The 54,468-nt window shown below is 68.8% G+C and carries 59 protein-coding genes and 2 pseudogenes (1 of these 61 only partly in view); 42 read left to right on the top strand and 19 right to left on the bottom strand.

What is annotated here, in order from left to right:
• On the top strand, positions 1-313 hold the end of the coding sequence (locus Q0M60_RS13065) for an OmpA family protein (RefSeq protein ID WP_296820256.1). 755 nt of this gene lie to the left of the window's left edge; 313 of the gene's 1,068 nt are visible here — the last part of the coding sequence; the start codon falls outside the window, past its left edge; the stop codon is at positions 311-313.
• Between the two features lie 78 nt (positions 314-391).
• On the opposite strand, the gene Q0M60_RS13060 is transcribed toward Q0M60_RS13065, so the two are convergent.
• Complete coding sequence (locus tag Q0M60_RS13060; RefSeq protein ID WP_296820254.1) at positions 392-1,348, bottom strand: NAD regulator; 957 nt, start codon at positions 1,346-1,348, stop codon at positions 392-394.
• A 3-nt stretch (positions 1,349-1,351) separates the two neighbouring features.
• Complete coding sequence (locus Q0M60_RS13055) at positions 1,352-1,909, bottom strand: HD family hydrolase (RefSeq protein ID WP_296820277.1); 558 nt, start codon at positions 1,907-1,909, stop codon at positions 1,352-1,354.
• Between the two features lie 161 nt (positions 1,910-2,070).
• Here Q0M60_RS13055 and Q0M60_RS13050 point away from each other — a divergent pair, with 161 nt between their 5' ends.
• Positions 2,071-2,439, top strand: coding sequence for a hypothetical protein (locus tag Q0M60_RS13050; protein ID WP_296820251.1), 369 nt, complete (start codon positions 2,071-2,073; stop codon positions 2,437-2,439).
• A 3-nt stretch (positions 2,440-2,442) separates the two neighbouring features.
• Here Q0M60_RS13050 and Q0M60_RS13045 read toward each other — a convergent pair whose 3' ends face one another.
• Both Q0M60_RS13045 and Q0M60_RS13040 read right to left on the bottom strand, forming a co-directional pair.
• On the bottom strand, positions 2,443-3,225 hold the full coding sequence (locus tag Q0M60_RS13045) for a methyltransferase type 11 (RefSeq protein WP_296820249.1): 783 nt from the start codon (positions 3,223-3,225) through the stop codon (positions 2,443-2,445).
• A gap of 84 nt (positions 3,226-3,309) precedes the next feature.
• Entirely contained in the window at positions 3,310-4,173 is an 864-nt protein-coding gene (locus Q0M60_RS13040) for a MoxR family ATPase (protein ID WP_296820246.1), read from the bottom strand.
• A 149-nt stretch (positions 4,174-4,322) separates the two neighbouring features.
• Between Q0M60_RS13040 and Q0M60_RS13035 the strand changes: the two genes are divergently transcribed.
• From Q0M60_RS13035 to Q0M60_RS13020, 4 genes are all read left to right on the top strand, one after another.
• Positions 4,323-5,390, top strand: a complete 1,068-nt coding sequence (locus Q0M60_RS13035) for a M23 family metallopeptidase (RefSeq protein ID WP_296820244.1) — start codon at positions 4,323-4,325, stop codon at positions 5,388-5,390.
• A gap of 85 nt (positions 5,391-5,475) precedes the next feature.
• The gene (locus Q0M60_RS13030; RefSeq protein ID WP_296820242.1) at positions 5,476-5,769 is read left to right on the top strand and encodes an SCP2 sterol-binding domain-containing protein; all 294 of its coding nucleotides are present in this window, start codon (positions 5,476-5,478) and stop codon (positions 5,767-5,769) included.
• Positions 5,770-5,776: 7 nt separating this feature from the next.
• Entirely contained in the window at positions 5,777-6,982 is a 1,206-nt protein-coding gene (locus tag Q0M60_RS13025; protein ID WP_296820240.1) for an acyl-CoA dehydrogenase family protein, read from the top strand.
• 100 nt (positions 6,983-7,082) lie between these two features.
• On the top strand, positions 7,083-7,253 hold the full coding sequence (locus Q0M60_RS13020; RefSeq protein ID WP_296820237.1) for a hypothetical protein: 171 nt from the start codon (positions 7,083-7,085) through the stop codon (positions 7,251-7,253).
• Here Q0M60_RS13020 and Q0M60_RS13015 read toward each other — a convergent pair.
• From Q0M60_RS13015 to Q0M60_RS12990, 6 genes are all read right to left on the bottom strand, one after another.
• Entirely contained in the window at positions 7,250-7,825 is a 576-nt protein-coding gene (locus Q0M60_RS13015; protein ID WP_296820235.1) for a sigma-70 family RNA polymerase sigma factor, read from the bottom strand. The genes Q0M60_RS13020 and Q0M60_RS13015 overlap by 4 nt on opposite strands.
• 185 nt (positions 7,826-8,010) lie before the next feature.
• Positions 8,011-8,235, bottom strand: a complete 225-nt coding sequence (locus Q0M60_RS13010; RefSeq protein WP_296820232.1) for a general stress protein — start codon at positions 8,233-8,235, stop codon at positions 8,011-8,013.
• Between the two features lie 67 nt (positions 8,236-8,302).
• A complete protein-coding gene (locus Q0M60_RS13005) occupies positions 8,303-8,461 on the bottom strand; it encodes a hypothetical protein (protein WP_296820229.1) in 159 nt (52 codons plus the stop codon).
• Between the two features lie 53 nt (positions 8,462-8,514).
• Positions 8,515-8,880, bottom strand: a complete 366-nt coding sequence (locus tag Q0M60_RS13000) for a response regulator (RefSeq protein WP_296820226.1) — start codon at positions 8,878-8,880, stop codon at positions 8,515-8,517.
• Between the two features lie 73 nt (positions 8,881-8,953).
• Entirely contained in the window at positions 8,954-9,619 is a 666-nt protein-coding gene (locus Q0M60_RS12995) for an MBL fold metallo-hydrolase (protein WP_296820223.1), read from the bottom strand.
• Positions 9,620-9,701: 82 nt separating this feature from the next.
• Positions 9,702-11,351, bottom strand: a complete 1,650-nt coding sequence (locus Q0M60_RS12990) for an amino acid permease (protein WP_296820274.1) — start codon at positions 11,349-11,351, stop codon at positions 9,702-9,704.
• 167 nt (positions 11,352-11,518) lie between these two features.
• Between Q0M60_RS12990 and hrpB the strand changes: the two genes are divergently transcribed.
• Positions 11,519-14,038 carry an ATP-dependent helicase HrpB gene (gene hrpB, locus Q0M60_RS12985; protein ID WP_296820220.1) on the top strand — a complete coding sequence of 840 codons (2,520 nt, stop codon included), beginning with the start codon at positions 11,519-11,521 and terminating at the stop codon, positions 14,036-14,038.
• A gap of 725 nt (positions 14,039-14,763) precedes the next feature.
• Here the strand turns inward: hrpB and Q0M60_RS12980 are convergent.
• From Q0M60_RS12980 to Q0M60_RS12970, 3 genes are read right to left on the bottom strand one after another with little or no spacing between them, the layout of a single operon-like run.
• Positions 14,764-15,573, bottom strand: coding sequence for an RNA methyltransferase (locus Q0M60_RS12980; RefSeq protein WP_296820217.1), 810 nt, complete (start codon positions 15,571-15,573; stop codon positions 14,764-14,766).
• Positions 15,570-16,457 (bottom strand): RsmD family RNA methyltransferase, encoded by an 888-nt coding sequence (locus tag Q0M60_RS12975; protein WP_296820215.1) that lies wholly within the window; start codon positions 16,455-16,457, stop codon positions 15,570-15,572. The genes Q0M60_RS12980 and Q0M60_RS12975 overlap by 4 nt, the downstream gene beginning before the upstream one ends.
• Positions 16,340-17,848, bottom strand: a complete 1,509-nt coding sequence (locus Q0M60_RS12970; protein WP_296820213.1) for a glycosyltransferase family 2 protein — start codon at positions 17,846-17,848, stop codon at positions 16,340-16,342. The genes Q0M60_RS12975 and Q0M60_RS12970 overlap by 118 nt, the downstream gene beginning before the upstream one ends.
• 191 nt (positions 17,849-18,039) lie before the next feature.
• Here Q0M60_RS12970 and Q0M60_RS12965 point away from each other — a divergent pair, with 191 nt between their 5' ends.
• From Q0M60_RS12965 to Q0M60_RS12950, 4 genes are read left to right on the top strand one after another with little or no spacing between them, the layout of a single operon-like run.
• Entirely contained in the window at positions 18,040-18,678 is a 639-nt protein-coding gene (locus Q0M60_RS12965; protein WP_296820211.1) for a TetR/AcrR family transcriptional regulator, read from the top strand.
• Complete coding sequence (locus Q0M60_RS12960; protein ID WP_296820209.1) at positions 18,675-19,469, top strand: ABC transporter substrate-binding protein; 795 nt, start codon at positions 18,675-18,677, stop codon at positions 19,467-19,469. Before Q0M60_RS12965 ends, Q0M60_RS12960 begins: the two co-directional genes overlap by 4 nt.
• Entirely contained in the window at positions 19,466-20,452 is a 987-nt protein-coding gene (locus Q0M60_RS12955) for an iron ABC transporter permease (protein WP_296820271.1), read from the top strand. The genes Q0M60_RS12960 and Q0M60_RS12955 overlap by 4 nt, the downstream gene beginning before the upstream one ends.
• A complete protein-coding gene (locus tag Q0M60_RS12950; protein ID WP_296820208.1) occupies positions 20,449-21,204 on the top strand; it encodes an ABC transporter ATP-binding protein in 756 nt (251 codons plus the stop codon). Before Q0M60_RS12955 ends, Q0M60_RS12950 begins: the two co-directional genes overlap by 4 nt.
• Here the strand turns inward: Q0M60_RS12950 and Q0M60_RS12945 are convergent.
• Complete coding sequence (locus tag Q0M60_RS12945) at positions 21,201-23,183, bottom strand: transglycosylase SLT domain-containing protein (RefSeq protein ID WP_296820207.1); 1,983 nt, start codon at positions 23,181-23,183, stop codon at positions 21,201-21,203. The genes Q0M60_RS12950 and Q0M60_RS12945 overlap by 4 nt on opposite strands.
• 92 nt (positions 23,184-23,275) lie before the next feature.
• Here Q0M60_RS12945 and dapA point away from each other — a divergent pair, with 92 nt between their 5' ends.
• A complete protein-coding gene (gene dapA / locus Q0M60_RS12940; RefSeq protein WP_296820205.1) occupies positions 23,276-24,163 on the top strand; it encodes a 4-hydroxy-tetrahydrodipicolinate synthase in 888 nt (295 codons plus the stop codon).
• Positions 24,160-24,627, top strand: a complete 468-nt coding sequence (gene smpB / locus Q0M60_RS12935) for an SsrA-binding protein SmpB (protein WP_296820202.1) — start codon at positions 24,160-24,162, stop codon at positions 24,625-24,627. The genes dapA and smpB overlap by 4 nt, the downstream gene beginning before the upstream one ends.
• Here smpB and hemF read toward each other — a convergent pair.
• Complete coding sequence (gene hemF, locus Q0M60_RS12930) at positions 24,624-25,514, bottom strand: oxygen-dependent coproporphyrinogen oxidase (RefSeq protein ID WP_296820199.1); 891 nt, start codon at positions 25,512-25,514, stop codon at positions 24,624-24,626. The genes smpB and hemF overlap by 4 nt on opposite strands.
• Before the next feature lie 248 nt (positions 25,515-25,762).
• Here hemF and Q0M60_RS12925 point away from each other — a divergent pair, with 248 nt between their 5' ends.
• The 6 genes from Q0M60_RS12925 (at position 25,763) to Q0M60_RS12900 (ending at position 31,298) form a co-directional block, all read left to right on the top strand.
• Positions 25,763-27,067, top strand: a complete 1,305-nt coding sequence (locus tag Q0M60_RS12925; protein WP_296820197.1) for a dipeptidase — start codon at positions 25,763-25,765, stop codon at positions 27,065-27,067.
• A gap of 139 nt (positions 27,068-27,206) precedes the next feature.
• Positions 27,207-27,767, top strand: a complete 561-nt coding sequence (gene petA, locus Q0M60_RS12920; RefSeq protein ID WP_296820269.1) for a ubiquinol-cytochrome c reductase iron-sulfur subunit — start codon at positions 27,207-27,209, stop codon at positions 27,765-27,767.
• A gap of 7 nt (positions 27,768-27,774) precedes the next feature.
• Complete coding sequence (locus Q0M60_RS12915) at positions 27,775-29,079, top strand: cytochrome b/b6 (protein ID WP_296820195.1); 1,305 nt, start codon at positions 27,775-27,777, stop codon at positions 29,077-29,079.
• 63 nt (positions 29,080-29,142) lie between these two features.
• Complete coding sequence (locus Q0M60_RS12910) at positions 29,143-29,946, top strand: cytochrome c1 (protein WP_296820268.1); 804 nt, start codon at positions 29,143-29,145, stop codon at positions 29,944-29,946.
• Positions 29,947-29,983: 37 nt separating this feature from the next.
• On the top strand, positions 29,984-30,631 hold the full coding sequence (locus tag Q0M60_RS12905; protein ID WP_296820192.1) for an FkbM family methyltransferase: 648 nt from the start codon (positions 29,984-29,986) through the stop codon (positions 30,629-30,631).
• Between the two features lie 91 nt (positions 30,632-30,722).
• The gene (locus Q0M60_RS12900; RefSeq protein WP_296820190.1) at positions 30,723-31,298 is read left to right on the top strand and encodes a DUF1579 domain-containing protein; all 576 of its coding nucleotides are present in this window, start codon (positions 30,723-30,725) and stop codon (positions 31,296-31,298) included.
• On the opposite strand, the gene Q0M60_RS12895 is transcribed toward Q0M60_RS12900, so the two are convergent.
• Positions 31,299-32,588, bottom strand: a complete 1,290-nt coding sequence (locus tag Q0M60_RS12895; protein ID WP_296820188.1) for an NAD(P)/FAD-dependent oxidoreductase — start codon at positions 32,586-32,588, stop codon at positions 31,299-31,301. It lies immediately after the preceding gene.
• 147 nt (positions 32,589-32,735) lie between these two features.
• Here Q0M60_RS12895 and Q0M60_RS12890 point away from each other — a divergent pair, with 147 nt between their 5' ends.
• Positions 32,736-34,055 (top strand): hemolysin family protein, encoded by a 1,320-nt coding sequence (locus tag Q0M60_RS12890; protein ID WP_296820186.1) that lies wholly within the window; start codon positions 32,736-32,738, stop codon positions 34,053-34,055.
• Here the strand turns inward: Q0M60_RS12890 and Q0M60_RS12885 are convergent.
• Entirely contained in the window at positions 34,052-34,930 is an 879-nt protein-coding gene (locus Q0M60_RS12885; RefSeq protein WP_296820184.1) for a TSUP family transporter, read from the bottom strand. The genes Q0M60_RS12890 and Q0M60_RS12885 overlap by 4 nt on opposite strands.
• Positions 34,931-34,998: 68 nt before the next feature.
• On the opposite strand from Q0M60_RS12885, the gene tpiA reads away from it, so the two are divergent.
• From tpiA to Q0M60_RS12845, 8 genes and pseudogenes are all read left to right on the top strand, one after another.
• Positions 34,999-35,745: a triose-phosphate isomerase gene (gene tpiA / locus Q0M60_RS12880; protein ID WP_296820182.1), complete on the top strand. Its 747-nt coding sequence runs from the start codon at positions 34,999-35,001 to the stop codon at positions 35,743-35,745.
• Between the two features lie 14 nt (positions 35,746-35,759).
• A pseudogene (locus Q0M60_RS12875) lies at positions 35,760-35,990 on the top strand (YkvA family protein); the annotation flags it as partial.
• Between the two features lie 194 nt (positions 35,991-36,184).
• A complete protein-coding gene (gene secG, locus Q0M60_RS12870; protein ID WP_296820181.1) occupies positions 36,185-36,595 on the top strand; it encodes a preprotein translocase subunit SecG in 411 nt (136 codons plus the stop codon).
• A gap of 128 nt (positions 36,596-36,723) precedes the next feature.
• Positions 36,724-38,388, top strand: a complete 1,665-nt coding sequence (locus Q0M60_RS12865) for a CTP synthase (protein ID WP_296820179.1) — start codon at positions 36,724-36,726, stop codon at positions 38,386-38,388.
• A complete protein-coding gene (locus Q0M60_RS12860; RefSeq protein ID WP_296820177.1) occupies positions 38,385-38,927 on the top strand; it encodes a GNAT family N-acetyltransferase in 543 nt (180 codons plus the stop codon). The genes Q0M60_RS12865 and Q0M60_RS12860 overlap by 4 nt, the downstream gene beginning before the upstream one ends.
• Positions 38,928-39,035: 108 nt before the next feature.
• Positions 39,036-39,218, top strand: a complete 183-nt coding sequence (rpmF, locus tag Q0M60_RS12855; RefSeq protein ID WP_296820175.1) for a 50S ribosomal protein L32 — start codon at positions 39,036-39,038, stop codon at positions 39,216-39,218.
• 78 nt (positions 39,219-39,296) lie between these two features.
• The gene (locus tag Q0M60_RS12850) at positions 39,297-39,587 is read left to right on the top strand and encodes a hypothetical protein (protein WP_296820173.1); all 291 of its coding nucleotides are present in this window, start codon (positions 39,297-39,299) and stop codon (positions 39,585-39,587) included.
• Entirely contained in the window at positions 39,584-39,901 is a 318-nt protein-coding gene (locus Q0M60_RS12845; RefSeq protein ID WP_296820171.1) for a hypothetical protein, read from the top strand. The genes Q0M60_RS12850 and Q0M60_RS12845 overlap by 4 nt, the downstream gene beginning before the upstream one ends.
• A gap of 1 nt (position 39,902) precedes the next feature.
• Here the strand turns inward: Q0M60_RS12845 and Q0M60_RS12840 are convergent, their stop codons facing one another.
• The gene (locus Q0M60_RS12840; RefSeq protein ID WP_296820169.1) at positions 39,903-40,199 is read right to left on the bottom strand and encodes a hypothetical protein; all 297 of its coding nucleotides are present in this window, start codon (positions 40,197-40,199) and stop codon (positions 39,903-39,905) included.
• Positions 40,200-40,310: 111 nt separating this feature from the next.
• On the opposite strand from Q0M60_RS12840, the gene eno reads away from it, so the two are divergent.
• The 11 genes from eno (at position 40,311) to Q0M60_RS12785 (ending at position 50,705) form a co-directional block, all read left to right on the top strand.
• The gene (gene eno, locus Q0M60_RS12835) at positions 40,311-41,588 is read left to right on the top strand and encodes a phosphopyruvate hydratase (protein ID WP_296820167.1); all 1,278 of its coding nucleotides are present in this window, start codon (positions 40,311-40,313) and stop codon (positions 41,586-41,588) included.
• Between the two features lie 86 nt (positions 41,589-41,674).
• Positions 41,675-41,977, top strand: a complete 303-nt coding sequence (locus Q0M60_RS12830) for a septum formation initiator family protein (protein ID WP_296820164.1) — start codon at positions 41,675-41,677, stop codon at positions 41,975-41,977.
• Positions 41,978-42,121: 144 nt separating this feature from the next.
• Positions 42,122-43,141: a pyruvate dehydrogenase (acetyl-transferring) E1 component subunit alpha gene (gene pdhA / locus Q0M60_RS12825; RefSeq protein ID WP_296820162.1), complete on the top strand. Its 1,020-nt coding sequence runs from the start codon at positions 42,122-42,124 to the stop codon at positions 43,139-43,141.
• Entirely contained in the window at positions 43,138-44,526 is a 1,389-nt protein-coding gene (locus Q0M60_RS12820; RefSeq protein WP_296820158.1) for a pyruvate dehydrogenase complex E1 component subunit beta, read from the top strand. The genes pdhA and Q0M60_RS12820 overlap by 4 nt, the downstream gene beginning before the upstream one ends.
• A complete protein-coding gene (locus Q0M60_RS12815) occupies positions 44,513-44,824 on the top strand; it encodes a DUF5076 domain-containing protein (RefSeq protein WP_296820156.1) in 312 nt (103 codons plus the stop codon). The genes Q0M60_RS12820 and Q0M60_RS12815 overlap by 14 nt, the downstream gene beginning before the upstream one ends.
• 2 nt (positions 44,825-44,826) lie before the next feature.
• The gene (locus tag Q0M60_RS12810; RefSeq protein ID WP_296820153.1) at positions 44,827-46,122 is read left to right on the top strand and encodes a pyruvate dehydrogenase complex dihydrolipoamide acetyltransferase; all 1,296 of its coding nucleotides are present in this window, start codon (positions 44,827-44,829) and stop codon (positions 46,120-46,122) included.
• Between the two features lie 10 nt (positions 46,123-46,132).
• Positions 46,133-47,536, top strand: a complete 1,404-nt coding sequence (lpdA, locus tag Q0M60_RS12805; protein WP_296820151.1) for a dihydrolipoyl dehydrogenase — start codon at positions 46,133-46,135, stop codon at positions 47,534-47,536.
• A gap of 128 nt (positions 47,537-47,664) precedes the next feature.
• On the top strand, positions 47,665-48,267 hold the full coding sequence (gene wrbA / locus Q0M60_RS12800) for an NAD(P)H:quinone oxidoreductase (RefSeq protein ID WP_296820149.1): 603 nt from the start codon (positions 47,665-47,667) through the stop codon (positions 48,265-48,267).
• A complete protein-coding gene (gene ygiD, locus Q0M60_RS12795; RefSeq protein WP_296820147.1) occupies positions 48,267-49,025 on the top strand; it encodes a 4,5-DOPA dioxygenase extradiol in 759 nt (252 codons plus the stop codon). The genes wrbA and ygiD overlap by 1 nt, the downstream gene beginning before the upstream one ends.
• Before the next feature lie 73 nt (positions 49,026-49,098).
• Positions 49,099-49,671 carry a LemA family protein gene (locus Q0M60_RS12790; protein WP_296820144.1) on the top strand — a complete coding sequence of 191 codons (573 nt, stop codon included), beginning with the start codon at positions 49,099-49,101 and terminating at the stop codon, positions 49,669-49,671.
• An 11-nt stretch (positions 49,672-49,682) separates the two neighbouring features.
• Entirely contained in the window at positions 49,683-50,705 is a 1,023-nt protein-coding gene (locus Q0M60_RS12785) for a M48 family metallopeptidase (protein WP_296820141.1), read from the top strand.
• Here Q0M60_RS12785 and Q0M60_RS12780 read toward each other — a convergent pair.
• Positions 50,680-51,837, bottom strand: a complete 1,158-nt coding sequence (locus Q0M60_RS12780; RefSeq protein WP_296820139.1) for a bifunctional 2-C-methyl-D-erythritol 4-phosphate cytidylyltransferase/2-C-methyl-D-erythritol 2,4-cyclodiphosphate synthase — start codon at positions 51,835-51,837, stop codon at positions 50,680-50,682. The genes Q0M60_RS12785 and Q0M60_RS12780 overlap by 26 nt on opposite strands.
• Positions 51,838-51,926: 89 nt before the next feature.
• Here Q0M60_RS12780 and Q0M60_RS12775 point away from each other — a divergent pair, with 89 nt between their 5' ends.
• The 3 genes and pseudogenes from Q0M60_RS12775 to Q0M60_RS12765 all read left to right on the top strand — a co-directional run.
• Entirely contained in the window at positions 51,927-52,346 is a 420-nt protein-coding gene (locus Q0M60_RS12775; RefSeq protein WP_296820136.1) for an MAPEG family protein, read from the top strand.
• 42 nt (positions 52,347-52,388) lie between these two features.
• Entirely contained in the window at positions 52,389-53,396 is a 1,008-nt protein-coding gene (dusB, locus tag Q0M60_RS12770; RefSeq protein ID WP_296820132.1) for a tRNA dihydrouridine synthase DusB, read from the top strand.
• 56 nt (positions 53,397-53,452) lie between these two features.
• A pseudogene (locus Q0M60_RS12765) lies at positions 53,453-54,468 on the top strand (PAS domain-containing sensor histidine kinase); the annotation flags it as partial.

Here is a 54,468-nt window from a genome sequence, read left to right as displayed (position 1 = left end):
GTTCGACTGGGATCGCTACGACCTGACGCCTCAGGCCCAGGAAGTGGTTCGCCAGGCCGCGGCCCACGCCCGCGCCGGCGGCGCGACCCGCGTCCACATCGTGGGCCACGCCGATACTTCGGGCTCGGCCGCCTACAATGTGCGCCTGTCGCAGCGTCGCGCGGCCACCGTCCGTGACGCCCTGGTCGCCCAGGGTGTGACCGGCGGCGCCATCACCACCGAGGGCCGCGGCGAGACCGATCTCGCCCGTCCGACCCCGGATGGCGTGCGCGAGCCGCTGAACCGTCGCGCCACGATCAACATCAACCGCTAAAGGAGCGGTCGATCGAGATCAGGCCTGACGGTCTGAACCAAGGCGAGGCCCCGCCGGAGCGATCCGGCGGGGCCTTTGCTATCTGAGGACCGGAAGCGGCAGGCCCAGAGCCTGGGCGTCACCGGCCGCGACGGGTCGGCGACGGAACAGTTCCGCGGGTCGTCCACCGGTGACCGGTTCGATCTGGCAGGTCGCCTCGACGAGGCCGGTACGTTCCACACCGCGGCGGAAATTCTGCTTGTGCATCAACAGGCCCGTCACCGCCTCGACAGCGCGCTGGAGCCGCGACAGGGTGAAGGTCTCGGGCACCAGATCCAGGGCCACGGGCCGATAGCGGAGCTTGCCGCGCAGCCGCCCCAGGCCGGTCGCCAGGATCCGCCGGTGATCCGACAGCATCGGCTGGCCGAGATTGGCGCCCGCGTCAGGGCCATGCGCCTGGTGATCGCGGCCCGCTTCCGGCGCCAGTTCCATCTCGTAGAGCAGCTCATAGCGCTCGAGCACCCGATCCTCGCGCCAGCGGAAGTCGGGCGTGAGGGCGAACAGCGCCTCGGCCCGTGCCCGGCGTGGAGCGCTCCTGCCGGCCCAGTCCGACACGGCTGGCGCGATGACGGAATCTATCACCTCGGGTCTGCCGAGGCGCCAGTCCTCGTAAGGGAAGAAGTCCGTCCAGGGCCGCCACTCGACGCCGGCCCGGGTCACGTCGCCCGCCAGCGGGGACAGGGCGAGATAGCCCACCGAGACGACCCTGTCGGCCTCGCCGTGCGTCGTATCGCCGATCGTGGCCTGCGGCGCGTCACGGCCGGCGTCGCCAAAGGTGTAGAGCTGTTCGACGTAGCCGAGATCCAGGCCTGTCTGGGCCGCCACGAAGGCCCGCAGGGCGAGCTCGAAGGTCCGATGTCCCGCGGGATCGAAGGGACCCGAAGGCAGGGCGGGCAACTGGGCCTGACTGGGCTGGACCGTCAGGACCGCGAGCTCGCCATCGACCAGGGCCATGACGACGGCGGAGAGACCGATCGTGACCGAGGCCTGCGCCATGCCTCAGGCCCCGCGCGCCAACTGGTGAAAACGCTCCAGATAGAGGGCTTGGGCGGCGGAGTGCGACAGGGGCTCGAGTTTCAGCTCCAGCCCCGCGGGCGGCCGACCGAAGAACTTCAGCGACTCCGTCCTGCCGAATCCGGCCAGCTGGGTCGCCTCGAAGTAGGCGCAGGCCCGATCCGCCTTCTTGATCAATGTCTTGATCTCCGCGGGCGTCCTGGCCGGCAGGCCGAACCGGAGGTGGATGGCGCCTTCAAGCCGCGCTTCGAAATCCTTGTAGTTGACGCCGAGCGCGCTCTTGAAGGGCGAGATCATGTCGCCGATCACATACTCGGACGCGTCATGGAGCAAGGCGGCCAGCCGCCACTTCCGCTCGATGTTCGGCTTGATGAAGCCCACGATCCGCTCGACCACCACGCTGTGTTCGGCCACCGAGAACGGATGCTCGCCAACGGTCTGGCCGTTCCAGCGGGCCACGCGCGCCAGGCCATGGGCGATGTCCTCGATCTCGATGTCCAGGGGGGACGGGTCGAGCAGGTCCAGGCGTCGTCCCGACAGCATGCGCTGCCACGCGCGCGGCGGCGGTCCGGATTTGGTGGCGGCGGCCCTGGCCAATCGTTCGACTTTCAACTTACGGTGACGCCCGGCCCGGGAGCCGATGCGGGGGTTGGGAGTTGGCTCATTATGGCCTTAAGTCAATGGCCGGATGAGAAGGAGACGCCATGTCCTTGAGCCGAATCGTCATGCGCCTGGCCCGCAATCCCGGGACGGAGTTTGCGGACGGGGACGATCATCGCGGCTACGCCGTCGTGGCGCCGCTCACCCAGGACGGCCAGCTCGACGAGTCGGCATTCAGGCAGAATCAGAAGGCCTGCACCGTCCGGCGCTTCGCGCCCGACGAGGACGCCCAGGAAGGGCGTCTCGCGCGCAAGGGCTCCAACTGGTTCTTCGACTACGCCGAGGGGGAGGCCGACGACGAAGCTGTCTATCGGCTGGGCGAGCACAGGTTCGCGGTCGGCGAGTACGTCTCGGTGGCCGACGATGACGGCCGTCCGCTGGCCTACAAGGTGACGGACATCCAGCCGGTCTGAGGATCAGCCGCCGACGTTCAGCTGAACCAGCTCCTCGGCGGCGTCGAAGGCCTCGTCCTCGCTGTGGCTCTTGGAATGGATGATCGCAACGACCAGGGGGCCGTCGATCGGCCCACGGGCCTCATAGCCGACGCGGCGCCAGCCGGCCTCGGACGCCTGTTCGTCCACCAGCACATAGGTGGCGCGCAGGGCCTCGCGAGTTGAGCGCGCCCGGATTTCGGCCGCCTCGTTGTTGGCGGTGACCGAAACGACCTCGTCACCCGTGCTGATCTCCGCCGAGCCATCGCTGTCGTCGGCGTTGATGTGGATCGGCCCGATCCGGACCGAAGAGGTGTCGCCGTCCGCATCCACCGACAGGCCGGGCAGCCGCACGCTGGTTGAATCGCCTTCCGAACGGACGTTCACGAGCCCGCCTTCCGCAGGCGCGCCGGGTTCCCGGCCTGCGCCGGCCCGTTCGATGGTGTGGGGCATGAGGTCGCGCAAGCCCGCCTCGAAAGGCAGGAGCGCGGCCTCGGCGTCCTGGCCGTCGGCGAGGGCGACCAGCCGCAGAGTCACCTCGGAGCCGCGCGGACCCGCGTAGCGGCACGACAGGCCGTCAGACGCGGTCGAAACCCGGGTCAGCGCGCCTTGGTGTTCGGGGCAGGACAGGGTCTCGACGGCGCGCACAGGGCCGCCGCGGTCAGACGTCTCATGGCGCTTGGTGATGCGCAGCGACGGGTTCGGGTCGCAGGCGGCGGCCAAAAGGCCGGCGACGAGGCAGGTGGTGAGGACCAGGGGGGAGCGCATGGTCAATCTCCTTCTTGGCCTGAAACTTGGCCGCAATCCTTCTCGCGACCTAGTGAAATCGCAGTAAGCCGCACGGCGGCCACATCACTGCCCCGGACGTGTCGTCTCGCGCCGGGTCAGAAACGCCAGCCGCTCGAACAGGTGCACGTCCTGCTCGGTCTTGAGCAGAGCTCCGTGCAGCGGCGGTATCAGCTTGGACGGATTGCGCTCGCGCAGGGTCTCCGGATCGATCTCCTCGACCAGCAGCAGCTTGAGCCAGTCGAGCAGTTCGGACGTCGATGGCTTCTTCTTGAGACCCGGTGTCTCGCGCATCTCGTAGAAGACCTTGAGCGCCTCGGACACCAGCCGGGTCTGGATGCTCGGATAATGCGCGTCGACGATGGCCTTCATCGTCTCGGGATCCGGGAACCGGATGTAGTGGAAGAAGCAGCGGCGCAGGAAGGCGTCCGGCAGCTCCTTTTCATTGTTCGAGGTGATGACCACGATGGGCCGGACCTCGGCGCGGATCGTCTCGTCCGTCTCGTGGACGTAGAACTCCATCCGGTCGAGCTCCTGCAGCAGGTCGTTGGGAAACTCGATGTCGGCTTTGTCGATCTCGTCGATCAGCAGGACGGGGCGGACGGGCGCGGCGAACGCCTCCCACAGCTTGCCGCGCTTGATGTAGTTCGAGATGTCCGCCACGCGCGGGTCGCCCAGCTGGCTGTCGCGCAGGCGGGTGACGGCGTCGTATTCGTACAGGCCCTGGTGCGCCTTGGTGGTCGACTTGATGTGCCAGGTGATCAGGGGCGCGGCGAAGGCGCGAGCGATCTCATAGGCCAGGACGGTCTTGCCGGTGCCGGGCTCGCCCTTGATCAGCAGCGGCCGCTCAAGCGCCACGGCGGCGTCCACGGCGATCCGCAGGTCGTCGGTGGCGATGTAGTCGCGGGTGCCCTGGAATCGGACGGTCATTCAACCTCTCTCTGACGTGCTCAGGTTAACGCCGTAAACCAGGCCGGCCACAGGCGGAAGCGACAATCGGGCGCGGGTTTCGTTAACCTTGAGGCCATATTTCCGCGCGCCATGTGGTCCCATATGCGACGAGATCGAGGGAGGCGGGCATGAAGCCGGCGATCAGGTTGGCGGTCTTGGCCCTGGCGGGCGCGATGCTGTCCGCGTGCGGGGGCGGATACGCCCTGCCGAGCCAGCCGCGCTACCCGACAAGGATGGAGGATGTGCCGCCGCCGGCCGCACCGCCGGTGGCGCCCCTGACCACCGCCGAGGATCCCGATCCCTATTCCGAGAGCGTCCTGCCGCCAGCGCCTACTGACGCGGTCGAGGCGGAGGCCCTGCCGCCGCTCGCCGGGCGGGAGACGCCGCCACCACCGCCGCCGCCTCCGCCACCTCCGCCTCCGGTGAACGTCGTCCCGGGTGAGGTCTATGTCGTCCAGCCTGGGGACACCCTTTCGGGGATCGGGCGGCGTTTCGGCACGCCGGTACGCACGCTGATGAGCCTCAATGGCCTTCCGGAAAACGGCCAGATCGCTGCGGGCGCCCGCATCATCCTGCCCGCGGGCGCGCGGGACGCCGGGTCGGACCCCTATGCCACAGGTCCGTCGCCGGTCGGCCTGGCGGCCCCAACAGAGCCCGTTGTCGAGACCCGGTCGCCGCCGTCTCAGCCGCGCCCGGAAACGCCGCCTCCGCCGCCTCCGCCGCCGCCCGTGCAGCGTCAGGGCGAGCCTCAGATTCAGACCACCGACTTCCCCGATGCGGCTGAGCTTCAGCGGCGAGCGGGCGGACGGTTCGCCTGGCCGGTACGCGGTGAGATCCTGACCCGCTTCGGCGTCATGGGCTCAGGCCTGCGCAGTGATGGCGTGAACATCGGCGCGCCGGCGGGAACGGAAGTCGTCGCCTCGGCGGCCGGCCGCGTGGCCTATGCCGGCGACTCCCTGCCGGGCCTCGGAACCACTGTGGTGATCGTGCACGGCGAAGGGTGGGTCACGGCCTATTCGCACCTGGGGGCGGCGCGAGTCCGCATGGAGCAGACGGTCACCCAGGGTCAGGTCATCGGAACCACTGGCACTTCGGGCGGCGTCACCCAGCCTCAGGTCCACTTCGAGATTCGCTACACGCCGTCGCCGGCGGACCGTCCTCGTCCGGTCGACCCGCTGCCTCTGCTGGGGCGCTAGCAGCCGCCCTTGACGCTGGGTCACGCTTGGCGCCGTTCGGCTTGGGGTCTATCGGTTTCGGCCACGCTTTCCGATGGAGACCCCCATGGCCGACCTGGCTGAAGTGACCTCGCAGATTCAGCAGCGCGTCAGCGCCGCCGCGCCGCTCGCCAAGAGCTACAAACTCGACTTCGGCGGGGACGGAAAGATCCTCATCAACGGCCAGACCGTGTCGAACGACGACGGCCCGGCCGACTGCACCATCCACATGAGTTGGGACGACTTCCAGAGCCTGGCGGCCGGCCGCCTGGATCCGATGGGCGCCTACATGTCGGGCAAGATGAAGATCGACGGCAATCCGATGGACGCGCTTGCGCTCCAACCGGTTCTGAAGGGCTGATCCCAAGATGAACTTCGCGCCCAGTGACCGGGCGAAAGCCTGGGCAGACCGGCTGACCGCCTTCATGGAGCGGCGGGTCTTTCCTTCGGCGGCCGAGTACTGGGCGCAGGTTCATGAAAATCCCGGCCGGCAGCCGCCGGTCATGGAGCAGCTGAAGTCGGAGGCCCGGCAGGAGGGTCTGTGGAACATGTTCCTGCCCGGTGAGGACGGGGCGGGCCTGTCCAACCTCGAATACGCGCCGCTGGCCGAGATCATGGGCCGAGCCCTGTGGTCGGCCGAGGTGTTCAACTGCAACGCGCCCGACACCGGCAATATGGAAGTCCTCCATATGTACGGGAATGCGGAGCAGCAGGCACGTTGGCTCAAGCCGCTGATGGCCGGCGAGATCCGCTCGGCCTTCCTGATGACCGAGCCGGCGGTGGCGTCCTCGGATGCCACCAACATCGAGACCCGGATCGAGCGCGACGGCGATCACTATGTGATCAACGGCCGCAAGTGGTGGTCCACCAACATGGCTCACCCGAACGTCGCGGTGACCATCGTCATGGGCAAGACCGACCCCGACGGCCCGACCCACGCCCAGCAGTCGATGATCATCGTGCCCGTCGATACGCCTGGCTTTCGCGTCGAGCGGATGCTGACGGTGTTCGGCTATGACGAGCGGCCGATCGGCCACGCCGAGGTGGTTCTGGAGAATGTCCGCGTCCCGGCCGAGAACCTGATCGCCGGCGAGGGTCGGGGCTTCGAGATCGCGCAGGGACGCCTGGGACCGGGCCGTATCCACCACTGCATGCGGACCATAGGCGCGGCCGAGCGCGCGCTCGAGCTGATGTGCAAGCGACTGATGTCGCGTCGCGCCTTCGGCAAGCTGGTCGGTGAGCATTCGGTCTGGGAACAGCGCGTCGCCGAGGCTCGCACCGAGATCGAGATGTGCCGCCTCCTGGTGCTCAAGGCCGCCTGGATGATGGACCATGTGGGGGCCAAGAACGCCCGGTCCGAAATCGCCCAGATCAAGGTTGCGGCCCCGCGCATGGCGCTCAAGGTGATCGACGACGCCATCCAGGCGCACGGCGGGGCTGGCGTGTCGGGCGACACCGATCTGGCGGCCATGTACGCCATGATCCGTACGCTCCGGATCGCTGACGGTCCCGACGAGGTGCATAACCGCACGATCGCCAAGCTGGAGTTTGGGCGTCACGCGGCTCGCGCCTGAGCGTCGCCTTGCAGACACACCCGGGCGGTCTCGCTCCGGGGCCCACTTGAGGACGCACGACGGTCCGTGAATAGTCGGCGCGCGCAACGTCGGAGGGGGCATGCCGCGCAAGTCGCCGGGCGAGGAGCCAGCGAGTCCGGACGCCTCGCTCGAGGCCAGGCTGGATGATCGCCTCAAGGCCATGTTCGAGGCCATCAAGAAGGAGAGGGCGCCGACGGCGCTCCCCGATCTCAAGACCCTGCCGCGTCCACGTCGGACCGAGACCCCTTAGGCGAACCTCGGATCCGGCATGGCGGCGGCGGCGTCTTCCGCCTCGAGCAGGGCCAGCAGCTTGGTCCTCGCGCGGTTCACGCGGCTCTTGATGGTGCCGAGCGCGCAGCCGCAGATGTCGGCGGCCTCCTCGTAGGACAGGCCCGCTGCGCCCACCAGGATCAGGGCCTCGCGATGCTCGTCCGGCAGCTTGGCCAGGGCCTCGCGCAGATCGGTGAAGGCGACGCGCCAATCCTGCGACGCCTCGGTCGTCAGGCGGCCTGCCATCACGCCGTCAGTGTCCTGGACCTCGCGGCGCTTGCGGATGGCGGCGCTGTAATAGGTGTTCCTGAGAATGGTGAAGAGCCAAGCGCGAAGATTTGTGCCGGCCTGGAATTTCTCACGGTTCGTCCAGGCCTTGATCAGGGTGTCCTGCACCAGATCGTCGGCCTGGGATCCATCCCGGCTGAGCGACCAGGCGAAGGCCCGTAAAGACGGGATCATTTCGACGAGCGACTCGCGCCACTCCTCGATGTCTGTGGTTCCGCGGGCCTCCTCTGTCGGGAGCGACAGGCCCTGGCCGGGATCCATCATGTCGGTACTTTCGCTACTCCGGCGCGGATCGAGCTCTCCGTCGCCTTCAGTTAGCTAACGCATCGACTCCGGGGCCGTTCCGGGACAAACCGACGCATCAACTCCTTGAATCCTCTTCGCTCGCGGCCACGAAAAAGGCGCGCGGGCTTGACCCGCGCGCCCGTTCAGAGCTCGCTTTTGGCGCTTCAGGCTTCGCCCGAAGATCCCGTGCGCCGGCGCGAACCGTGGGAGGATTCTCCGCCCTTTCGCCCCGCCTTGGCCGCCAGCTGGCGGTCCTGGGAGAAGCTGCGCTTCTCGCTCGGCACGCTCGCGCCGCCCTTGCGGGCGATTTCGCGCTGGCGCTGCGGGTCCATGGACGCGAACCCGCGCTTCGACGTGCCTTTCATGGGAGTGGTCTGTCCGTCAGCCATCAGGGGCGTCCTCGCGTTGGTCTGTGGCATTTCAAACCCCGGATCGGGCGGGAGGTTCCGTCCCTGTTCACCCTGCGTCATGCGGACGCGAGTCGCCCGGCCCGCCTCCGCCGGGATCGATCGGCGGGGTCTCGTCAGGAATGGCGGAGGGGTCGTGTTCCGGTCCCGGCTGGGGCGGCTGGTCGATCTCGGGCGCGCCCGGAGGCGTGGGCTCCACATAGGTCATGGCGGGTCTCCTGCTGATCAGGAAACAACGCCCCGCGCCCGGGAAGGGTGCGCTCAGCCCTGGATTTGCAGCCCGAGCGAGCGGATGGCCTCGGCCAGGTCGCCTTCCGTGTACGGCTTGCCGAGCGCCCGCACGCGGGTGTCATCGGGGAAGCGGGCGGCCACATCGCCGGCGTCGTAGCCGCTGGCCATCAGGATTGGCAGGTCGGGGGCCTGGCTGCGCAGCTCCCCGGCGAGGTCATATCCCTTGATGTCGGGGAGGCCGACGTCGATGACGGCCAGGTCGAGGCCGCCTTCGGCGAAGGCCCGGCGCGCCTCGGCGCCCGAGCCGGCCACAGTGACCCGGAAGCCAAAGCCGCTTAGCGCCTCCTCGGCGATGAGCGCGACAAGCGCCTCGTCCTCGACCAGTAATGCGCGCAAGCGTACACCCCGACAATCAGGCGCGGCGCGCCTCTGTTCGCCGCATACTGAACAGCTGACGCTCAGGTCAAGTTTATCGGCCGATAACCCTGTCCGCGACGAACGGATTGCTGTGTCGCTCCTCGCCGAAGGTCGACATGGGTCCGTGACCGGGCACGAACCGCACGTCGTCGCCCAGCGGCCACAGCTTCTTCGTGATGGCGTCCAGCAGATCCTGGTGATTGCCGCGCGGGAAGTCGGTGCGCCCGATCGAACCCTTGAACAGCACGTCGCCCACCTGGGCGAACCGCGCCTCGCGATTGAAGAAAATCACGTGGCCCGGCGTGTGGCCGGGGCAATGGATCACCTCCCAGGTCGTCTCGCCAAGTTCGACCGTGTCGCCGTCGTGCAGCCAGCGGTCAGTCACGAAGCCCTTCGCCTCGGGCATGCCGTACATCATTCCCTGGGCTTCGATGCCGTCGATCCAGAACTGGTCGTCGGGATGAGGGCCCTCGATCGGGCAGCCCGTGCGCCGCTTGAGCTCGGCCGTGGCGCCGGCGTGGTCGAGGTGGCCGTGGGTGACCCAGATCTTCTCGAGCGTCAGACCCCGACGCGCGATCTCCGCCAGGATCTGGTCCAGCCCACCCCCCGGATCGATCACCGCCGCCTTATTGGTCTTCGTGCACCAGACGGTCGTGCAGTTCTGCTGGAGGGGCGTGACGGGCGCGATGAAGACGCCGATGGGGGAGGGCGATGTCATGCGCCTCAGATAGCTGCGGGCTTCAAAAGAAAGAAGCCCGGGGCGAACCCCGGGCTTCCCGACCTATCCGCATTGGGATGGATCAGTCTTCCTTGACGTTGTCGACGTGGCCGCCGAGCGCCTCCTCCGGCGTGGCCAGCGCGTGATCTTCCACCACGTCGATGCCCTTGGCGAGCTTCGAGTTCCAGAAGCCGTAGATCAGGTAGATCACGGCCCCGACAGCGGCGTAGCCGCCCAGCAGCATCAGAGGCAGCGGATTGTCGTCCGCGGCGTGCTGGAACATCGGGATCAGGTTCTGGCTGGCCAGGAACAGACAGGCCGCGATGCCGGCTCCCGCCGTCCACACCCCACCCGGCACGCGGAACGGCCGGGGCAGTTCCGGGTGCTTGATGCGCAGGTAGATGACGCTGAGGCAGACGATGGCGAAGGCCGTCGCGGTTCCCAGTGACACGAGGTCACCGAGGATCGAGATCGGCAGGAAGGCCGCCGCGATGGCGATGACCACGCCCAGCAGGATGGTGCCGATCCAGGGGGTGCGGAACTTCGGGTGCACCCGGGCGAAGGCCTTCGGCAGCAGGCCGTCGCGGGCCATGGTGTAGAAGATCCGGGTCTGGCCGTAGCACAGCACCAGCATGACCGAGGACAGGCCGGTGATCGCGCCGATCTTGATCAGGAAGCTGATCGCGTTCATCGGCGAGCCGTCGGCCAGGGTGACCGGCAGGTCGGCCCATTCGAGACCCATCCGGTCAATCGCCACCGCGATCGGGGCCGGCGAGGCCAGCTCCAGATACGGCACCACGCCCGTCATCACGGCGGCGACCGCCATGTAGATCAGGGTGCAGACGAACAGGGCACCCAGGATGCCGACCGGCACGTCCTTGGACGGGTTCTTGGCCTCGGCTGCGGCAGTCGAGACCGCCTCGAAGCCGACGTAGGCGAAGAAGATGATCGCCGCTCCGCGGAAGATGCCGCCGACGCCAAACTGTCCAGGCTGACCGGTCGCCTCGGGGATGAACGGCACCCAGTTGTCCGGATTGATGTAGCTGAAGCCCACCGCGATGAAGGTCAGCAGGACGATGACCTTGATGACCACGATGGCGTTGTTGATGTTGGCGCTCTCCGACACGCCGAGCACCAGCAGGCCGCAGACGGCCGCGATGCCGATGGCGCCGACGAGGTTGAAGGTCCCCGTCATCGGGAAGGAGGCCGCGGCGCCTTCAGGCTGCACCAGCTGCACGAGCGGCGTGGCCCACTGGGGTCCCTCGCCGCCAGCGTACTGGATCATCGGGAATATCTGCTGACTTATCCCGAAATCGCTGAGGATCGAGACCACATAGCCCGACCAGCCGACCGCCACGGTCGAGGCCGCCACGCCGTATTCCAGCACCAGTAGCCAGCCCATGATCCAGGCGAAAATCTCGCCGAGGGTTCCGTAGGCGTAGGTGTAGGCCGAGCCCGACACCGGCATGGTCGAAGCAAGCTCGGCGTAGCAGAGCCCCGCCAGCGCGCAGGCAATGCCGGCGACAACGAACGAGAGCATGATGGCCGGGCCCGCGTTGGCCGAGGCCACCTGACCGGTGAGGACGAAGATGCCGGCCCCGATAATGGCGCCGATACCCAGGCTCATCAGGTTGATCGGGCCAAGCGAACGCTTCAGTTCGCTCCGGGCCGCTTCACGCTGGATCTGGGCGATGGACTTCTTGATGAACAGCCGCGGTCCCGGCGGCCTCATGGTCTCGGACATGCGCCCTACCCCTCCCTTGGACCCAACTCCCCCGAGCGGGTCTTGCACAGTGGCGCGGACGCTAACGGGGTCAGCGTTCGCGCGCAACGCGGTTTCTGTCCGGTGAACGTCGGACGACGCTTTTGTTGCGGGGCAGCGCCGCGCTAGGAGCGGCCATGCTTCCCATCCACGAGGCCCTGCCCGCGCTGAAGGCCGCTCTCGCCGAGCGGACGTCGGCCGTGCTGATCGCTCCGCCGGGGGCGGGCAAGACCACGGTCACGCCCCTGGCCCTGCTGGACGAGGCCTGGCTCGAAGGCCACAGGATCATCGTGCTCGAGCCTCGCCGGCTCGCCGCCCGCGCCGCCGCGCGCCGCATGGCCGAGACGCTGGGGGAGAAGCCCGGCGAGACGGTCGGCTATCGCGTCCGCATGGAAAGCCGGGTCGGGCCCAAGACGCGAATCGAGGTCGTCACCGAGGGCGTCTTCACCCGAATGATCCTGGACGATCCGGGGCTGGAAGGCGTCGCCGCGGTCCTGTTCGACGAGTTCCACGAGCGCAGCCTGGACGCCGACCTCGGCCTGGCGCTGGCGCGCGACTCCCAGGCCGTGCTGCGGCCCGGCCTGCGCCTGCTGGTCATGTCGGCCACCCTCGACGGCGCCGCCATCGCCGGCCGCCTGGAGGCCCCGGTGATCGAAAGCCACGGCCGCGCCTTCCCGGTCGAAACCCGCTACCTGGGCCGCGAGGCACGGGTGGAGGACGGCGTCGCGCGCGCCGTGCTCAAGGCCTTGGCGGAGGAGACGGGCTCCATCCTTGCCTTCCTGCCGGGCCAGGCCGAGATACGCCGCACGCACGAGCGGCTCGCCGAGCGCATCCGCGATCCGAACGTGATCCTCGCGCCCCTCTACGGCGCCCTGACCTTCGCCGAGCAGGACCTGGCCGTCAGCCCCGCGCCGGCGGGCAAGCGCAAGGTCGTGCTGGCCACTTCCATCGCCCAGACCAGCCTGACCATCGAGGGCGTGCGTGTGGTGGTCGACTCCGGCCTGGCGCGCGTGCCCCGCTTCGACCCGGGCTCGGGCCTGACCCGGTTGCAGACAGTCCGCGTCTCGCGCGCCTCGGCCGATCAGCGGCGCGGCCGCGCGGGCCGGACCGAACCCGGCGTCTGCTACCGCCTGTGGGAAGAGGAGGAGACGCGCGGCCCGGTCCCCTTCGACCGGCCGGAAATCCTCGAGGCCGACCTGACCGGCCTGGCGCTTTCCCTGGCCCGCTGGGGCGCCCGGGACCCCGCCGAGCTGACCTTCCTCGACCTGCCGCCTTCAGGAGCCTGGACTCAGGCGCGGGTCCAACTGGCCCACATGGGCGCGCTGGATGACGCGGGCGCCCTGACGCCGCATGGCCGGGCCCTGTCGGAGCTGCCCTTGCCCGCGCCGCTGGGGCAGATGCTGCTCAAGGCTGCCGGATGCGGCCAGGCGGACATCGCTGCGCGCATCGCCGTCCTGCTGACCGAGCGCGGGCTCGGCGGAAACGACGCCGACCTCGTCCACCGCCTGGAACGCCTCGACCGCGACGGCTCGCCCCGCGCCCGCGATGCCCGGGCCCTGGCCGGCCGGTGGGCGAAGCAGGCGCAGGCCGTCACCCTCGGGCTTGTCCCGAGGGCCCACCGCGCCGAAGCTCGGGAGGCCGAGATGACCAAGGGCGGTGCCGCTGAACCGTGGACCCTCGGGACAAGCCCGAGGATGACGGCTGGAGGGCTCCTCGCCGAGGCCTTCCCGGACCGCATCGCCAGGGCGCGCGGCAAGCCCGGCGAGTTCCTCCTCGCCTCCGGCCGCGGCGTCTGGATCGAACCCACCGACGCCCTGGCGCGCCAGCCCTGGCTGGCGGTGGCCGAACTGGGAAGCGGCGACGCCCGTGACCGCATCCTGCTGGCCGCGCCGCTCGATGAAGAGGAGCTTCGGACCGCCTTCGCCGACCGCCTGACCATCGAGGACCGTCTCGACCTGGACGCCCCAGGCGGCGCCACCGCGCGCCGGCTCACCCGCCTGGGTCAGATCGTGGTCGAGGAGCGCCGCATCGACCAGCCCGACCCCGCGCTCGTCGCCCGCGCCCTGCAGTCGGAAGTGAAGGCCAGGGGCCTGGCCGCCTTGCCGTGGGGCGACCGGTCCCGAGGTCTCCGCGCGCGCCTGGCCTTCCTGCGACGGGGCGACGACGCATGGCCGGATGTCTCGGACACGGCCCTCATGGCCGATCTCGACCATTGGCTCCTGCCCCTTCTCGAAGGCCGTCGACGCCTGTCGGACCTTTCCGACTCGGCGCTGGAGGCCGCTCTGCGGGCGCGCATTCCCTGGGACATGGTCCGCCGCTTCGACGCCGAGGCGCCAGAACGCTTCGAGGCCCCGACCGGCTCGCGCCTGCTCATCGACTACGAGGCGCCCCAGGGGCCCACCGTCGCGGTCCGGGTCCAGGAACTCTACGGCGTCTCGGCCCATCCGACCGTCGGCCGCCCGCCTGTGCCGATCACCTTCGCACTGCTCAGCCCCGCCCACCGGGCCATCCAGGTCACCCGCGATCTGCCCGGCTTCTGGAAGGGCTCCTGGTCCGCCGTCCGCAGCGACATGCGCGGCCGCTATCCGAAGCACCTCTGGCCCGAGGATCCGGCCAACGCGCTCCCCACTACGCGGGCAAAGCCGCGAGGCGGGTGATGTTGGATGTTTGCCAAGTTGTGAGCATGGTAAGTACGGACAGCACTAGGCTGAAGTGCTGAGCGGGGCAGGCAAGAGATGCTATGGTTCACAAAGCCTCAGACCATCTTCGTAGGAAATGGGGTAGCCGTCCTGAGGCGTGGAAAGCAGCATTTCATCGAGGCTGATGTCGGCCATTTGACGTCGCGATACGTGATCAAGAAGGTGTCGGCTGATCAAGCTCATCGCGCACAAACCAGTGAGGCAGAGGCCTATGCGGTGCTGATGGAGGTGACTGCCCGGTAAACGGCGAGTGGGATTCGAGGGGGTGTCGGGACGCACTCGGGTGCTGAGTTCTTGTCAGAGACCGGGCGTCGGCATCACAGGGGTGCGGGTCAGAGCGGCTCGCAGCCATAGAAGGCCAATCCCCCATTTCTATCCAACAACCCGCACGGGATCCGCCGCTTGCGGAAAATCCACCGTCGTTTCTCCCCGTCGTCCGGGACTGGGCTAGACTGGCTTCCGGTCTTTCACATACCGACTCCCAGCGTTCCGCGCCTCAGCGGTTCGTCCTCCGTTGCGCGCCCCCGCAGGCTCCGCCGCCGTCGGAAGCGGGATGAAATTTCCGATAATCTGGCGCTCCCGCTGGTCCCTATTCCGCTAAGGAAATGATTTCTAATGTAAACCTACTGTCGCTCTGTCGCTCTGTCGCTCTGTCGCTCTGTTTGTGAGCGACACCGCAAGGCCTAACCCGCCAGCGCGTCCGTCACTGCGTAGACCATCACGCCGGTCGCCACCGCCAGGTTCAGGCTGTCGGCCCGGCCGCGCATCGGAATCTTGACGTTGACGTCACAGGCCGCCGCCAGGCGATCGGTAAGTCCGGCCTGTTCGTTGCCCATCAGGATCAGGGCGGGGCTCCGGTAGGGCGCCGCGCGATAGCCGGCGGTCGCGTCCAGCCGCGTCCCCACGACCGAGCCCGGCCACCGCTGGCGCCAGGCCAGGAACTCTTCGCTGGAGGCCTTGCTGATCGTGACGGCGAAGATGGAGCCCATGGTGGCCCGCACGGCCTCCACCGAAAACGGATCGACGCACTCGCCGATCAGGATCACCCCGCCGCAGCCGGCCGAGTCCGCCGTGCGGATGATGGTGCCCAGGTTCCCGGGATCCCGCACCTGCTCCAGCGCGACCCAGCAGGGCGCCTGGCCCGGGTCCATCTGGTCCAGCGGCGTAAACCGCTGTTCGAACACGGCCAGCACCGTCTGCGGGTTGTCCTTGCGCGAGACCTTCTCGAGGATCTCGCGGGTGACCTCGATGACCTCGCCGCCCGCCTTCAGCGTCTCGGCGCGGGCGCGGTCCAGCAGCGGATGCGGCCGGGCGTCCTTGCCGACCATCAGCAGCCGCGGCGTCTGCCCGAGATCGAGCGCCTCGCCGACGAACTTGAGTCCCTCGGCCAGGAAGCGGCCGGTCTCCTGCCGGTCCTTCTTGGAGTTCAGCGCCCGCACGGCCTTGACCGTCTCGTTGGTCAGGGAGGTGATCTCGCGAACTCGCCCGCTCATGCCGCGCACCAGCGGGCGAAGAAGGAAAGGCCGATCTCGGCGCCGCGCGCGCCTTCCTCGACCAGGCCAAGCTCGCCCCAGTCGATCACGCCCTCGCGCTCCTTGAGCCGGTCGGCCAGCAGGTGCGCCAGGGCCATCCCCGAAATCCTCGCCGCATACGCGTTGACCAGCAGGAAGGCCGCGTCGTCCGCCAGCAGTTCGGCGCACAGCTCGACCAGCGCAGGCGTGTCCTCAAACAGCCGCCAGACCTGGCCGTCCGGCCCACGCCCATACTTCGGCGGATCGAGGATGATCCCGTGATAGCGGCTGCCGCGCCGGGCCTCGCGCTGGACGTACTTGCGCGCGTCCTCGACGATCCAGCGGACGTTCTCGATCCCCGACAGGGCGGCGTTCTCCCGCGCCCAGCCGACGGCCTTCTTCGAGGCGTCGACGTGGGTCACCTCGGCGCCGGCCGCCGCGCAGACCAGGCTGGCCACGCCGGTGTAGCCGAACAGGTTCAGCACCCGCGGCCGCTCCCGCGCGCTGACCGCCTGTTCCAGCCATTCCCAGTTGGCGGCCTGCTCCGGAAAGAAGGCCAGGTGCCGAAAGGCCGTGAACCGCGCATTGAACCGGGCCCGGCCCCAGCCGAGTTCCCAGGTCTCGGGCGGCTTGCTGGTGAAGCGCCAGTTCCCCGCCTCGTCCTCGTCCGATGGATCGAAGGTGGCTGTGGCCTGATGCCAGAGCTCCGGCTGTGCGGGGCGCCACAGGCACTGGGGCTCGGGCCGGATCACCTTCTGCGCGCCGTACCTCTCGAGCTTCCTGCCGTCGCCGCTGTCGACGAGGCCGTAGTCGGCCCAGCCGCGGGTGCGGAGGATTTGCGGAGTGTCGGCGAGCCTTGGAGCCATGGGCCCGGGATTACGGCGGCCATGGGCCCCCGTCCAGCCGTCGGCTCCTCGTCAGGCAGGTGAGGGGTCTTGTCCCAATGGAATGGCTGCGTCGCCAGTCGCCAAACAGCGTGGGCCTGGGCCACTGACATCAGACCCCAGTAGAGCGGGCTCGTCAGCGCGTCCCACAGCCCGTACCGCACGCCCGCGCGCCGCGAGCCGGCGTGGCAACAGACCGCCGCCGTCGTCCAGCCCAGCACCAGCAGCGCTGCGTCCGCGACGGGCAGGACGGGCGTCACGCCCTGGATCGCGCAGGCCAGCAGAACGGCCGCCAGCCAGGCGATCACCAGCGCCTGCAGACAGGCCGCGGCGATGGTCGACCCGATCGTCAGGAGAAGCGCGGCCAGCCCCCTCGAACCAAGGCCGAGCGGATCGCGCAGATGCACGCCGCAGGTCTGCATGTAACCCTTCAGCCATCGGGTCCGCTGCGGCAGCCAGGCCTTGAGCCCGGCCGGAGGCGATTCCCAGGTCGGACGGCTCAGCACGCCCGTCCGGTAACCTGCGCGCCAAAGACGGAAGCCCAGGTCCGCGTCCTCGGTGACGTTGAAAGGGTCCCAGCCCCCGACCTTGCGCAGGGCGTCGACGCGGAAGTGATTGCTGGTGCCTCCCAACGGCATCGGCATGCCCAGGCGCGCCATCGCGGGCAGGACCACTTCGAACAAGGCGCCGTATTCGCCAGCGAACTGGCGCTCGAGCCAGGTCGAGGCCTCGGACGTCCTCACCCGCAGAGGCGCCTGGAGGCAGGCAAGACTGATGGGCGCGGCCGCGAACCGCGCCGCCGCCTCGCGAAGCTGCTCGGGATCCGGCGCGTCCTCGGCGTCATAGACGGTGACCAGACCCCGCTCGATGCGGGAGAGAGCGACATTCAGAGCGCGGGGCTTGGTGGTCGGGCGGCCGGGCGGCGCGACCAGCAGTTCCAGCCAATCCGGCGGCGCTGCATTGTGGAAGGCCGACGCCGTTGCGTCATCGTCCGCCTCGACCACGATGTATCCGTGCAGGCGGCCCTGCGGATAATCTAGCTGCGACAGTCGGTGGATCAGCTGGGGCACGATCGCGGCCTCGTCCCTAAGGGCGACGATCACCGAGTAAGGCTCGGTCGGCTCTGGCCCGGGCTCGCGATCGGCGATCGTGAGCGCCTGTTGCCGGAGCGCCCACCAACGCCACAGGATGCCGAGCAGGAAAAAACTCCAGAGCAGATGATGCCCCAGCGTTGCCGACAGACCCGGCTTCCAGGCGTGGAGCGCGGCCGCGGCCAGGACGAGGGCGCCGAGGCCGAGCGCCTGGCGCGCGGACAGGCCGGCGAAAGCGGCGCTCTCGGCGCGCGGGGGCCCTGTCACCTCCGATGGTGGCATTGGTCTCCCCAGCCGCTCCCGAACGCCAGAGGCCCGTCGACCGCCGTTCGGGCAAGCAACGCGCGGTTGCGCGAAGTTTCAGAAAACACTCGACTTCCGCGCGCGCTGAAGGTGATGCGGCGTCGGGGCAGGTTGCGGGAGATGCGCGAAAGCCGGTAAGGGTCGGCGTCGCTGCGGAGCTTGAGAGTCCCTTGACCGCCCTACCTATGACTGCCGAGAAGGCGTCTCGCTCAGCCCGCAAGGCGAAGGGTGAGGGGCATGTCCGGCGGGCGGAAATCCTTCAGGCGGCGGAACGCCTCTTCGTTGAGTGCGGCTACGAGGGCGCGACGATCCGGCGGATCGCGGACGAGGTCGGCGTCTCGTCGACCGCGCTCTACATGCACTTCCGGGACAAGAGCGAAATCCTGCTGGAAATCTGCGAAGCGGGCTTCGCCAAGCTCCTGGCCCTGACTGAGGCCATCGATGCGGAGGCCTATTCGCCGCGAGAGGCCGTGAAACGGCGCCTGCAGGCCTACGTCGCCTTCGGTTTCGAAAACCCGAACGCCTATCGCCTCATCTACATGACGCGACCCGGCGAGGCGGGCGGGGCCCAGGTGGTGGCCCAGCGCGTCGGACGCAGCCTGTTCGAGCGTTTTCGGGAGCCTCTCGAAACCCTGCAGGTTCAGGGCCGGCTGCGGACCGATGCCGACGCCGCCGCCCAGATGCTTTGGGCCGGGGCGCACGGCGTGGTCTCCCTGATGATCACCAAGCCCTACTTCGACTGGGCGGCGCGCGAGACCTTGGTTTGCGGCGTGCTCGAAGCAATTCTCAGCGACCTGATTTCGGAATGAGGCTGACGCTCGCGGCCCTCGCCGCAGCCCTCGCTGCAGGGTCGGCAAGCGCATCGCCGCGCGTGGTCTCCCTGGATCAATGCGCCGATCAGTATGTGCTCGCCCTCGCCGATCCGGCGTCCGTGGCGGCCGTCTCTCCGCGCGCCGACGATCGGGATTCCTGGCTCCGTTCGCGCGGAGCCGCCGCCCATCGTGCCCGGCCTACGCTCGAGGCGATCTTGGCGGCTCGTCCCGAGATCGTCGTCCGCTACTGGGGCGGTGACGAGCGGCTGCTACAGGCCTTGCAGCACCGCGGCGTGCGTGTGGTCCGCGTCGAGGACGCTGTCGACTTCGAGGGCGTCCGCGCCAACATCGATCGCGTGTCCGCCGCCCTGAACCGCCGGGGCCGCGGGCGTGACCTCGTTGCCGACATGGATCGCCGCCTGGATCGCAGCCGCGAGGCCTGGGCCGGCGAGAGCGCGCTCTATCTGACGCCCAGCGGCTGGACCGCCGGGGGCGGTACCCTGATCGACGCCATGCTCGCCGCCGCGGGAATGTCCAACGCCTGGGCCGGCCCGGCTTTCGCGCCGGTGTCGGTCGAGCGGCTGATCCTTCAGCCGCCCCGGCGCTTTGTGCTCGGCTTCTTCGACAGCCTCAGAACGGATCGGCGCGGTGCGGGCCGGCACCCCAGCGTGGCGCGCCGAACGATGCGAGGCGCGGTGGTGTCCCTGCCAGGAGCCATGCTCGGCTGTCCTGCATGGTTCGCGGCCGACGGCGCGTGGCGCATCGCGCGAGCCTCTCCGGCCAGATGACGGGCTGGCGTCTGAATGGCGGGCTGGCGGCGGCGCTCCTGCTCGCCACGGTCGCCGCTGTGGTGTGGGGCGAAACGGCGCTCACCGCCGATCAATATCTGGCGGCCTTCACGACACCGTCCTCGCCGGCCGCCGAGGTGCTCTGGGCGGTGCGGGCTCCCCGCGCCGTGGTCGCCGGTTTGGTCGGCGCAGCGCTCGGGCTGTCAGGGGCTCTGCTGCAGGGGCTCTTGCGCAATCCGTTGGCAGATCCAGGCGTGCTTGGCGTTTCCGCGACGGCCGCATTCGGCGCGGCGTTGGCCATCGTGCTCGGCCTGGCCTTGACCCCCGGACTGGTCGAGTTCGCCGCATGGCTGGGTGCTGGCGCGGCCGGCCTGGCGCTGGCCGCCTTCGCCGCCCGCTTCCGTGAGCCGGAGGCCCTGATCCTGTTCGGCGTCGCGCTCTCCAGCTTCTTCGGCGCGGCCACCGCCCTGATCTTCAACCTGTCGCCGTCCCCGGTCGCGACCGCCGAAGTCCTTTCTTGGCTCATGGGTTCGGTCGAGGCGCGCAGTTGGGGCGACGTCCTCTGGGCCGCCCCGGCTCTGGCGGTCGCCCTGTTTATGGCCCTGAAGGCCGCGCCGGCCCTTCGCATGCTCACGCTTGGAGAGGACGCCGCAGCTGCTTCGGGACTCGAGATGGAGCGGCTCAAGCTCACGGCGGTCCTGGCTGCGTCGCTGGCGACGGGCGCCGCGGTCGCCATGGCCGGCGTCATCGGCTTCGTCGGACTGGCCGCGCCGCACCTCGTACGCGCGGCCGTGAAGGAGGACGCGGGCCGGTTGCTCGCTCCCGCTGCGATCGCCGGGGCCCTGATCCTGGTCCTCGCGGACCTGCTGGCTCGCATCACTCCGACGGACCAGGAGCTGAAGCTCGGGGTCTTCACGGCTCTCATCGGGGCGCCGCTGTTCGCCCTGATCGCGCTCCGCGCGGCGCGGAGCTGGCGAACATGAGCGCGCTCTCGGTCAGCGGCTTGTCGGTTGTCCAGGCCGGGCGCGAGGTGCTCCACGAGGTGGGCTTTTCGGTCGAACCCGGCGAAATGGTGGCGCTGCTTGGGCCGAACGGCGCGGGCAAGACAACTGCGCTCAGAGCCGCGCTCGGGCTCGTTAAGGCGCGCTCTGGCGAGGCGACTCTCGGTGACGTCGATGTGTTCAGGCTCGATCCGCGAGGCCGGGCCGAGCGGGTCGGTTATCTGCCTCAGGAGCGCCGCCTGGCTTGGGGCCTGCCGGCCATTGAGGTGGCGGCGCTCGGCGCGCCGCTCGCCCCTCCCCAGGCGGCACGGGAGCGGGCCATGGCCGCGCTCGAGCTGTTCCATGTCGGGGAACTGGCTGACCGGTCAGTCTTCGAGTTGTCCGGCGGAGAGCGGGCGCGAGTATTGCTGGCCCGACTGTTCGCCACAGAGGCGCCGCTCCTGGTCGCCGACGAGCCGGTCGCGGGTCTGGATCCCGACGCTCAGCTGCTCTGCCTGGAGCGACTTCGGGACCATACGCGGGCGGGCGGGGCCGTTCTCCTGACCCTGCACGACCTGGGCCTGGCCGCGCGCTACGCGGATCGTGTGGTGGTGTTTGATGGCGGCCGCGTGATGGCCGACGGCCCGCCGGGGCGAGCGCTCACGCAAAGGCTGCTGCGCGAGGTGTTCGGCATTCGGGCGAAATGGGTCGTGGCCGCGGACGGCGAGCGAATACCCCACCTCACGCGGGCCTAGTAGGCGGAGCCCCGCGCCAGTTCCTGGCTCAGGTTGATCTGGGCCTCTCCGCCGTTCAGTCGTGCTCGATAAACCTGCATGTTTTCCATGACTCGCATCATGTAGTTGCGGGTCTCTGTGAAGGGCGCGCACTCGATGAAGTCGATGGGATCGACGCCTGCGCCGCGAGGATCGCCGCAATAGGGGATCCACTGCGGCGGGCGGGCCGGGCCGGCGTTGTAGCCGATGGTCGTCAGCAGATAGGAGCCGCCGAAATCGCTCAGCAGTTCGCCGAGGTGATAGGTGCCGAGCTGTACGTTGTAATCCGGATCGTACAGCGACTCCGCGCCACGCCAGGTCACGCCGAGCCGCCGGGCCGCGCCGCTCGCGGTCGAAGGAAGCATCTGCATCATGCCCCGCGCATCGGCGCTGGAGCGGACGCGAGGGTCGAACGCGCTCTCCTGGCGGATGATCGCGTGCACGAAGGCCGGGTCGGGCCGGCCAGGGACGTCCGGGACCGAGATGACCGGATAGCCCCGCTCGGCGAGAGGGAAGCCGCGCTGCGCGGCCGTGCGCGCGACGTGCATGGACAGGTCCTGCATGTCGTAGCCGCGGGTCAGATCGACCAGGAGCGCATAGTCCACCGCGCTCGTCAGGCTGTCGTCGATGTGCATGACGAAGACGCGCACCAGGCTTGTCTCGCCGGCGGCCGCCAGGCGGCGCACGGCCTGGATCAGCGGATAGGCCTCGAATCGCGCTCGGTCCGCCGCGGTCGGCTGCGGCTCGGGCGGCAGACGCAGCGTCCGGTCGCCGGAGCGTTCGGCCGCAAGCAGACCATAGAAGGCCCAGGTGTACTGCCCGCCCTCGCGATAGTAGGCGTTCGCCGCAGCCGTATCGCCCCGGGCTTCAGCCGCGCGGCCCAGCCAGTACAGCGCCCGGCTCTGCGTGATCGGCGTCGTGCTCATGGTCCGTAGCGCCTCGAAGTGGCGAGCGGCCTGGGCCGGATTGTTCAGCTTGGTCAGCGCGATCCAGCCGGCGAAGAACTCGGCGTCGACCCGGCGGTCGCCGCCAGGGAAGCCGTGGCCGGCCATGGCGTGATAGGCGCTGGTGTAGTCACGCGCCTGCAGCGCATCGATGAAATAGTTGCGCCGCTCGGTCCACAGCAGGTCCTGCCCCTCGGTGTGCGTCGGGGCGGCCGGGAAGCGAGACAGGTGCTGGAAGCCCATGCTCTCGGCGCCGTTGAGGCGGTAGCGGCGGGCGCGCTCGACCGCGAGGCCGGCGTCATTTTCGAATTGCGCCGGCACGTAGGGCGCCGAGCCGCCGTTGCGCAGCGCGATCCGGGCCTCGGCGACCTGACGGTATTCGTTGGACACCAGCGCCATCATGGCGCGCGTGGCGGGTCCTTGCGGGCCGTAGAGAAGCGTATCCAGCCGCTTTTCATGGTCCGCGACCGTGAACCAGGAGCCATAGGCCGCCAGCATCCGCTCCTGGAGACCCAGGTCGAAGGACCGGTTTCTCCACCAGTCGAGCACAAGCGTCTGGGCTTCCGCGGTGCGGCCGGTCGCGCTCAGGGCCTGGGCGAGCGCAAAGGCGCCCACGGCGGTCTGCGGCGGGGTGGTGGCGAAGAAGTCAATCACCTGCTGGGGCGAGGCGTAGGACGTCGACAGCGCCTGTTCCGCGGCCGCCTGACGGCTCTCGGCCCGGGGCCAGGCCCCGAGTTCGCGGGAGGCCGATTCCAGTTCGCTGAAGCCGAGGTCGGCGCCGACCACGTCAATCAGGGCCCATCGAATGATCTGTCGCTGTATCGGATCGCCGCTCGAGGCGTAGGCCTGGGCCAGGTTCACGTTACGGGAGCGCGCGGCAGCCAAGCCCTGCGAGAGGGTTTCAGTCGCGCCGGGCTGCTCGATCTGAACGGTGGTCGCGGTCAGGCCGACGGTCGTGGTGACGGGCTGCAAGAAGGCCGCGATCGCCGCGATTGCCGCCTGGAACCAGCCCATCATACCTTACGCTCCTTCTGTGCCTGCCGATGCTTGCCGCGCTGTTCCGGCGCGCTTAGGTTTGCGGACCCCTCAACCGAGAAACCGGTCTGACCATGAACCGCCCCCTTTTCAAGGGCGTGATCACTGCCCTGATCACACCATTTCGTGACGGAAAAGTGGACGAGGCCGCGTTCCGGTTCCTGTTGGAGCGCCAGATCGAGGGCGGCGTCGATGGCGTGGTGCCCGTCGGGACCACGGGCGAGAGCGCGACCGTCAGCCTTGATGAGCACAAGCGGATCGTCGAACTGTGCGTCCAGGTCGCCGCCGGGCGCGTGCGGGTGATCGCGGGTGCGGGCGCCTCAGCGACCGACAAGGCCATCGATCTGGTCCGCCACGCCAAGACGGTCGGCGCGGACGGCGCGCTGGTGGTGACGCCCTATTACAACCGGCCCAGCCAGGACGGGCTCTACGCCCATTTCGTGGCCATCAACGACGCGGTGCAGCTACCGGTGCTGCTGTACAATGTGCCCGGCCGCACGGGCGTGGACCTCGCCGACGCCACGACGGCGCGGCTGGCTGAACTGCCCAATATCGTCGGCATCAAGGACGCCACCGGCGACATGGGCCGCATCAGCCGGATGCGGAACGACTGTCCCGAAGGCTTCGCCCTGATCTCGGGCGATGATCCCAGCTTCCTTGGTTACCTGGCGCACGGCGGGCATGGGGTGATCTCGGTGACCTCCAACGTCGCGCCCGCGGCCATGGCGCACCTCTACGCCGCCGCCGCCTCCGGAGACTGGGAGGCCGCGCGCGCCCAGCAGGACCGGCTCATCGATCTGCACAAGGCGCTGTTCCTCGACAGCTCGCCGTCCCCGACGAAGTACGTGCTTTCGAAGCTAGGCCATTGCGCCGAGGAACTGCGCCTGCCGCTCATCCCGTGCGGGGACGCCGTGAAGCCCCGGATCGACGCGGCGGTGAGCCTGGCCGGCGTCACGGCATGAACGACGCGCCGGCCCGCAAGCTGATCGCCGAGAACCGGCGCGCGCGCTTCGACTACTTTCTGGAGGAAAGCTTCGAGGCCGGGCTGGCTCTGACCGGAACCGAGGTGAAGTCCCTGCGCAGCGGACGGGCCAACATCGCCGAGAGCTACGCCGCGGTCGAAGGTCGCGAGCTCATGCTCGTCAACGCCGACATCCCGACCTACGGCCAGGCCAACCGCTTCAACCACGAGCCGCGCCGGCCGCGTAAGCTGCTGATGCGCCGCCGCCAGATCGACAAGCTGATCGGCGCGGTCCAGCGCGAAGGGCGGACTCTCGTGCCGGTGAAGCTCTATTTCAACGAGCGCGGCCTGGCCAAGCTCGAGGTGGCGCTCGCCAAGGGCAAGAAGGCCCACGACAAGCGCGAGGCCTCAGCCGAACGCGACTGGCAGCGCGACAAGGCCCGGCTGATGCGGGAGAAGGGCTAGGGCCACTTCACCTCGGGCGGCATGGAACTGAGGATCGACTCCACGTTGCCGCCCGTCTTCAGCCCGAACAGGGTGCCGCGGTCGTAGAGCAGGTTGAACTCGACGTACCGGCCGCGGCGGATCAGCTGCTCCTCGCGTTCCTCGGGCGTCCAGGGCTCGGCCATGCGGTCCCGCACGATCGAGACGTAGCTGTCGAGGAAGGCCAGGCCGACATCCCGCGTGAAGGCGAAGTCGCGCCCGAAATCGCCCGAGTCGTGGTGGTCGTAGAAGATGCCGCCGATGCCGCGCGGCTCGTTCCGGTGCGGCAGGAAGAAGTATTCGTCGCACCAGGCCTTGTAGCGGGCGTACCAGCCTTCGCCCGGGTCGTGGGCGTCGCAGACGGCCTTGTAGGCGGCGTGGAAGGCGAGGGCGTCCGGGTTCTCCTGGTTGCGCTGGACGTCGAGCACGGGGGTCAGGTCGCCGCCGCCGCCGAACCAGGACTTCGTCGTCGAGATCAGCCGCGTATTCATGTGCGCGGCCGGAACGCGCGGGCTACGCGGATGGATGATGACGCTGACGCCGGTGGCGAAGAAGCGGGGATCCTCCTCGGCGCCCGGCACCGATTTCGCGAACTCCGGCGTGAAGGTCCCGTGCACCGTCGAGACGTGGACGCCGGCCTTCTCGAAGAGGCGGCCGTGCAGCATGGAGGCGACGCCGCCGCCGCCCTCGGGACGTGTCCAGGGCTTGCGCTCGAAGCGGCCTGGTTCGCCGGGAAAGAGGTCGGCGGGGGCCTCGGCTTCCAGGGCCTCGAGCGCCTCGCACAGCCGGTCTCGGAAGGTCTCGAACCAGGCGCGGGCGATTTCCTGGCGTTCGGCGAGATCGAGGTCGAGGGAAGGAGCGGCGGTCATGAGCGGCTTCAATCACAGGCGGGCCGGGGCGTCACGTCCGGAACGTTGCGTACGAACTGCCGTGACGCTCGGCATGCCCGAAAAAACACTGTCCAAACCGTCCGAACAGTCCGGACAGGAGGCGCGGGGGAAGAACGGCCCGGTCGTCATGTTAGGCCCTCGGCGGGGGAGGGGGACGGGTGACGCCCGCAAACCCCTTTTCCCTTGCGCGGCAAGGCGGCTAGGGTGGTTCGAAACGGGAGTTCCTCATGCACCGCCTGCTGATGCTCGGGGCCGCGCTGGCCTGCCTTTCCACGCCCGCCCTGGCGCAGGACGAACAGCCCGACCGCCGTACGCCCGAGGAGGAGCGGGTCCGCGCGGTGCTGGCCGCCACGCCGTTGATTGACGGGCACAATGACCTGCCCTGGCAGGTGCGCGAGCGCTGGGCGGGCGACGCGACGCAGCTGGACCTGACCGCCGATCTGTCGCGGCTGGAGCCGCCGATGCACACGGACATCGCGCGTCTGCGGGCGGGCGGCGTCGGGGGGCAGTTCTGGTCGGTCTACGTCCCGGCGCAGCTGTCAGGCGGCGAGGCCACTGTCGCGGTGATGCAGCAGATCGATCTGGTGCGCGAACTGGCGCGCCGGCACCCGGACGTCTTCGAGCTGGCCTTCACCGCCGCCGACGTCGAGCGCATCCACGGAGAAGGGCGGATCGCCTCGCTGATCGGCATGGAGGGCGGTAACGGCATCGCCGAATCGCTGCCGGTGCTGCGGACCCTGTTCGAGGCCGGGGTCCGCTACATGACCCTGACTCATTCGCAGAATCTGCCCTGGGCGGACTCCGCGACCGATGAGCCCGAGCACGACGGCCTGACCCCCTTTGGCGTGGCGGTGGTGAGCGAGATGAACCGGCTGGGGATGCTGGTCGATCTCAGCCACGTTTCCGAGGCCAGCATGAATGATGCGCTGGATGCGACCCGGGCTCCGGTCATCTTCTCGCACTCGTCCGCGCGGGAGGTGGCTGACCATCCCCGCAACGTGCCGGACGCCGTCCTGCGCCGGCTGCCTGAGAACGGCGGAGTGGTCATGGTCACCTTCGTGCCAGGGTTCGTCTCGCCGGAGCTGCGCGCCTGGAGCCTGGCCCGCACGGCGGAGTTGGAGCGCAGTCGGCGCGAAACGGGAGGGCCCGACATGGATGTGGCGTCCGGAGCCCAGGAAGACGCCGACATCGCAGCCTGGGAGGCCGCCAACCCGCGCCCGGCCGCCACCCTGAGCCAGGTCGCCGATCACATTGAGCATGTGCGCGACGTCGCCGGGATCGACCACGTTGGTATCGGCGGCGACTTTGACGGCATCACCGATACGGTCGATGGCCTGAATGGGGTGGAAGATTATCCCGACCTGCTTGTCGAACTCGCCCGGCGCGGGTGGAGCGACGAGGACTTGGCCAAGCTGGCGGGCGGAAACGTGCTCCGCGTCATGCGTGAGGTGGAAGCCGTGGCGCGCGAACTTGCGGATGATCCGGCCCCCTACGGGACGCTCGGACAGCTGGACGGAGCGGGCGCAAGCTGAGGAAGCACCGGTTTCCGTCACTGACCGGTTGAAAAAGCCCCGGCCGCGCTCTAATCCCGGCGCACGCGCGGCCGGGGGGACCAGGCCGGGCGGCAATCTGTTTGCGGCGGAGAGGCTGTCTCCGCCGTCCATGACAAAGGTGAGCCCAGTGACCGATCAGGTCGTTCATGGCGACGGCGCCGACCACGGCGATGGCGATCCGAATCGCCGCGACTTCATCCACATCGCCGCGGGCGCCGCGGCGGTGGGCGCGGGGGTCTCGGTCCTCTGGCCGCTGATCAACCAGATGAACCCGGCCGCCGACACCGTCGCGCTGGCCTCCATCGAGTTCGACCTGACGAAGGTGTCCGAAGGCCAGCAGGTCGTCGTGCGCTGGCAAGGCAAGCCGGTGTTCGTGCGCTATCGCACCCCGGCCGAGATCGAGGCCGCCCGGGCGACTCCGCTGTCGGACCTCAAGGACCCTCAGACGGACGAAGAGCGCGTTATCGAGGGTCACGAGCAGTACCTGGTTCTGGTCGGCTCGTGCACGCACCTGGGCTGCGTGCCGACCTTCGGCACCGGCGACTACGGCGGCTGGTTCTGCCCCTGCCACGGCTCCCACTACGACACCTCCGGCCGTATCCGTAAGGGTCCGGCGCCGCTGAACCTGGCGGTTCCGGAATACGAATACCTGTCCGACACTCGCATCCGGATCGGCTGAGACAACGATGAGCGATCACGAATCGACCTACGTGCCGAAGACCGGCGTGGAGAAGTGGCTGGACGCGCGCCTGCCGATCGTCCGCTTCGGGGCCGACTACATGGCCCTGCCGACGCCGAAGAACCTGAACTACTGGTGGACATTCGGCGCCATCCTGACCGTCTGTCTGATGACGCAGATCGTCACCGGCATCGTTCTGGCCATGCACTATGTGCCGAACACCGAGCTGGCCTTCGCCTCGGTCGAGCGCATCATGCGCGACGTGCCGGGTGGCTGGCTGATGCGCTACGTGCACGCCAACGGCGCGTCGATGTTCTTCATCGCCGTCTACATCCACATGCTGCGGGGCCTGTACTACGGCTCGTACAAGCAGCCGCGTGAGATGATCTGGATTCTCGGCTGCATCATCTTCTTCCTGCTGATCGCGACCGCCTTCCTCGGCTACGTCCTGCCGTGGGGCCAGATGTCCTACTGGGGCGCCGAGGTGATCACCAACCTGATCGGCGCCATCCCGGTCCTGGGCGAGCCCATCCTGGTGTGGCTGCGCGGCGGCCCGGCGATCGACAATGCGACGCTGAACCGCTTCTTCTCGCTCCACTACCTGCTGCCGTTCGCCATCGCGGGCGTGGTGTTCCTGCACCTGTGGGCGCTGCACCACGCGGGCCAGAACAACCCGGTCGGCATCCTGATCCCCAAGGAGACGCGCTCGCGCGACACGGTGCCGTTCCATCCGTACTATACGGTCAAGGACGGGTTCGCGATCATCCTGTTCCTGATGATGTTCGCCGTGTTCGTCTTCTTCAATCCGAACGCGCTGGGCCACGCCGACAACTATATCCAGGCCAATCCGCTGCAGACGCCGGCGCATATCGTGCCCGAGTGGTACCTGCTGCCCTTCTACGCGATCCTGCGGGCCATCCCGGACAAGTTCGGGGGCGTGCTGGCCATGTTCGGCGCCATCGGCGTGCTGTTCATCCTGCCGTGGCTGGACACCTCGCGGGTGCGCTCGATGCGCTACCGCCCGACGATGCGGACCCTGTTCATCATCTTCGTGGTGGTGTGCCTGGGTCTTGGCTGGTGCGGAGCCCAGCTGCCGGACGCCCCGGTGATCCCGGGCATCGGCGGCGGCTTCCAGCTCTTCGACGGGATGATCAACAGCTACCTGTGGCTGACCCGCATCCTGACCGCCTACTACTTCATCTTCTTCGTCGTGCTGATGCCCTGGGTCGGCCTGAAGGAGACGCCTTCGCCGATCCCGGCGACCATTTCCGAGCCGGTCCTGCCCGGCGTCGAAGCCGAACAGAAGGGCTGACGCGCGATGTTCTCCACGCTTTCCAAGCGCATCGCGGCCGGTGTCGTGGCCGCCGCCGCCCTGATGGGCGCCGGAGCCGTTCAGGCCGAAGGCGGGGCGCTCCATCCGCGCAACGTCGACTACAGCTTCGAGGGACCGTTCGGGACCTTCGATCAGGGCCAGCTGCAACGCGGCTACCGGGTCTATGAGCAGGTCTGCGCGGCCTGCCACTCGATGAACCTGATGTCGTACCGGAACCTCGGCCAGGAGGGCGGACCCTTCTATTCCGAGGAACACCCGAACCCGAACGACAATCCCTATGTGAAGGCCATCGCCGCCCAGATCGAGGTCGGCGACCTCGACACCGAGACCGGCGAGCCGATCATGCGCGCGGCGACCCCGGCGGACCGGTTCCGCAGCCCGTTCCCGAATGCGACGGCCGCCGCCTTCGCCAACGGCGGCGCCGCGCCGCCGGACCTATCGGTGATCACCAAGGCCCGCCACGGCGGCGCCGAGTACGTCTATTCGCTCCTGACTGGCTATCGTGAGCCGCCGGCCGGCCTGCGCATCGGCGCCGGCCAGCACTACAACGCCTACATGGCCGGCGATCTAAGCCCGTTCTGGGACGGCGACAGCCACCATGTGCCGCCGGGCGGCTTCATCGCCATGGCGCCGCCGCTGATGGACGGCGCGGTCACCTACGACGATGGCACCGAGGCGACGGTCGACCAGATGGCCCAGGACGTCGCCGCCTTCCTGGCCTGGGCGTCAGATCCACATCAGGTGGAGCGCAAGAAAACCGGCCTGGTCGTGCTGATCTATCTGCTGGGCTTCGCGGTCCTGACCTGGTTCAGCTACCGCCGCATCTGGCGCAACGTCGCGCACTAGGCCGCGGTTTCGAAGGAGTTTACCCCGCATGCGAGACATGCCGCAGTTCATGGCGTTTCTCGCAGAGCGGGGCTTCGCCCCCAAGACGGTGATCGATGTCGGTGTGGCGTGGGGCACTCCGGAGATCTACGGGACGTTCCCGGACGCCTACTATGTTCTGGTCGAGCCCCTCGCCGAGATGGAGCCTACCCTTCAGAACATCCTCAAGCGGCTGAAGGGCGAGTATCACCTGTGCGCCGCTGGTTCGAAAAACACCGAAGCGGAACTGAGGGTGCCGCCGCAGGCGAAGGACGCCGCGAGTCTCATCTCGAACCCAAACTGGGGGGGCGGCGATCGCCGAACCATCCCTGTGCGCCGTCTCGATGATCTGGTCCAAGGACCGGTTGAGGGCCCTCTGTTCATCAAGACGGACTGCCAGGGCGCCGACATCGACGTCGTTCGGGGCGCGCCGAAGCTGCTCGAAATGGCCGATCTGGTCCTCATGGAGGTACAGATGTTCAAGGCCGCAGGTGTGTACGACGACAACCAGTTCACCCAGGTGATCCGCTGGATGGCTGATCGCGGCTTCGTCGTTTACGACATCGTCCACTACCTGACGCGACCGAGGGATGGCGCATTGGGGCAGGTGAACCTTGCGTTCGTCAAAGCAGACGGCTCCTTCCGCCAACATCACCTCTGGGCCTGAACGGCTCCGCCGACAGGCGATCCGCGCCCAACTTGACGACATGTGAACAAGCACTTTATAACGCAAAGCATAGCCGCAAGGGAGGGACCCCATGCGTATGCGTGCGATCGTGTTTTCGGCTGTCCTGGCGCTGAGCGCGCCCGGGCTGGCCATGGCCCAGGCGATGAACCCGGCCGGTTCCGACGAGCAGCGCCAACAGGTGGCCGACCTGTCGTTCCTGGACGGGGAATGGCGTGGAGAGGCGGTCATCTTCAACCGCGACGGCAGCCGAACAACATTGACCCAGACCGAGCGCGTCGGGCCGCTCCTCGGAGGCTCGATCCGGGTCGTCGAGGGCCGGGGCTATGACGCCGCCGGAGTGACGGTGTTCAACGCCATGGCGGTGATCTCGTGGGACGAGCGAGAGGACCGTTACCGCTTCCGCTCCTGGGCCAACGGTCACGACGGCGACTTCCGCTTCGAGCGCACTGACACCGGATTCGTCTGGGAGGTTCCGGCCGGACCGGGCGCAGTGGTGCGCTACACGGCGACGGTGCAGGACGGTGTCTGGCACGAGGTCGGCGCCTATATGCGCGAGGGCATGGAGCCCCGGCCGACCATCGAGATGACCCTGCGCCGCATCGGCGAGAGCGATTGGCCGGCCGGCGGGGCTGTGCCGAGCGAGTAGCTAGCTCAAGGCGGCGATCGCGGCGCGCGCGGCCGCTTCGCCGGACCTGTAGGCGCCGCCGCAGGTCTGGATCAGACCCCCCGCCAGGGCCTCGCCCGCGAAGAAGACCCGATCGGCCACAGGCTGCGCAAGGGCGGCGCGCGCCTCATATCGCCCGGGCCGCGCGGCCGCGTAGGCGCCGCGCGTCCACTCGTTGGAGCCCCATAGGGTGAGGCCCGAACGTCCGACCAGTCCGCGAGCATTGGAGCCGAACATCTGGACCAGTCCCTGGACCGCGAAATCGACCGCCGCCTCACGTCCTGCGCGAGTCAGGTCCCAACCCAAATCCCCGCCGACAAAGCCGACCATCAAATCGTAGCTGAACGGATGGCACAGGAAGTACAGATCCTGCTTGCCAGGCCGGGCCAGTATCAGGTCTGTGAACGGATCCAACCCCAGCGCGCCAAGGGGAACTTGCAGAGGGATCTTGGCGAGCATGCCCATCGGGAGGTCTTCGATGGCCTGGCGGGTGGCCACCGGCAGGTCGGGGGTGAAGCGGATGGCGCCCGACGACAGGACGCCGGTCGACGCCGTGACGATCACGGCGCTGGTCCGGATGGCTCCCTGGTCGGTTTCGACGACCGCGCCCGGTCCGTCGTACCGCACCGCCCGCACCGGCGTGGATAGCCGGATCGGCAGACCGCCCGAGCGGCGGCGCACGATGGAGCCGAAGCCCTCGGCACAGAGCAGGTTCGGCTCGAGGTCGTCCGCGTTGGCGTAGTCGAAGGTCGACAGGTCCTCCAGGTCCACCGCCATGTCGAGCGCCCCGAGGTAGTCGCCAGCAGCTTCCTCGACCGGATTGTCTATGCCGGCGACCGACAGGGCGTCGGTGTCCGATGTGGCCCCGACGATGGCCTCGGCGATCTCTTCCTCGGCCGTGTTCACCGCCGCCGCCTCACCCGGGCGGCCGCCGAACCAGACCCGCTCCAGGTCATACTCGTGGGGCTGTAGCGTGTAGCCCTGCGCCCGGGCGTAGCTGGTGTAGGGATTGTCGTCTGACTTGTGCAGCCAAGCGCAGCCGACGTCGAAGGGCGCGCCGAAGGTCGCGGTGTCGGTGAACGCGCGACCTCCGACCCGATCCATGGCCTCCAGCACCAGGACGCTTCGTCCGGCGGCCTGAAGGGCATGGGCCGCACCAATGCCTGCCGAACCCGCGCCCACCACCACGACATCGGGGTTTTCCGACGACGGCGCCGCGCAGGCCGTCGCCAGCCCCGCCGCGCCGAGCAGCGCCTGTCTGCGATTGAACATTGCAGGTCCCTCCCGGCGGCATTCCCCGCCCGTCGCGCGACTTCGTCAAGAGAGAGATGGCGCAACTACAATCCCATGGCGTCCGGCCCGGCGAGGCCCTAAGCTATCGCTGCGGCCTCGAGGCCGCGCCGGGTTCTTCCCCACTCGATGTTAGCCACCGCCATCGTCGTCGTTCTGCTCCTCATCGTGCTGAACGGCCTTCTGAGCATGACCGAACTGGCGGTCGTCTCGTCCCGCAAGTCCAAGCTCCAGTCCCGCGCCGAGCGGGGCGACAAGGGCGCGCGCCGCGCGCTGAGCCTTGCCGAGGAGCCGACGCACTTCCTGTCCGCCGTGCAGGTGGGGATCACCCTGATCGGCATTCTGGCCGGCGCCTACGGCCAGCAGGCCATCGCAGGCGAACTGACGACCATGCTAGGCGCCGTGTCTCCGGCTCTGGCCCCCTACGCCCACATCATCGCGACCGCCCTCGTGGTCGTGCTGATCACCTACTTCTCGCTCATCATCGGCGAGCTGGTGCCCAAGCGGCTGGCGCTGATTTTCCCCGAGGCGATCGCCGCCAAGATGGCCGGCCCGATCTCGCGCCTATCGATGATCATGCACCCCTTCGTGATCCTGCTGACCCTTTCGACGTCGGGCATCCTGAAGCTCTTCAACATCCGGGACCGCGACGGCTCGGACGTCACCCAGGAAGAGGTCGAGACGATGATCGCCGAGGGCACAGCCTCGGGCGCCATCGAACCGGAAGAGCAGGAGATGATCGAGGAGATCCTCACGCTCGGCGACCGACCCATCCGCGTGGCCATGACGCCGCGTCACGAGGTCTTCTGGATCGCGCTGGACGACCCTGAGGAGGTGCTGCGCCAGGAAGTCCGCAACTGTCCCTACTCGCGGATCGTCGTGGCCAAGGAGAACGACGTCGATAACCCCATCGGCGTGGTCCACAAGAAGGACATGCTCGACAGCTTCCTCGACAACGGGGAGTTCAATGTCGAGCGCTATGTCCAGGTCCCCGCCTTCATTCCGCAGTCGACCTCGGTGCTGAAGGCGCTGGAAATCCTAAAGGCCTCCAAGATCCACATGGCCTTCATCGTCGACGAGTACGGCGCCTTCGAAGGCGTGGTCACTGCGACCGATCTGCTGGAGATGATCGCCGGCGATTTCGACGAGGAACACGACGAGCCGGACGTCCGCATCATCCAGCGCGAGGACGGGTCGTGGCTGGTCGACGGACAGACCGACCTCGACGAACTGGCCGACACCTTGGGCGAGGACTTCGGAGAGCCCGAGGGCTTTCACACGGTCGCAGGCCTGATCCTGCATGAGCTGTCGCGTATCCCGGAGGAGGGCGAGCGGCTGCAGGTCGGGCGCTTCGAGGTCGAGGTCGTCGACATGGACGACCGCCGCATCGACAAGCTGATCTTCCATCAGGTGCTCAAGGCCGCCGAGGCGGAACCGGCTGAGGCCTAGGTCTCGGCGTCCTCGGCCTGGCTGGGACGAATAGCTGCGAGCAGCAGCAGGACCGCCGCGTAGAGCGCCACCGCCACCACGCCCCAGCGCAGCATCTCGACGGGCAGCTCCTTGACCACGAAGGCTGCGATCAGCACCGCGGGGACGCCGCCCAGAGCCAGTCCCAGGACCAGCCGAAGGTCGATGCGCTCGCTGCGCACGAAGCGGAAGGCGCCGACCGGCATGAGGAAGGCGCAGGCGGACGCCATCACCGGAAAGGCGAGGCGTGGATCCAGGCCCATCAGGCTAAGCAGGATCAACGACGGCGCGTACAGGCCGATGCCGAAAGTCATCAGGGCCCCGAGGACGAAGTGGGCCGCGATGGCCAGCCACAGCGCGGGGCCTTCGAGACCAGAGGCCGAGCCTCCCACGGGCATCAGGTCCAGATTGGCCGCCGCGTAGAGACAAGCCGCAATGACGAGCGCCAGGCCGATCATGCCCTGGACCAGACGGACCGGAGCCTTGAGCACCAGCGGCGCGCCGACCGCGGCGCCCAGCACCGCCGCTCCGACGCAGGACGCTAGCAGCACCGGGTCCACACTGACGCCCAGCAGCACGAGGAAGATGCCCGACTGCGCCATCGCCGGCAGGGCGTGGCCGGAATTCAGCGTCGCCGGGATGTAGCTGTCAGGCGTCAGTCGCCGCAGCTTGATCCACGCCGTCGTGGGCGCGAAGGAACCGATGCCTAGCGTGTCAAAGAAGTTGGTGATCGCACCCAGGCCTATCCCTTCGAGCGAAGGACGCCCGGCGCCCTTCGCGGCGGCCGTGCGCCAGAGCAGGATCGCGTAGGCCAGCGCCAACAGCCCCAGCGCGCCCAGCAGGATCGTCACCACCATCGCCCGCTCCCCCGAACCGCGTAGCGGAAGCCTATACGCATGGGGCTGTGTCCGGCTAGAGAGCGCGCATGACCCAAGCTCGACTGATCGCCGGTAACTGGAAGATGAACGGGACAGGCGCCGACCTGTCCGAGGCCCAGGCCCTGATGCAGGCGCTGGCGGACCAGCCCGCAGCCACCCGCGTGGCCCTGTGCCCGCCCGCCACCCTGATCGCGCGCATGGCCTGGTTCCTGCGCGAGGGGACGGTGGAGGTCGGCGGACAGGACTGCCGCGCCGAGGTGTCCGGCGCCTTCACCGGCGACGTGTCGGCCGAGATGCTCGCCGACGCGGGCGCCAAGCTCGTGATTCTCGGCCACTCCGAGCGCCGCGCCGGCCACGGCGAGACGGACGCCCTGGTCGCTTCCAAGGCCGAGGCCGCGCTTCGGGCCGGTCTGGAACCGATCATCTGCGTGGGCGAGACCCTGCAGGAACGCGAGGCCGGACGCGCCGTCGAGGTCGTGCGTGGCCAGGTCATGGGCTCGCTGCCCGCGTCGCTGGGCGGCACGGGCTTCGCCGTGGCCTATGAACCTGTCTGGGCCATCGGCACCGGCCTCACGCCTACCCTGGAGCAGATCGAGGAGGTCCACGCCGCGGTGCGCGCGGCTATGGTCGAGCGCCTGGGTGAGGGCGGCCGAACGGCGCCGATCCTGTACGGCGGCTCGGTCAAGCCCGTCAACGCCGCGGAAATTCTGGCCGTGTCCGAAGTCGGAGGAGCGCTGGTCGGCGGCGCGTCGCTCAAGGCCGCCGATTTCCTCGGGATCATCCGGGCGGCCTGATGCTGGCCGCGCTGAAGCGCTGGGCGTCCCGGATCGTCCGGGACGTGACCGCGCTCTGGTTGGCGGCGCGGGACCGGCGGACCCCATTGGGCGCCAAACTCATGGCGGCGCTGACAGCGGCCTACGCCCTCAGCCCGGTCGATCTGATCCCGGACTTCATCCCGGTGCTTGGCTATGTCGATGACCTGATCCTCGTGCCTCTGGGTGTCTGGCTGGCCGTCCGGCTGATCCCCTCCGAACTCATGGACGAGCTTCGCGAACGGGCGGACAGGATCGAGCCTCCGCGCAGTCGCCTCGGACTCCTGCTCGTAGCGGTGGTCTGGATGACACTCGCGCTCGCGGTCGCCCTCTGGGTCCTGCGACCCACTGGCGTCTGAGCCGGAGCGGTGCTAGACGCGCCGGCTTGAACGGCGCGGCCCTGCGCCCGATGTAAGACGCCATGCTCCAGACCATTCTCCTCGTCGTCATGATCCTGATCTCGATCGGCCTGATCGGCGTGGTGCTGCTGCAGCGCTCCGAGGGTGGAGCCCTTGGCATGGGCGGCGGCCCGACCGGTTTCATGACCGCGCGCGGCGCCGGTAATCTGCTGACCACCCTGACTTGGTGGCTGGGCGGCGCGTTCGCGGCCTGCGCCATCGCCCTGACGATCATCGGCAACTTCAACCAGCGCACGGGTTCGTCGTTCGACGCCGAGGACATCGGCCGTTCGGTCGGCGCTGAGCCGGGCGCGGCGGCTCCCACGGAACCCCAGGCCCCGGCGACCCCGCCGGCGCAGGGCGACAGCCTGTCGCTCGACAACCTGCCGGTCGGCGGCGGCGAAGCCGCTTCGTCCGAGACGCCCGCGCAATGACCCCGGGGCGGCTCTCCCGCCGCCCCTCCCGCCAGCAGAGCCTCCTCCGCCTCCCGGCCGCGCCGGGAGAGGCGGAAGCATTTCAAGCCGGCTTCGGCCGGGCCGAATCGAAGGTAAGCTAGCCGCCCATGGCCCGGACAAAGACTCGGTACGTCTTCATCACCGGTGGCGTGGTCTCCTCGCTCGGCAAGGGATTGGCCTCGGCGGCGCTCGGCGCCCTCTTGCAGGCGCGCGGCTACACCGTGCGCCTGCGCAAGCTCGACCCCTATCTAAACGTCGATCCGGGCACGATGAGCCCGTATCAGCACGGCGAGGTCTTCGTAACCGACGACGGGGCCGAGACAGACCTCGACCTCGGCCACTACGAGCGTTTCACCGGCGTCTCGGCGGCCAGGTCGGACAACATCACCACCGGCCGGATCTATTCGACCATCCTCGAGAAGGAACGGCGCGGCGACTACCTGGGCGCGACGGTCCAGGTCATTCCGCACGTCACCAACGAGATCAAGGAGTTCGTCCTGCGCCCCGCGGTCGACGAGGCGACGGGCGAGGAGGCCGACTTCGTCCTCGTCGAGATCGGCGGCACCGTCGGCGACATCGAGGGCCTGCCGTTCTTCGAAGCCATCCGCCAGCTTGGCCAGGAGTTGCCCCGGGGCCAGAGCTGCTTCGTGCATCTGACGCTGCTGCCGTTCATCCAGACGGCCGGCGAGATGAAGACCAAGCCGACCCAGCACTCAGTCAAGGAGCTGCGCTCCATCGGCATCCAGCCGGACGTGCTGCTGTGCCGCTGCGAGCAGCCGATCCCCGAGGACGAGAAGCGCAAGATCGGCCTGTTCTGCAACGTGCGGCAGAGCGCGGTCATCCAGGCGATGGACTCCGCCGACATCTACGCCGTGCCGCTCGACTATCACCGCGAGGGACTGGACCGGGAGGTGCTGTCGGTCTTCGGCCTGAACGATGCGCCGGCGCCCGACCTGTCGCGCTGGGAGGAGATCTCGAGCCGCCGCCTGAACCCGGACGGCGAGGTCACCGTCGCGGTGGTCGGCAAGTACACGGTGCTCAAGGACGCCTACAAATCCCTGATCGAGGCCCTGAACCACGGCGGCGTGGCCAACCGGGTCAAGGTCAACATCGACTGGGTCGAGTCCGAGACCTTCGAGGGCGACGCCTCGGAGTGCGCCGCACGGCTCGAGGGCGCGCATGCGGTGCTGGTCCCGGGTGGCTTCGGCGAACGTGGGGCGGAGGGCAAGATCTGCGCCGCCCGTTTCGCGCGCGAGCGGCGCATCCCGTACTTCGGCATCTGCTTCGGCATGCAGATGGCGGTGATCGAGGCGGCGCGCAGCCTGGCGGGGCTGGACGAGGCTTCATCCACCGAGTTCGGCGAGACGTCCACGCCGGTCGTCGGCCTGATGACCGAGTGGGTGCAGGGCAACCAGCGGGTCCAGCGCACCGCCGGCGGCGACCTCGGCGGCACCATGCGTCTGGGCGCCTATGACGCCACGCTCAAGGCCGGCTCGCGCATCGCCGAGATCTACGGATCCGAGACCATCTCTGAGCGGCACCGCCACCGCTATGAGGTCAACATCAACTACCGCGACGCCATCGAGGCGACCGGCATGGTCTTCGCCGGCCTGTCGCCGGATGGGGTCCTGCCTGAGACCGTGGAGATCCCGGACCACCCCTGGTTCATCGGGGTGCAGTACCACCCGGAACTCAAGAGCCGCCCGTTTGCGCCCCACCCGCTGTTCGCCAGCTTCATCGGCGCGGCCGTCGAGCAGAGCCGCCTGGTTTGAGCGAGCTGTCGATCCGCGACGCCGGGCTCAACGACATCCCGGCGCTCCACGCCCTCATCGAAGGCGCCTATCGCGGCGAAGGCTCACGGCGCGGCTGGACGACCGAGGCCGACCTGCTGGGCGGCCAGCGCACCGACCCGGAAGCGCTGGCGGCGATCCTCGTCGATCCGAAGCAGGCCATCCTCATGGCCGAGCGCGACGGCGCGCTCGTCGGCTGTGTCCTGATCGCTGATCGGGGAGGAGACACCGGCTATCTCGGCATGCTGTCGGTCGATCCCGAGCTGCAGTCTGGCGGCATCGGCCGGGCGCTGGTCCGCGCCGCCGAACGCGAGGTGCAGGCGCGCTGGGGCGCGCGCCGGCTGGAGATGCAGGTCTTCTGGCAGCGCGACAGTCTGATCGCCTGGTACGCCCGCCAGGGGTACGAGCCCACGGGCGAGACCTGCCCCTTTCCGATGCACGACCCGCGCCTGGGCGTTCCGCTCAGGAACGACCTCTGGTTCGTCGTCCTCGCCCGCGAGCTTGCCTCAAGCCCCGCTTGAAATGGAGTGGAGGTTCGGGCATAAGCCCCCGCTCACGGGGCGGCCTTCACGGCCGCCGCTTCCATTTTCGCGCCCGGTTCGGCGCACTCAGACCAAGAAGAGACGGACATGGCCGTTCCGAAGCGCAAAACCTCGCCGTCGCGGCGCAACATGCGTCGCTCGCACGACGCCCTGGGCACGAATGCCTACGTCGAGGACAAGGACACCGGGGAGCTGCGCCGCCCGCACCACATCGACCTGAAGTCCGGCATGTACAAGGGCCGCCAGGTGCTGGAGCAGAAGGAAGACTAAGTCTTCTTCGCCAAACTGGATTAGCCTGACGGCGCGCCGGACCCCGGCGCGCCGTTTTGCATGTCCGGAGCCTGTCCGATGCGTCTGACCCTCGCCGCGCTCGTGCTCATCGGGTTTGCGGCCTGCGAGCCAGCAACCGAGGCGCCCCCGCCGTCCGAATCACCGGCCCAGCCGTCGGACCCCGCGACACTGAGCCCTGCTGTAGCGTCCCTGACGCCAGAGGGCTGGGGCCCTTTGCGCATCGGCATGACCCTGGCGGAGGTCGAAGCCGCCATGGGGCCGGATTCCGATCCCGACGCGGTCGGCGCCCGGATCCGGAAAGCTGCGACCAGTTCCGCCCCGAGCGCGCGCCCGAAGGACTGCTGGTGATGGTCGAGGACGGGGTGCTGACGCGGATCAGCGTCTTTGAGCCCGCCGGCCTGACGACAGACCGGGGCTTCGGCGTCGGAGCGTCCGCCGTCGAGATCAAGGCCGCCTATGGGGACGCGCTCCAGACAGAGCCGCATCACTACGTCGGCCTGCCGGCCGAGTACCTGACGGCCTGGGTCGGCGGTCCGCCCGCCGACCCCTACGTGCAGGACCCGGCCGCCCGGGGAGTCCGCTACGAGACCAACGCCGAGGGCGTGGTCGAGCAAATCCACTTGGGCGGACCCAGCATCCAGTACGTCGAGGGCTGTCTCTGACCTACTCCGTGGTCGTAGAAGACTCTCCAGTCCTCGTCTCGCCGGTCTGACCCGGCATGGTCTGGACGTCGCCCGTGCCGCCCGCGGCCGGATCGGTCGGAACCGTGGCGCTGCCCGCGCCCGCGGCGGCGCGCGCCGCCAGGTCCTCGAGTTCGTCGTCCGAGACGATCTCTTCGGGAAGCTCCGTGGTCACCTCGGCTTCGGCGACCTCGCCCTCGACCTCGGCCGAGCGCTCGTTGCTGCAGGCGGCCATCGACAGGGCGCCGAGGGCGACGATGGGCAGGATGATGGTTCGCATGAGGTCCTCCTCGCGGCGGCCGGAGTGTCCGGCCTAAAGGAGTCCAACCCCTGCATTGCCCGGACGTTCCCCGTGGGCTATCGCGGCCCCGCGCAAAACGAAGGGCCCGCCATGACCGACATCGCCGACATCACCGCCCGCGAGATTCTAGACAGCCGGGGCAACCCGACCGTCGAGGTGGACGTCACGCTGGAGGACGGCGCGTTTGGCCGCGCCGCGGTGCCCTCGGGCGCCTCGACCGGCGCCCACGAGGCGGTCGAAAAGCGCGACGGCGACAAGGGCCGCTATCTCGGCAAGGGCGTGTCCCAGGCCGTGGATGCCGTGAACGGCGAGATCTTCGACGCCCTGTGCGGCATGGACGCCGAGGACCAGCGCCGCATCGACGAGGCCCTGATCGGGCTGGACGGGACGGACAACAAGAGCCGCCTGGGCGCCAACGCCATCCTCGGCGTGTCCCTGGCCTGCGCCAAGGCGAGCGCCATCTCCTCGGGCCTGCCGCTGCACCGCTACGTCGGGGGCGTCTCGGCCCGGGTCTTGCCGGTGCCGATGATGAACATCATCAACGGCGGCGCCCACGCCGACAATCCGATCGACATCCAGGAGTTCATGATCCTGCCGACCGGTGCGGACACCTTCTCCGAAGGCCTGCGCATGGGTGCGGAGATCTTCCACGGCCTGAAGAAGGCCCTGAAGGACGCCGGCCACAACACCAACGTCGGCGACGAGGGCGGCTTCGCGCCGAACCTGGCCTCGGCCGAGGACGCCCTGGCTTTCATCGTCAAGGCGGGCGAGGCCGCGGGCTACAAGGCCGGCGAGGACTTCCAGCTCGGCCTCGACGTCGCCTCGACCGAGTTCTTCAAGGACGGCCGCTATGTCCTGGAAGGCGAGGGCAAGACGCTCGACCAGCAGGGCATGGTCGACTACCTCGCCGCGCTCTGCGACCGGTTCCCGATCGTCTCGATCGAGGACGGCTGTTCGGAAGACGACTTCGACGGCTGGCGTCTGCTGACCGAGCGGCTGGGCGACAAGCTGCAACTGGTCGGCGACGACCTGTTCGTGACCAATCCGGCGCGCCTGCTGGCGGGCATCGGCGAGGGGCTGGCCAACTCGATCCTCATCAAGGTCAACCAGATCGGCACCCTGTCCGAGACGCTCGACGCCGTCGATCTGGCGCACCGCTCCGGTTACACGGCGGTGATGAGCCACCGCTCGGGCGAGACCGAGGACTCGACCATCGCCGACCTGGCGGTCGCCACCAACTGCGGTCAGATCAAGACGGGCTCGCTGGCCCGCTCGGACCGGCTGGCCAAGTACAACCAGCTCCTGCGCATCGAGGAGATGCTCGGCGACCTGGCCGTGTACGCCGGGGAGAGCGTGCTGCGGGAGTAGGGCGCGGGCGAAATCCACGCTTCCTTAAGGGCTTGGACGGCACGCTTAACGAGTCGTGACCACGCACCCTTGAGGGCCTCCGCCAGGTGTCTCTGAACCTCCGCCGTTATGCGCGTCTGGGCGTGCTCGGCTTCCTGATCGTCTATTTCACGGCCCAGGCCCTGACGGGCGAGCGGGGTCTGCTGAATGACGGCGAGCGCAAGCGCGAGCTGGCCGAGCGACAGGCCGAGCTGGCGTCCCTCGAGACCCAGAAGGCCGAACTGCAGGCGCGCGTGGACGGCCTGTCGTCGCGCCACCTGTCGCTCGACGTGCTGGAAGAGCGGGCGCGCGTGGTGCTCGGCTATGTCCGTCCCAACGACTATGTGATCCGCGAGACGCGGCCCTCCTGACCAACGTCGTGATCAGGCGGCCGAGGGGCTTTGCCTTTCGGGAACGAAGCCTGCTAAAGCCCGCTTCCGTAGCGACAGCCGAGCCCGCCGGACGAAGCGAAGCGCCGCCGTCGCTGGCTGTACAGACCTATTGGAGGACGCCGGATGGCGAAGGCCGCCAGCAAGAGCGCATCGGGCAAGGCCCCGCCGGCGCCAAAGGCCGACAAGGCCGAACTGCTCAAGTACTACCGTGAGATGCTGCTGATCCGCCGCTTCGAGGAGCGCGCCGGCCAGCTCTACGGCATGGGCCTGATCGGCGGCTTCTGCCACCTCTACATCGGCCAGGAGGCCGTGGCGGTGGGCGTGCAGGCGACCTTCAAGCAGGGCGACCAGGTCATCACCGGCTATCGCGACCACGGCCACATGCTGGCCGCCGGCATGGACCCCAAGGAGGTCATGGCCGAGCTGACCGGGCGCATCGGCGGCTCGTCCAAGGGCAAGGGCGGCTCCATGCACATGTTCGACGTGGCGACCGGCTTCTATGGCGGCCACGGCATCGTCGGCGGCCAGGTGGCGCTGGGCGCGGGGCTCGCCTTCGCCAACCGCTATCGCGGCAATGACAACGTCGCCTTCGTCTATTTCGGCGACGGCGCGGCCAACCAGGGCCAGGTCTACGAGAGCTTCAACATGGCCCAGCTGTGGAAGCTGCCGGCCATCTTCATCATCGAGAACAACCAGTACGCCATGGGCACCTCGATCGAGCGGTCCTCGGCCACGACCGACCTCAGCCAGCGCGGCGCCAGCTTCGGCATTCCGGGCGAGCAGGTCGACGGCATGGACGTGCTGGCGGTGCGTGAAGCCACCGAGCGGGCCGTCAAGCGCGCCCGCGAGGGCGGCGGCCCCTTCATCCTGGAAGTGAAGACCTACCGCTATCGCGGTCACTCCATGAGCGATCCGGCCAAGTACCGCACCAAGGAGGAGGTCGACGAGGTCAAGAAGACCCGCGATCCCATCGAGCACGTGAAGATGCTGCTCGACCAGGCCGGCGCGACCGAGGCCGACCTCAAGCCCATCGAGGACGAGATCAAGGCCATCGTCGCCGAGGCCGTCCAGTTCGCCCAGGAAAGCCCCGAGCCGGACCCGTCCGAGCTCTACACTGACGTCTATCAGGAGGCCGCGCAGTGACCGACATCCTGATGCCGGCCCTGTCCCCGACCATGGAGGAGGGGACCCTCACCAAGTGGCACATCAAGGCGGGCGACACGGTCAAGGCCGGTGACGTCATCGCCGAGATCGAGACCGACAAGGCGACCATGGAGGTCGAGGCCGTCGACGAGGGCGAAGTGGCCGAAATCCTCGTGGCCGAGGGCTCCGAAGGCGTGAAGGTCAACACTCCGATCGCGCGCCTGAAGGGCGAGGGCGGCGGCGCTGCGCCCGCGCCTCAGCAGCCCGCGCCCCAGGCCGCCGGCGAACCCGAGAAGCAGGCGCCCGAAACCGCCGCGCCCAAGCCGGAAGGCGAGGGTCCCGCGCCTGTCACGCCGAAGGTCGAGCTGAAGGACCCGGAAATCCCGGCCGGCGCCAAGCTGGTCAAGACGACGGTCCGCGACGCGCTGCGCGACGCCATGGCCGAGGAGATGCGCCGCGACGAGGCCGTCTTCCTGATGGGCGAGGAAGTCGCCCAGTACCAGGGCGCCTACAAGGTCTCGCGCGAGCTGCTGCAGGAGTTCGGCGACCGCCGCGTGGTCGACACCCCGATCACCGAGTACGGCTTCGCGGGCCTGGGCGTCGGCGCCTCGATGGCGGGCCTGAAGCCCATCGTCGAGTTCATGACCTTCAACTTCGCCATGCAGGCGATCGACCACATCATCAACTCGGCGGCCAAGACGCTCTACATGTCGGGCGGCCAGATCCGCTGCCCGATCGTGTTCCGCGGTCCGAACGGCGCGGCCGCCCGCGTGGCCGCCCAGCACAGCCAGGATTACTCCGCCTGGTACGCCCAGGTGCCGGGCCTGAAGGTCATTGCTCCTTACGACGCCGCCGACGCCAAGGGTCTGCTCAAGGCCGCCATCCGCGACCCCAACCCCATTGTCTTCCTCGAGCACGAGATGATGTACGGCGTGGAGTTCGACGTGCCGGAGGTCGACGACTGGATCGTGCCGATCGGCAAGGCCAAGGTCCGCCGCGAGGGCGACCACGTCACCATCACCGCCCACAGCCGCATGGTCGGTCTGGCGCTGAAGGCCGCCGAAGAGCTGGCCAAGGAAGGTATCGAGGCCGAGGTCGTGGACCTGCGCACCCTGCGTCCGCTCGACCACGAGACGGTGCTCGAGAGCGTCCGCAAGACCAACCGCCTGGTGTCGGTCGAGGAAGGCTGGGGCCCCATGGGCGTCGGCGCCGAAATCTGCGCCCGCGTGGTCGAGCACGCCTTCGACTATCTCGATGCGCCGCCGCTGCGCGTCCACCAGGAGGACGTGCCCATGCCGTACGCCGCCAACCTGGAAGCCCTTTCCCTGCCGTCGGTCGAGAAGATCGTGGCCGCCGTCAAGAAGGTGACCTATGCCGGCTCGTGAGCTCAGAATCCCTGACGGCGCCCGTGAGGGCCCGCACGCCGACCAGGCCGTCGAGCTGATCCGCGCCTTCTGGGTGCACGACCGGCCGGAGTTCGTCCTGTCCGCCGCGCTCAAGGACCCGCGCAACGTCGGCCGACTGCTGGGCGAATGCGCCTTCCACTTCTCGCAGGTCTACGCCTCGCAGGGCCACGGCGAGCCTGAGGCCCTGATCGAACAGATCCGCCAGGGCTGGGACGACGCCAAGGGCATTCCGATGAAGACGGTCATGACCCACGGTCAGGCGCCCAAGGAGAGCTGAGCATGACCGACATCCTCATGCCGGCGCTGTCGCCCACCATGGAGGAGGGCGCGCTCACCAAGTGGCACATCAAGGCGGGCGACACGGTCAAGGCCGGCGACGTCATCGCCGAGATCGAGACCGACAAGGCGACCATGGAGGTCGAGGCCGTCGACGAGGGCGAGGTCGCCGAGATCCTGGTCGAGGAGGGCGCCCAGGGCGTCAAGGTCAACACCCCCATCGCCCGGCTGAAAGGCGAGGGCGGCGCGGCCGCGCCCAAGGCCGAGGCTCCGAAGGCGGAGCCCGCCAAGGCCGAGCCGCAACCGGCGGGCCATGAAAGCGGCCGGGCCGTCGCCACGCCTCAGGGCGTCAAGTCCGCCGAGACGGCGGTCCCGGCCAAGGCGTCCGGCGAGCGCGTCTTCGCCTCGCCCCTGGCGCGCCGTCTGGCCCATCAGGCCGGCCTGGACCTCGCCTCGATCAAGTGGACCGGCCCGCACGGCCGTATCGTGAAGGCCGACATCGAGGGCGCTTCGAAGTCGGGCGCAGCCCGCCCGGCAGCGGCCGGGACGGCCGCCTCTGCCGGCGAACCCCGCAAGGTGCTGTCTCTGGAGCAGATGGGCATCGCGCCCGGCACCTACGACCTCGTCCCGCTCGACGGCATGCGCAAGGCGATCGCTCGCCGCCTGACCGACAGCTTCCGCGACGTGCCGCACTTCCCGCTGACCATCGACTGCGAGATCGACGGCCTGCTCAAGGCCCGCGCGCGCATCAACGCCATGCTCGAAGCCAAGGGCGTGAAGGTCTCGGTCAACGACATCGTCCTCAAGGCCGCGGCCATGGCGCTGAAGGCCGTGCCGGAGGCGAACGCCTCCTACACGCCCGAGGGCATCGCCATGCACCACCACGCCGACGTGGCCCTGGCGGTCGCCATCGACGGCGGCCTGATCACCCCGATCATCCGCCAGGCCGAGCTCAAGTCGCTGGCCGAGATCGCGACTGAGGCCAAGGACCTCGCCAAGCGCGCCCGCGACCGCAAGCTGAAGCCGGAAGAGTTCCAGGGGGGCACCTTCTCGGTGTCCAACCTCGGCATGTTCGGCATCAAGGCCTTCGCCTCGATCATCAACGAGCCGCAAGGCGCGATCATGAGCGTCGGCGCGGGTGAGGAGAGGGCGGTCGTCCGCAACGGCCAGCTGGCTGTCGCCACCGTCATGACCGTCACCCTGACCTGCGACCACCGCGTGGTCGACGGCGCCGTCGGCGCCCGCTTCCTGCAGGCCTTCAAGCCGCTGGTCGAAGACCCCGTGACGATGCTGGCCTAAAGGACGCGCCATGGCTGACTTCGACCTCATCGTCATCGGCTCGGGCCCCGGCGGATACGTCGCGGCTATCCGCGCCAGCCAGCTGGGCCAGAAGGTGGCTATCGTCGAGCGCGAGAACCTCGGCGGCATCTGCCTGAACTGGGGCTGCATCCCGACCAAGGCGCTGCTCAAGTCCGGCGAGAAGTTCGAGAGCCTGTCGCACCTCAAGGACTACGGCCTGTCGGCCGAGAAAGTCGGCTTCGACTTCGACGCCATCATCGCCCGCTCGCGCGGCGTCGCCGCGACAATGAACAAGGGCGTCGCCTTCCTGATGAAGAAGCACAAGATCGAGGTGATCGAGGGCTCGGCGAAGCTCGAGAAGGGCGCTGCGGCTCCTAAGGTCGTCGTGGCCCTGAACGCCGGTGGATCGCGCACGGTCGAGGCCCGGGCCGTCATGCTGGCCGTCGGCGCCCGCGCCCGGGCGCTGCCTCAGATCGGCCTGGAGGCCGACGGCGACAAGATCTGGGCCTACCGCGAGGCGCTCGCGCCGAAGCGCCTGCCGAAGTCGTTCGTCGTCATCGGCTCGGGCGCCATCGGGCTTGAGTTCGCCAGCTTCTACCGTGCGCTCGGCGCCGAGGTGACCGTGGTCGAGGCCGTCGACCGCATCATGCCGGTCGAGGACGAGGAGGTCTCCAAGGCCGCCCAGAAGGCCTTCGAGAAGCGCGGCATCCGGTTCCGCGTCGGCGCCAAGGTGACCAAGGTCTCCAAGACCGGCTCCGGCGTGTCCGTCGCCGTCGAGGTCGGCGGCAAGTCCGAGACGCTGGAGGCCGAGGTCTGCATCTCGGCCGTCGGAATCACCGCCAACACCGACGGCATCGGCCTGGAGGCGCTGGGCGTCGAGCTCGACCGCGGCCACATCAAGACCGGCCCGCACGGCGAGACCAATGTGAAGGGCCTTTACGCCATCGGCGACTGCGCGGGCGCGCCCTGGCTCGCCCACAAGGCGAGCCACGAGGGCATCCACGCCGCCGAGCATATCGCCGGCCACCGGACCCCGAACGTCGTCAGCCCCATCGCCGGCTGCACCTACACCCAGCCGCAGGTCGCCTCGGTCGGCCTGACGGAACAGGGCGCGCGCGAAGCCAGGCGCGAGGTCAAGGTCGGCCGCTTCCCGTTCCGCGTGAACGGCAAGGCCGTCGCCGCCGGAGAGACCGAAGGCTTCGTCAAGACGATCTTCGACGCGAAGACGGGAGCGCTCGTCGGCGCCCACATGATCGGCCACGAGGTCACCGAGATGATCCAGGGCTTCGTGACCGCCATCACGCTGGAGGCCACCGAGGAAGACATCCACGGCATCGTCTACCCGCACCCGACGATGTCCGAGGCCATGCACGAGGCCTCGCTCGACGCGTACCAGCGGGTCCTGCACCTCTAGCGCAAGCCGGGCGCGGATATTTCGTGTCCGGCGGCTTGAAGCCGCCGGCCGCCTCCCTAAATCAGCAACGGAACGAGTTGCAGTTATGAACTGTTGCTCGGTTTCACGCGAAACTGGAGGCCTCCCCGATGACCAAAATCCTCGTCCTGTACCATTCCACCTACGGCCATATCGAGAAGATGGCCGAGGCCGTCGCAGAGGGCGCGCGGTCGGTCGAGGGGGTGACGGTCGACATCAAACGGGTGCCGGAACTCGTTCCCGAGGAGCTAGCCCGCAAGAGCGGCTACAAGCTCGACCAGGCCGCGCCGATCGCCCAGCCGGCCGAACTGGCGGACTATGACGCGATCATTGTGGGCGCCGGCACCCGCTACGGCACCGCCGCCTCGCAGATGCGGAACTTCCTCGACCAGACAGGCGGCATCTGGGTCAAGGGCGCGCTCGTCGGCAAGATCGGCGCGGCCTTCACCTCGACGGCGACCCAGCACGGCGGCCAGGAGACGACCCTGATCGGGCTCATCCAGACCCTTCTGCACCACGGCATGCTCATCGCGGGCCTGCCCTACGCCTGGTCCGGCCAGCAGCGCATGGACGAGATCACCGGCGGCAGCCCCTATGGCGCCACCACCATCACCGGCGGCGACGGCTCGCGCATGCCTTCCGACAATGAGCTCGAAGGCGCCCGCTGGCAGGGCCGCTACGTCGCCGAGAACGCGAAGAAGCTGGCTGCGTGATGAGCGCGCCCGCCGTCTTCTTCGGCCACGGCAACCCGATGAACGCACTGGGCGGTCCCTTCGTGGACGCCTGGCGCGACCTCGGCCGCGACATCGGCAAGCCGGCGGGCGTCGTCATGGTCTCCGCTCACTGGGAGACGCCCGGGCTGTTCGTCACCGCTGACGAACGGCCTCGGACCATCCACGACTTCGGCGGTTTCCCGGCCGAGTTGCACGCCATGACCTGGCCCGCGCCCGGCTCGCCCGTACTGGCGGAGCGGGTAGGCTGCCTGACCGGCGCGCGTCCGAGCCTGGACTGGGGCCTGGATCACGGGACCTGGTCGGTGCTGGCCCACGTCTGGCCGCAGGCCGACGTGCCGGTCATCCAGCTGTCGCTCGACCGCACGCTCGATGCGCAGGGCCACTACGACCTGGCCCGGCGGCTCCAGCCGCTGCGCGACGAGGGCGTGGTGATCGCCGGCTCCGGCGACTTCGTGCACAACCTCAGGACCTGGCGGCGCGAGCCGGGCGCCCAGGCCTACGACTGGGCGGTCAGCTTCAACGAGGCGGTCAAGGCCGCCCTGATCTCCGGCGATCACGACCGGCTGGTCGACTGGGTGTCGCTGGCCGAGGACGCCCAGCTCAGCGTGCCGACCGACGAGCACTTCCTGCCGCTGCTCTACGTCGCGGCCCAGGCGCGGCCGGGCGAAGAGGTCAGCTTCTTCAACGACGTGATCGACGGCGGCTCCATCTCCATGACCGGCGTCAGGATCGGTTGAGCGGCCACGCTTTCCGCATGACGAAGCCTGAACCGGCCCCTATCATGGCTCCATCCAACTGGAGGAATCCGTGATGCTTGTCTGGATCATCGTCGGCGTTGTCGTCGTCGTCCTGCTGTTCCTCGTCATCGGCGCGTACAACCGCCTGGTCGGCCTGGACCAGACGGCGGATCAGGCCTTCGCGGACATCGACGTCCAGCTGAAGCAGCGCCACGACCTCATCCCCAATCTGGTCGAGACCGTGAAGGGCTACGCCTCGCATGAGCGCGGCACGCTCGAGGCCGTCATCCAGGCCCGTTCGGCCGCGACCCACGCGACCGGCGTCAACGAAAAGGTCGAGGCCGAGAACATGCTGACCGCCACGCTCGGCCGGCTCTTCGCCCTGTCGGAGGCTTATCCGCAGCTGCGCGCCAACGAGAACTTCATGCGGCTCCAGTCCGACCTTTCGGACATCGAAAACAAGCTGGCCGCCGCGCGCCGCTTCTTCAACAACGCGGTGTCCGAATTCAACGCGGTGCGCCGCCAGTTCCCGACCGTCCTGTTCGCCGGCCTGGTCGGCTTCGGCTCGGACAAGCCCTTCTTCGACGTCGGCACGGAGCAGCGGGCGGCCATGGACGCGGCCCCGCCGAAGGTCTCGTTCAGCTGAGGGTTTGAACCGTGGCCGTCGTTGGCCTGAAGACCCACATCTGGGCCAACAACACGCGCTCGGCCATCCTGATGGCCGGGTTCCCCATCCTGCTGCTCGGCATTCTCTACGCCGCCCAGGTGGTGCTGATGGGCTATGGGGTCATCCCCGGGACCAAGACGGTCGAGGGCGACTTCCTCTATGCGGTCCAGATGCTGCCGGCCACGGCGCCCTTCGCCTTCCTGGGCGCCGGCGGCTGGTTCGTCGTGGCCTATTTCGCCAACCAGACCATCATCGACCTGGCGACGGGTGCCCGCGTAGTCGAACGCAACACCCATCCGGATCTCTACAACCTGCTCGAAAACCTCGCGATCTCGCGCGGCATGACGACGCCCACGCTGCGGCTCATCGACCGGCCGGAGCTGAACGCCTTCGCCACCGGCCTGCACTCCGGCCAGTTCTCCATCACCGTCACCCGCGGTCTAGTCGAGGCGCTCGACCGGGACGAGCTGGAGGCCGTGCTTGCCCACGAGCTGACGCACATCATCAACCGCGACGTGCGGACCATGGTCATCGCCTCGGTCTTCGTCGGCATCATCAGCGTGGTGGCCGAGCTGATCTTCCGCTCGATGCGGTTCATGGCCTTCGGCGGCAGCAACCGGCGCGGCGGTAACAACGGCGCCATGGTGCTGGTGCTGGTGGGCTTCGCCATCGCGGCGATCGGCTGGGTGCTGGCCCTGGTCATCCGCATGGCGATATCGAGGAAGCGCGAGTTCCTCGCCGATGCGGGCTCGGTCGAGCTGACCAAGAACCCCGACGCGATGATCTCCGCGCTTCAGAAGGTTTCGGGCCGCTCCGACCTGAACGCGCCGGACGAGGTCGCCGGCCTGTTCCTGGATCACCACGAGAGCGGCTTCATGGGCCTGTTCGCGACCCATCCGCCGATCGAGAAACGCATCCAGGCGCTGGTCGCCTACGCGGGCGGCGTCGACCGCATGGCCGAACGCCAGCGCCTGCAGGCCGAGGCCGCTACCTCGGTGCCGACGACCGACTGACCGGCAACTCGACGGCCACGACGGCCTGGGCGGCGATGCCTTCCTCGCGTCCGGTGAAGCCCATGCCCTCGGTCGTCGTGGCCTTGACGCTGACGGCCCCAAGCGGCGCCTGAAGGATCTCGGCGACCCGCGCCCGCATGGCTTCCCGGTGCGGCTTCACCTTGGGCCGCTCGCAGATCAGGGTCACGTCCGCGCTGGCGATCCGCCCGCCGCGCTCCTTCAGGAGGCCCAGCGCATGCGCCAGGAAGCGGTCCGACGAGGCGCCCTTCCACTGCGGGTCGGTCGGCGGGAAATGGTCGCCGATGTCGCCTTCGCCCAACGCGCCCAGCAGCGCGTCGGTCAGGGCGTGCAGCCCCGCATCCGCGTCCGAATGCCCGATCAGCCCCTGGCCGTGCGCGATTTCAACGCCACACAACCAGACCGACTGGCCGGGCCCGAAGCGATGGGCGTCGAAGCCCATGCCCACCCGCGTCGTCATCGCCTGCGCGACCAGGGCCTCGGCCATGGCGAAATCCTCCGGATAGGTCAGCTTCATCAGGCGCGGATCGCCGGGCGTCAGCCGGACCACGCCCCCGGCCGCCTCGACCACGGCCAGGTCATCGGTCGGACTCTCCTCGCCCGTCCAGGCCTCGTAGGCGCGCTGCAGCACGCCGGGCGCGAAGGCCTGCGGCGTCTGCACCCGCCACAGCCCCGCGCGGGGCACTGTGCGGGACACCCGCCCGTCCTCTGCGGCCTTCAGGGTGTCCGCCACCGCCAGGGCGGGCGCCGCCGCCTCGGCGGTCTCAAGCGCGCCGAGCAGTGCGTCGATGACCCGGCCGCTCAGCAGGGGACGCGCTGCGTCATGCACCAGAACCGGCAGGGCCGGATCGGCCTGCGCCAGCCCAGCGCGCACCGAATCCGCCCGCTCCGCCCCGCCGGTCACGGCGCGCCAGCCTGACAGTCGCTCCAGCGCCTCCGCGGCCCGCGTCTCGCTGCCGGCCGGGATCACCACGATCACCTCGGCGGCCCCCGCTTTGACGAAGGCCTCAACTGACCAGCGCACGACCGGCCTGCCGCCCAACGGCGTCCACTGCTTGGGACCGCCCGCGCGGGAGCCCGAGCCTGCGGCGACGACGATGGCGGTGAAGCTCATGGCCCGCTTCTAGGCAAAGGAGCGCCGCAAGGCGAGGCCGCTTGCCGGTCGGCGCCGCTTCGCTAAGCTTCGCCGCCAGGGAGGGCCAGATGACCCAAGACATTCTCGCGCCGTTGATGGCGCTGGTCCTGTGGACGCTGGTCATGTGGGTCTGGCTCTACGCCACCCGCATCCCGGCGATGCGCAGGGCCCGAACCAAGCTCGATCCACGCCTGACGCGAGACCAGCTACTGGGCGACCTGCCGCCCGAGGTCCGCTGGAAGGCCGACAACTACAACCACCTGATGGAGCAGCCGACGCTGTTCTACGCCACGGCCCTGACTTTGGCGGTGATCGGGGACGCCGACCCGCTGAACCTGTGGCTGGCTTGGGCCTATGTGGCCCTGCGCGTCGTGCACAGCCTGGTCCAGGCGACGACGAACGTCATCCTGGTGCGGTTCGCCATCTTCAATGTCAGCACCCTGATCCTGGCCGTCCTGGCCGTGCGCACGGCGATGGCCGTCTTCTAGTCGGCGTGGACGGACGCGCGCCGAGCGCCTATGCCGCGCGCCATGACCCAGGGCCTCACCATCGGCGACGTACACGTGCCCGGACGGGTGCTGACCGCGCCCATGACCGGCGTCACCGATCTGCCGTTCCGCCAGACGGCGGCGGAGCTCGGCGCGGCCTATGTCGCCACCGAAATGGTCGCTTCGGCAGAACTGGCGCGGGGCCGGCCCGACGTGGTGCGCCGCGCCGCCGTCGGCGAGGGCCTCGGCCTGACCATCATCCAACTGGTCGGCGCCAATCCCGAGATGATGGCCGAGGGCGCGCGCATGGCGGAGCGCGCCGGCGCCGACATCGTCGATCTCAACTTCGGCTGCCCTGCCAAGGAGGTCACCGGCATCGCGTCGGGCTCGGCCCTCATGCGCGATCTCGACGCCGCCAGCCGCATCCTGGAGGCCGTGGTCAAGGCGACGTCACGGCCCGTCACGCTCAAGACCCGTCTCGGCTGGGACGACGCCAGCCGCAACGCGTCCGACCTGGCCCGCCGCGCCGAGGCGATCGGCGTCCAGGCCATCACCATCCACGGCCGCACCCGCCAGCAGTTCTACAAGGACGCCGCCGACTGGCGCGCGGTGGCCGAGGTCAGGTCGGCGGTCTCGATCCCGGTGATCGTCAACGGCGACATCACCGACGCCGAGACGGCGCGAGCCGCGCTTGAGCATTCCGGCGCGGACGCCGTCATGCTCGGCCGCGGCGTCTGCGGTCAGCCGTGGATCGCCGCCGAGATCGAGCGCGGCCTGACGGGAGGTGCGGCCGGGGAGGGGCCCGGTCCGTCTGAACGCCTCGAGATCGTGCTGGCCCAGTTTCGCCGGTCGCTGGCCTTCTACGGAGATCGGCTGGGGCTCAAGATGTTCCGCAAGCACCTAGGCTGGTATGTCGAAGGCGCGCCCTTCGAGCCGGATCCGAGCGTCCGGCGTGCGGATAAGGCGCGGCTGTGCCGTCTGGAAACTCCAGGAGAGGTCGAGGTCGGGCTCGCCGCGCTATGGCTGGAGCCGCGGCAGATCGCCGCCTGACGCTTTCGCGCAACATCGTTGTTGATTTAATGGCACAGGCGGGCGATAGCCCGGGCATGCCGCAGGCCGCCACAGCTCCGGCGCAAGCCGTTGAGAACCCTCGCTGGGCGGCGCGGGCGATCGCCTGGTTGACCGGCACGCGAGCGCGGATCGTCTTCGGGACGGCCTATGGCCTCGCCGCCATTGTCACCGCGGTCGGCGTCTGGCTCGTCGCTTCGGCGCCCGCCGGCGCGGGCGAGGGCGCCCTGGCCGGAGCCAGCACCATGGTGCTCGGCGTCCTGCTGGCCAACCTCCTGCTCATCGCGGTTCTCGCCGGGGCGGTGGGACTCCGGGTTCTGGCGCTGGTGCGCGAGCAGGCCGAAGACGCCGGAGCCCGACTGCACCTGCGGTTCGTGACGCTCTTTTCCCTGGTGGCGGTGGTGCCCGCCATCCTCGTCGCCCTCGTGTTCGGCGTTCTGGTCAATCGAGGCGTAGAGGGCTGGTTCAGCCAGAACGTGCGCGCGGCCGTCGAGAACAGCGCCGAGATCGGCCGTGGCTATGTCCAGGACGTAGGCGAACAGCTCGAAAGTGACCTCGTCACCATGGCCAACGAGCTTGGGGCTGTGCAGCCGCTCTTTCCCGACCGGCTCCGCTTCAGCGGCGCCTTGACGGGCATCGGCGACTTCTTCGGCTATCCCGCCATCTATGTTCTCGACGGCCAGGGCCAGATCCTGGCGAGAGGCGAACAGACCGGCGCCCCGCCCTATCTCGCGCCGCCGGCGGAGGCTTTCGAGCAAGCGGCTCTGGGCGACACGGTCCCCGTCGTGCCGACCGAGGACCCTGACGTTCTCCGGGCCCTTTATCCGTTGCCGGGCTATGGGGACGCCTATCTCTACGTGCTTCGGCCGCTCCCTGACGGAACACTCGCGGCCATCGACGAGAGCGTCCGTTCGATCGAAGCCTATCGTGAGGCTGAGCAGAGCCGTGCGCGGCTGCAGGCGACCTTCCTGCTGAGCTATTTCGAGACGGCGCTGTTGGTCCTGGTGGGCGCGGTCTGGCTCGGCCTGGCCGCCGCGTCGGCGATCTCGGCGCC

It is taken from the genome of Brevundimonas sp. (assembly GCF_024711105.1).
Classification (GTDB): Bacteria; Pseudomonadota; Alphaproteobacteria; order Caulobacterales; family Caulobacteraceae; genus Brevundimonas.
Note: the sequence above shows the minus strand (reverse complement) of the source record. Positions and strands in the feature narration are given on the sequence as shown.

Coding starts and splice junctions, on each gene's coding strand:
- Q0M60_RS13060 (WP_296820254.1), bottom strand. CDS start 1,348: ATGGCGCAGGCCTCGGTCACGATCGGTCTCTCCGCCGTCGTCATGGCC.
- Q0M60_RS13055 (WP_296820277.1), bottom strand. CDS start 1,909: ATGCTGTCGGGACGACGCCTGGACCTGCTCGACCCGTCCCCCCTGGAC.
- Q0M60_RS13050 (WP_296820251.1), top strand. CDS start 2,071: ATGTCCTTGAGCCGAATCGTCATGCGCCTGGCCCGCAATCCCGGGACG.
- Q0M60_RS13045 (WP_296820249.1), bottom strand. CDS start 3,225: ATGCGCTCCCCCCTGGTCCTCACCACCTGCCTCGTCGCCGGCCTTTTG.
- Q0M60_RS13040 (WP_296820246.1), bottom strand. CDS start 4,173: ATGACCGTCCGATTCCAGGGCACCCGCGACTACATCGCCACCGACGAC.
- Q0M60_RS13035 (WP_296820244.1), top strand. CDS start 4,323: ATGAAGCCGGCGATCAGGTTGGCGGTCTTGGCCCTGGCGGGCGCGATG.
- Q0M60_RS13030 (WP_296820242.1), top strand. CDS start 5,476: ATGGCCGACCTGGCTGAAGTGACCTCGCAGATTCAGCAGCGCGTCAGC.
- Q0M60_RS13025 (WP_296820240.1), top strand. CDS start 5,777: ATGAACTTCGCGCCCAGTGACCGGGCGAAAGCCTGGGCAGACCGGCTG.
- Q0M60_RS13020 (WP_296820237.1), top strand. CDS start 7,083: ATGCCGCGCAAGTCGCCGGGCGAGGAGCCAGCGAGTCCGGACGCCTCG.
- Q0M60_RS13015 (WP_296820235.1), bottom strand. CDS start 7,825: ATGATGGATCCCGGCCAGGGCCTGTCGCTCCCGACAGAGGAGGCCCGC.
- Q0M60_RS13010 (WP_296820232.1), bottom strand. CDS start 8,235: ATGGCTGACGGACAGACCACTCCCATGAAAGGCACGTCGAAGCGCGGG.
- Q0M60_RS13005 (WP_296820229.1), bottom strand. CDS start 8,461: ATGACCTATGTGGAGCCCACGCCTCCGGGCGCGCCCGAGATCGACCAG.
- Q0M60_RS12995 (WP_296820223.1), bottom strand. CDS start 9,619: ATGACATCGCCCTCCCCCATCGGCGTCTTCATCGCGCCCGTCACGCCC.
- Q0M60_RS12990 (WP_296820274.1), bottom strand. CDS start 11,351: ATGAGGCCGCCGGGACCGCGGCTGTTCATCAAGAAGTCCATCGCCCAG.
- hrpB (WP_296820220.1), top strand. CDS start 11,519: ATGCTTCCCATCCACGAGGCCCTGCCCGCGCTGAAGGCCGCTCTCGCC.
- Q0M60_RS12980 (WP_296820217.1), bottom strand. CDS start 15,573: ATGAGCGGGCGAGTTCGCGAGATCACCTCCCTGACCAACGAGACGGTC.
- Q0M60_RS12975 (WP_296820215.1), bottom strand. CDS start 16,457: ATGGCTCCAAGGCTCGCCGACACTCCGCAAATCCTCCGCACCCGCGGC.
- Q0M60_RS12970 (WP_296820213.1), bottom strand. CDS start 17,848: ATGCCACCATCGGAGGTGACAGGGCCCCCGCGCGCCGAGAGCGCCGCT.
- Q0M60_RS12960 (WP_296820209.1), top strand. CDS start 18,675: ATGAGGCTGACGCTCGCGGCCCTCGCCGCAGCCCTCGCTGCAGGGTCG.
- Q0M60_RS12955 (WP_296820271.1), top strand. CDS start 19,466: ATGACGGGCTGGCGTCTGAATGGCGGGCTGGCGGCGGCGCTCCTGCTC.
- Q0M60_RS12950 (WP_296820208.1), top strand. CDS start 20,449: ATGAGCGCGCTCTCGGTCAGCGGCTTGTCGGTTGTCCAGGCCGGGCGC.
- Q0M60_RS12945 (WP_296820207.1), bottom strand. CDS start 23,183: ATGATGGGCTGGTTCCAGGCGGCAATCGCGGCGATCGCGGCCTTCTTG.
- dapA (WP_296820205.1), top strand. CDS start 23,276: ATGAACCGCCCCCTTTTCAAGGGCGTGATCACTGCCCTGATCACACCA.
- smpB (WP_296820202.1), top strand. CDS start 24,160: ATGAACGACGCGCCGGCCCGCAAGCTGATCGCCGAGAACCGGCGCGCG.
- hemF (WP_296820199.1), bottom strand. CDS start 25,514: ATGACCGCCGCTCCTTCCCTCGACCTCGATCTCGCCGAACGCCAGGAA.
- Q0M60_RS12925 (WP_296820197.1), top strand. CDS start 25,763: ATGCACCGCCTGCTGATGCTCGGGGCCGCGCTGGCCTGCCTTTCCACG.
- Q0M60_RS12915 (WP_296820195.1), top strand. CDS start 27,775: ATGAGCGATCACGAATCGACCTACGTGCCGAAGACCGGCGTGGAGAAG.
- Q0M60_RS12910 (WP_296820268.1), top strand. CDS start 29,143: ATGGGCGCCGGAGCCGTTCAGGCCGAAGGCGGGGCGCTCCATCCGCGC.
- Q0M60_RS12905 (WP_296820192.1), top strand. CDS start 29,984: ATGCCGCAGTTCATGGCGTTTCTCGCAGAGCGGGGCTTCGCCCCCAAG.
- Q0M60_RS12900 (WP_296820190.1), top strand. CDS start 30,723: ATGCGTATGCGTGCGATCGTGTTTTCGGCTGTCCTGGCGCTGAGCGCG.
- Q0M60_RS12895 (WP_296820188.1), bottom strand. CDS start 32,588: ATGTTCAATCGCAGACAGGCGCTGCTCGGCGCGGCGGGGCTGGCGACG.
- Q0M60_RS12890 (WP_296820186.1), top strand. CDS start 32,736: ATGTTAGCCACCGCCATCGTCGTCGTTCTGCTCCTCATCGTGCTGAAC.
- Q0M60_RS12885 (WP_296820184.1), bottom strand. CDS start 34,930: ATGGTGGTGACGATCCTGCTGGGCGCGCTGGGGCTGTTGGCGCTGGCC.
- tpiA (WP_296820182.1), top strand. CDS start 34,999: ATGACCCAAGCTCGACTGATCGCCGGTAACTGGAAGATGAACGGGACA.
- secG (WP_296820181.1), top strand. CDS start 36,185: ATGCTCCAGACCATTCTCCTCGTCGTCATGATCCTGATCTCGATCGGC.
- Q0M60_RS12865 (WP_296820179.1), top strand. CDS start 36,724: ATGGCCCGGACAAAGACTCGGTACGTCTTCATCACCGGTGGCGTGGTC.
- rpmF (WP_296820175.1), top strand. CDS start 39,036: ATGGCCGTTCCGAAGCGCAAAACCTCGCCGTCGCGGCGCAACATGCGT.
- Q0M60_RS12850 (WP_296820173.1), top strand. CDS start 39,297: ATGCGTCTGACCCTCGCCGCGCTCGTGCTCATCGGGTTTGCGGCCTGC.
- Q0M60_RS12840 (WP_296820169.1), bottom strand. CDS start 40,199: ATGCGAACCATCATCCTGCCCATCGTCGCCCTCGGCGCCCTGTCGATG.
- eno (WP_296820167.1), top strand. CDS start 40,311: ATGACCGACATCGCCGACATCACCGCCCGCGAGATTCTAGACAGCCGG.
- pdhA (WP_296820162.1), top strand. CDS start 42,122: ATGGCGAAGGCCGCCAGCAAGAGCGCATCGGGCAAGGCCCCGCCGGCG.
- Q0M60_RS12815 (WP_296820156.1), top strand. CDS start 44,513: ATGCCGGCTCGTGAGCTCAGAATCCCTGACGGCGCCCGTGAGGGCCCG.
- Q0M60_RS12810 (WP_296820153.1), top strand. CDS start 44,827: ATGACCGACATCCTCATGCCGGCGCTGTCGCCCACCATGGAGGAGGGC.
- lpdA (WP_296820151.1), top strand. CDS start 46,133: ATGGCTGACTTCGACCTCATCGTCATCGGCTCGGGCCCCGGCGGATAC.
- wrbA (WP_296820149.1), top strand. CDS start 47,665: ATGACCAAAATCCTCGTCCTGTACCATTCCACCTACGGCCATATCGAG.
- ygiD (WP_296820147.1), top strand. CDS start 48,267: ATGAGCGCGCCCGCCGTCTTCTTCGGCCACGGCAACCCGATGAACGCA.
- Q0M60_RS12790 (WP_296820144.1), top strand. CDS start 49,099: ATGCTTGTCTGGATCATCGTCGGCGTTGTCGTCGTCGTCCTGCTGTTC.
- Q0M60_RS12780 (WP_296820139.1), bottom strand. CDS start 51,837: ATGAGCTTCACCGCCATCGTCGTCGCCGCAGGCTCGGGCTCCCGCGCG.
- Q0M60_RS12775 (WP_296820136.1), top strand. CDS start 51,927: ATGACCCAAGACATTCTCGCGCCGTTGATGGCGCTGGTCCTGTGGACG.
- dusB (WP_296820132.1), top strand. CDS start 52,389: ATGACCCAGGGCCTCACCATCGGCGACGTACACGTGCCCGGACGGGTG.